Below are 57,671 nucleotides of genomic sequence, written 5' to 3' on the forward strand. Positions count from 1 at the left end.
TTAACTGTCCAACAATAAACTGTTTAAGACCATATGCACATTATGGACAATATAAAACAGTTATTGCAGTAGGAGAGGCTAAGAATAAGAGTGGTTATACAAATGTACTTATCCAGGGTAAGAATAGAGAGGAAACATTAGATAAGGCTATAGATTATTGTAAGAAGTTAGGTAAATAATATTTAAGGCTAGTAGGGAGTAAAATATTTATTAGTCTTATTATAAACACATAATTGAAAAGGGAACAAATGTTTGATAAAATGTATTTATAGGGGGTTATAAAATGTTGACTAAAAAGCAAAGGATAGTTCTTAATGCCATAAATGAATATGTACAGAGGGAGAGTATTTCACCAACAGTTAGAGAGTTATGTGATATTGTAGGTATAACATCTACATCTACAGTTCATGCACATTTAAATAAGCTTGAAGAAAAGGGATATATAACAAGAAAAAGAGAATCTCCAAGGAGTATAAGAGTAGTAAAAGAATACAACATATAGACTTTTAATAGGATTGTATTTTATACGAGTAAAGATTAGGTTAATTATACTGAGACCTAGTCTTTTAAATATGAAATATAGATGTTAAGTTTATATGTGGTTTTTAAAAGAAACTACATTAGATATTTATAAGTAGTACAAAGAAATGACTAAATGAATGTTAACTGACTTTATAATTTATATAGGAAACTATTTAACTATTTAAATAGTTGTTTTATTCATGCAGGTTTGAAGGAATTCAGATTATAGGTGATGTGAGTAAAGGGGGTATATAAAGGTGCAATTTGAAAGATTTTAACAAATATGATATAATGGTAAAGAATGAAATATATAAGAAAGGTTAAAGCGGTAAGAACAGCAAATAATTTTAATAGATACACGGAATTAATAGGGAAATTAAACAATTTAGAAGTAAGAATATGGTATAATAAACGTGATAAAAACATTATTAATGAAATAGATAAATCATTATCAATAAAAGAACAAGCAAAGCAAGCTCACTTTTTAAGAAATAAGTATAGAGCACAAGCTAGAAAGCTAATGGCAGATAGAATGTTGGCAGAAAAATTAAGTATTAATAATACTAATCTACCTTTTGAGTATTATGAAAATAAATATTTAAATCAAGGATATAATGACAATGAACTCTATGAAAAGATAATAGCAGCATCTACAAGGACAAATAAAATGGTAAACGTAGCATTAGGAATTGGTTAGTGATTCTAAAAGTGCTACTATCATATTTTCAAGATAAATTTTTAAATTAGCTAAATTAAAAATGTTTTAATTATAAAATATATTTATATAATTTACCAAAAGTGAAATTAAGGGCAGTAGACTGAAGAAAGTCTTACTAGCCTTATTTTTATTTCATTTAAATTGAGTATAAAATTGTTTATGGAAATAATAGAAAATTTAGAAAAAAATGTTGACCAAGCGGTGGGAGTTAGGTACCATAATATTGTAATAATAATTTTAAATGGAGGGTTACAAAATGGAGCAACAATATTTATATACTGATAGGCTTTTACTGCGTAAGTTTACAATAGATGACCATGAGTATTTATATGAATATTTATCTAATTCCAAAGTTGTAAAATATGAACCTTATGATACATATACATAATTTATCTTTAAAAATAATGTATTATTTTCACGTTGACATTGATATATATAGCTTATAGAGAAAATATAGGAGATGAAAAAATGAAAAAAGTATTGTTGATTATAATGTGTTTAGGTGTTGTCGTTACTTCCATGGTAGGATGCAATAAGTCTATTAAAAACTCTAACAAAGATGAAAGCAATGGAACTCAAATTGAGGAACCAGTAGAAGATAATAATGTAAACATAGATATAAGAGATACTGCAATACAAGTTCAAAGTTCACAAGTAGAAAGTGGAGAATTAGAAGGAGAAAAAGTATTTGCAGTAGGAGTTGTATCTTCAATAGATTCTTTAGGGGAGAATATAGACAAAACTAATTTCATAATCACACAAAATGAAGGAGAAGAGGCCAAGTCTTATGTAGTTACATGGGAATTAGGAAAACTTAATTTTAAAAGTTTAAAAATATCAGACGGAGATGTAGTTAGGATTTATGGGGTATTAGAAGGGGAAAATGAAAAAGGTATGCCAATAATTAAATCTTCTCTCATAGATTTGGCAATGTAGTGTATGCAAAATAGCAAGAAATTAATTTTTGCTATTTTTATTTTTATAAAGAAAATAGATATTAATAGTAAGCATATGTTGTTACTAATTGTTAATAAGTAAATAATTTGTTAATGTACTTTTTCCTTTTAATGAAGATATTTATATATATGAAATATAGGTTCAATTTTCAGAAAATTTCATTGGGATCAGAATGACGATTCTCAATGGAGATAAAGAATAAAGTTAATTTTTATTGAAGGAAAATAGGATTAGAAATTCATTGTTGTAAAAATATTACTTTAAAAAGAGATGATGCTATGAAAAGTGAAGATAAATTAAGATAAATTAAGATAATGTGCCATGAAAACGTTTTAAATAGTGGGAAGTTGAAGAAAACTAAGGTAAGTGACAATTGATGAAACTGACTGGTCGGTATAAAATTGAGAGATATTAATGAAAGGGAGATGGACATGAACTATGGCAAAGATATCTAAGAAGATAGCTGAGAGTAGAGTTATAATTTTAGTTTTAGCATTTTTATTACTTATTCCATCTGTATTGGGGTTTATTAAGACTAAAATTAATTACGATATACTAAGCTATTTACCAGATGATTTAGAAACTGTAAGAGCAGAAGAGATTCTAAAAAGAGATTTTGATTGTGGATCACTTAGTATGCTGATAGTAGAAGGTATGGAAGATAAGGATGTAGCAAAAATAAAGGAAAAGGTGGAAAAAATTCAAGGAGTACAAAAGGTATTATGGATAAATGATGTTTTGGATTCACCAATTCCTAAGGATATACTTCCTAGTAGCATACAAGATGTGTTTTATGCTAAGGATTCAACTATGATGGTAATAATGCTAGAGGAAGGTAGTGCTAATATTATTACACAAAGTGCTGTAGAAGATATAAGAAAGGTTGCTGGAGAACAAAGCTTTCTAAGTGGGATGGCTGGAATAGTTAAAGATACTAAGGACTTATCAGATAAGGAAACTCCATTTTATGTATTAATAGCAGTAGTATTATCTTTAATAGTTCTAGCACTGACTATGGATTCAGTGGTAATACCAGTTATATTCTTAGGGAGTATAGGAATTGCAGTAATTTATAATATGGGAAGTAATATTATTTTCGGAGAGATATCCTATATAACTAAGGCTCTGTCAGCAATATTGCAACTTGGAGTAACTATGGATTATTCAATTTTCTTACTTCACAGATATGATGAAGAAAGAGAAGTTCAAAAGGACAAAGTAATAGCTATGGCAAATGCTATAGCAAATACAATGACTTCTGTAGCAGGAAGTTCATTAACTACAATAGCTGGATTTTTAGCTCTTTGTACAATGGACTTAGCTCTTGGTAAAGATATAGGGCTAGTTATGGCTAAAGGAGTATTACTTGGAGTTATATGTACAGTAACTGTTTTACCTGCTTTAATTCTTACATTTGATAGGGTTATTCATAAATACAGACATAAAACTTTACTACCAACCTTTGAGAAGACTTCTGAATTTGTGGTAAAACACCATAAAGCTTTTGTATTAATAGGAATTTTAGTATTTATCCCTGCATTTATAGGTAAGGTTAATGCTAAAGTATATTACAATTTAGATGAGTCCCTTCCAAAGGATTTACCATCTATCGTGGGAACCAATAAGTTGAAGAATGACTACGGAATGACATCTACAAACATGATTTTAATTAAAGATAGCCTTGATAACTATAAAGTTAAAGACATGGCTGATGAACTAGAACAAGTAGAGGGGGTATCCTCAGTAATTGCTCTAGAGAAAATATTAGGACCAAGGGTACCAGAGAGTTTTGTACCAAAAGATTTATTAGAAAAGATAAGATCAGGAGGCTATGAGCTTTTTGTAGTAAACTCAGAATATAAGGCAGCAACTGATGAGGTAAAGGAACAACTTGTAAAAATAAACGACATAGTAAAAAAATATGATTCTGATGGATTAGTAAGTGGAGAAGCTCCATTGACTAATGACTTAATCAAAATTTCAGATATAGACTTTAAAAATGTTAGTATTGCATCTATAGTAGCTATATTTATAATTATAGCACTAGTATTTATGTCATTAAGTTTGCCGATAATTTTAGTTATTGCTATTGAGCTTGCTATATTTATAAATTTAGGTATTCCTTTCTATACAGGTAGTGTAATTCCTTTCATAGCGTCAATAGTGATAGGAACAATACAATTAGGTGCTACAGTGGATTATGCTATATTATTAACCTCTAGATTTAAAGAAGAACTTGAAATGTCATCAAACAAAATGGATGCTATGAGAATAGCTGTTCAAAGCTCATCTAGATCAATTATTACTAGCGCTTTGACATTCTTTGGGGCTACAGCTGGAGTTGGTATTATATCTAAACTGGAAATGGTAAGTTCTCTATGTACATTAATGGCTAGAGGAGCAATTATAAGTATGTTTGTAATTTTATTTGTATTACCAGGAATTCTGCTAATTAGTGAGAAAGTAATAATAAAAACAAGTAAAGGTTTTATAAAAAATGTTGAGGAGGCTGCATAAAAATGAAAAGAAAAGCATTATCTAAGAGAGTTATAGTGTTAGCTACAGTAGCAGCTATGATGACTTCTACAGTGGCAATGGCACAAGAAATAAATAAGGATGAAACAGTATATGTAATTTTAGATAGTAATGGAAAACCAGAACAAAAGATAGTATCCACTTGGATAAATGGTGAAGAAAATCTAGGAGAATTTAAGGACAAGTGTAATTTAGATAATATAAAAAATGTTAAGGGTGAAGAAACTCCAACTATAAGTGGAGAGGAACTAACTTGGAAGGTAGATGGAAAAGATCTTTATTATGAAGGAGAAAGTAAGAGAGAATTACCTTTATCAGTTAGTCTAAACTATGAGATTAATGGAAAAAAAGTAGAGCCTAAGGAAGCTTTAGGACAATCAGGTAATTTTAAAATAACTTTAACAGTAAAAAATAATGAATCACGAACAGTTAAAATCAATGGAGAAAATAGAACTTTGTATGTTCCTTTTGTCACAGTTTCAGAAATTATGTTATCTAATGATAAATTTAAGGACGTAAAGGTGGATAATGGTAAACTTATTCAAGATGGAAATAATTCATCAATTACCTTTGTTTCTGCACCAGGATTAAAAGAGTCTTTAAATTTAGGAAGTATATTAGATATTAAAGATACTTTAGTAATAGAAGGAACAACTACAAACTTTAGTGTACCAGCTATTATGATGGTTGCAACTACAGAAGCACTAGATTTAGAAAATATTAGTGATGATGATAGTTTAGATAGTTTGAAAGATTCCCTTGTTCAACTTCAAAATGGTGGGGATGAATTGTTAGAAGGTTCTAAAAAGCTAGTAGATGGTCAAGGGCAGTTAAGTTCCAACTATGCTAAATTTAATGATGGAGTAGGAACTTTAAAAAATGGAGTTGCTGATTTAAGTAATGGAATAGACAGCTTATCTAATAATACTCCTACTTTAAAAGCTGGAGCTGATAAGCTACAAAATGGACTTTCACAATTAAAAGATGCTCAAGGACAATTTTCTAAAGGAATAGAAACTTATGAAGACAACGCTTCTAAATTATTTACAGCCTATAATTCCATAGATAAAGGGATAAATTCATGTTTAACTGGTTCAACAAAGCTAAAAGAAGGATTAGCTGCAGGTAATGAAGGTTTAACTAATCTAAATAATTCTACAGCAAATTTAGATACAATAGCAGCTCAATTAGATGCAATGAGTGCTTCAGTTGCAAAGGTTAATCCTGAATTAGCAAATAATATTGCAAAGGCAAGTGGTGGAATTAAAGCTGTATCTCAGGGACAAAAGGATGGCATAGGAAAACTACAACAAGGAATGAAAGGTGCTTCTATTGGTGCAGGTGACCTTGAAGAAGGATTAAATGGATTATCTAAGGGGTCAAATGAGTTTAAAAATAAAGGGCAACTTTTATTACAAGGTACTAACACTTTAAAGGAAAGTTCAGCAAAACTTAATGGAGCTTCAACAGAGTTGTATAATGGAAGTACAGCACTATCTCAAGGAATTGGTTCTTTAGTAAATGGTACTAATAAGTTAAGAGCTGGAGGTTCATCATTATTAAATGGAAGTAATGAACTATATGATAATTCAGGGAAATTATTAAAAGGTATAAATCAATTAAAAGAAGGAAACACAGAACTTTATAAGGGTGTTGTTAAATTAAAAGAAGAAGGCTTAGATAAGTTAAATGAAAAAGGTAATACTGCTATAAAGGATATACAAGGGGTAGTTGAAGCTAAGGACGAGCTTGTAAAACTTTCTAAGGAATATGGTGCTTTTTCAGGTATGAATAATTCTATGAATGGAAAAGTTAAATTTGTTATGAGAACAGAGGAAGTTAAAGCAGAGGCAGATAATAAGGGAGATAAAGAGAAGGTAGTAGTAAAAGAAGAAGTTAAAGAGGAAAAAGGTTTCTTTAAAAGTTTATTAGATATATTTAAAAAATAGATTTATGTATAGTAATATTAAAAACAAGAGAGGTTCTTAAGAACCTCCCTTATATTTATATTTAAAATATATTATCAGTGTTAACTAATAGTATGTATTTTAAATGAAAGATTATTAAGAAAAATTCTAATAATAATGTAGAAAAACTTAGAATAATTTCATAAATGTAGGTAAAAATACTACCGAAGGAGGAGTATTTATGGATATTGTAAGTTTTTTATTATATTTTACATTTAATTTCTTTTTCTATGGATTTGTAGGGTGGATAATTGAGAATTTGTTTTGCTATTGTATTAGAGGTCACTTTCAAAAAGATGGCTTTCTAAGTGGACCATTTAAACCTATGTATGCCATAGCTATGAGCATTTTAGTAGTAATAGAATCTACTTTTACAATTAATGTTTATTATTTAATACCATTATGTTTTATAATTCCAACTACTGTGGAATATTTAACGGGAATAATAATGAGAAATCATTTTAACAAAAATTACTGGGACTATACTGATCTTAAGTATAATTTTAAGGGAATTATATGTTTAGAGTTTTCTATAGCTTGGACTTTATTAAGCTTTATTGGAGTAAAGTATTTACAGGTAGTGATAAATCAAGCATATGAAATAATTTATCCAATATGGCCAATTTGTTCTACGATTTTACTAATAATTTTACTTATTGATGAGATTATTACTTTTAGAGAGTTTAGAGAAAAAGGAAAAATTATCCAAAATTAAATTAAGACATAGTAGTAGAATAAGGTCTATATTTATAAAGTATTATATAAACAGGTAGTTAGTATAACTGCCTGTTTATTTTTCAATAAATCCTAATAATAGTTTGTTTAATCTATAAGACAAAAGTATAAGTACAAACAAAATTATAATACATCTATAAATACATAGACAAAAACTTGAATATATCATATTATTATATTATAGAATAATTGAATAATATTTGATTAAGGGAGGTATTATAGTGGAAAAGATGGATAGATTTATTGATGATGAAGGTAGAATAAAAATATGGCCAAAGAAGAAAGAAGTAAAAATTGAGATTCTGAAATATTTAGCTACTAAGTTTAAGTATGACTGTTTATATAATGAGAAGGAAGTTAATGATATTATTAAAAAATGGCATACTTTTGAAGATTATTTTTTGCTGCGTAGAAGTTTAATAGATTATAAATTTTTATGTAGAAAAAAGGATGGATCAGAATATTGGAGAAATAGTGAGGAAACCCATGAATAATAAAATAGATATAAAAAAAAGTAATATAAAGAGTGTTGATACAGAAAATAAAGATATTAAAAACAGTGGAGTTTTAGAAGTAAAATCTAATGAAATATTCTGGAATTCAACCATGGAAGAGCTTAAAAAGGGATATATTCAAGAAGGCGATATTATTAAATGTTTAATTTGTGGTAAAACATTCCAAAATGGAAAAGTATATAGAATAGATGAAGAATTTTATGAATCATGGAAAGCAGCAGAGCTTCATATTCAGAATGCTCATAATTCCATGCTGGAATATCTACTAAATATGAATGGAATTTTTACTGGGGTTACAGATGCACAGAGGGAAGTATTAAAGCTTTTTGCAGAAGGTATATCAGATAAAGAAATAGCCAGTAGATTAGGAGTTGCCACTTCTACTATAAGAAATCATCGATATAAGTTAAGGGAAAAAGAAAAGCAGGCAAAGCTATATTTAGCAATGATGGAATTATTAAATGAAAGTACTAATAAGAAGATAAATAAATTAGAAGAGGGAATTATTTGTGATGCTCATAAGACTGCTACTACTTTAGATGATAGATTTAATATAACTACTGAAGAAAAGCTTCAAGTTATACAAAATTATATTAATGAAGATGGTAGTTTGAAAAGATATCCATCTAAGGAAAAGAAAAAGATTATAGTTTTAGAGCAAATAACAAGAAATTTTACTATAGGAAAAACTTATCCAGAGAAAGAAATAAATAGAATATTGGCTAGGATATATGAAGACTATGCCACTGTAAGAAGAGCATTAATTGAATATGGATTTTTAAGCAGATCTAATGATTGTAAAAAATATTGGGTGAAAGAATAAAATACTATAAGTGTGAATACTTTAAATTAAATTGAAGGAAAAATAGTATTTATATAGAATATACATTATTATTAGATTACAGTATAAACTTAAATAGAAGTAGATTTTAATTAGTAATTTATAGAAAGGAAATGGTATAGAAAATTTATATAAATTTATCTATACTGGGTGACAATATGAAAATAGAATTAGATGATAAAAATATACTTTATGTATTAGACAGTATTCATGGTAAATATATAAGCACAAAGTTATATTTTAAGGAGCATACCAATGAAATAGATAAAATAGGTATGACTACTCCTGAAGAATTAAAAGACTTATATAATAATTTACTTGAACAAGTACATGCTCAAGGAGAGTACAAATTTCTAGAAAAAATAAAGTAATGGAAGGTAGAGTTTCTATTGCATGGAAATAAGGTCATATACAAAGAATAAACTTTGTATATGACCTTATTTTACTTCAGGTAGGTGATTCCAATATCTGGTGGGCATACTTCTACGTGTTAATTTAAGATTTTCTCGTTCCTTTATATTTATAGCATTGTAGAATTCTTTCCAAAGGCTTTCAAAATTATCATTAAGAGAGGAAGTTTCTAGATATTCACCATTAGCTTTAGAAAAAGATGAGATAATACCGTCTTTTTTATTATATATTAAAGCAAGCTCTCTCTTTATATCATGAATTATAAAATTTTGGTCAGAAAATCTTTCTATAAAATGAGTCTGAATAAGGGGAAGAATATTATGATCAGGCTCTATAACTGAGTAAAAGGTAAAGGGAGCTATTTCTTTAAATCTAACAAATCCAGTAAATCTATGAGCTTCTAAAGAGACTCTTCTGCAATATTTATCTACAGTTAAGATAATGTCATTATTTTTAGCTAAATTAATGCTATCTCCAAATTTGTAACAAAGTTTAATGTATTTAAATATTAAATCCTCAGAAGAGGGGAGAGCACATAAATATAAATAGTATATATTTTTAAGTGTTAAGTAGCTAAGGTTATCTTTTATACTAGAATATACTCTATTAAATTTGTCTTCTTCAGTAGTTATTTCTTCTGTTGTTGTAATTAAGCTAGGAACATATGAGGAAGACTTGGTAATTTTCACTTCCTCTTTATAACTATAGGCATAGAAAATTGTAGTTAAAAGTCCCTCAAAGGAACCATCGTATAAAAATTCTTTCATGTTGTAACACCACCTATAACTTTATTATATTTATAGTTCTCCAGTTATATAGGAACCTCTATCCTCTAGAAGTAAAGTTTTATCTAAGGAGTTTATATCATCTTGGGAGGATGAGGATAATATAAGTTTATTATATTCATTACCTAAAATTGGTATAGAACTGTTATTATAGTTAAAGCCAAGAAAGCTTAATTGTTCATACCTTTCATTTTCAATATAGTTTAAGTCAATTTTAGGTTTTAGCACAGATCTTACTTTTTCTTCATCTAAATCCACAGAACCGTAATACTTACCCTTACATATTATAAAGTATTGAGCTCGTTTTAAAACAACTCCTAATTTTTTTAAATCCTGAAAGGTGAGAAAACCAATTCTTCGAGCACTAATTATCTTTTTAGCGCCTCGAATACCTATACCAGGTATTCGAATTAATAGTTCATAGGAAGCTGTATTAATTTCTAAAGGAAAGATATGAAGATTATTTAGAGCCCAATTAGTTTTAGGATCAAAATTTATATCAAAATTTGGATTTTGTTTATTAAGAAGTTCTTCAGCTTTAAAACCATATACCCGTAGTAACCAATCTCCTTGATAAAGTCTATGCTCTCTAAGGGTAGGTGGGGTTTTGAAATTGGGTAAATTTTTACCATTATTCACTGGAATGTAGGCTGAATAATAGACCCTTTTTAGTAAGAAGTTGTTATATAGATTTTCTGTAAGATTTAAAATATCTAAATCATCTTCTTTAGTTGCACCTACGATTAATTGAGTGCTTTGTCCACCAGGTACAAATAAAGGAGCTTTTTTAGACAGCTTTCTCTCTCCATTACTTATAATTATGTTATTTTTTATGGATTTCATAGGGGTAAATATATCCTGTTTATTTTTTTCAGGGGCTAGAAGTTTTAGGGAATTATTAGATGGAAGTTCAATATTAACACTCATTCTATCTACATATTGGCCAGCTTCTTTTATTAGATCTTCATCAGCTCCTGGAATAGCTTTAAGATGAATATATCCACGAAAGTTAAAATGATTTCTTAGCCTTTTTACAACTGATGTTAATAGTTCCATAGTGTAATTAGGATTTTTAATTACTGCTGAGCTTAAAAATAATCCTTCAATATAGTTTCTTCTATAAAAGTTCATAGTTAAGTTTATCACTTCATCTACGGTAAAGGCAGCTCTTTCTACATCATTAGTCCGCCTATTAATACAATAGGCACAATCGTATATGCAGTAATTAGTTAATAAAATTTTTAAAAGAGATATACATCTTCCATCTGGAGTAAAGGAGTGACATATACCACTAGGAGCAGAAGAACCTAAAGCACCTTTGATTCCTCGACGATTAGAACCTGATGAGGAGCATGATACATCATATTTTGCTGCCCCACTTAATATCCTAAGCTTTTTACTAATCTCCATTTAAACTCACCTTCTACAATAAAATAGATAATCCATATAAGAATTATAACAGAACGTTTGTTCGAGGTCAACAAAATAAAATTTATTTTTTGTAATATAGTGTGACTTATTTGAAGCATCATACATAACATAAAATATAGCAAGAATTATGGAGTTATTAAATGAACAATTGTAAAGATAACTATAATTGTAAGGATAAATGTGATTGCAATGACAATTGCAACGATGATTGTAAATATGATTGCAATTATGAGTGCGATTGTGATTGTGATTGTGATTCCACTGACGGTGGAGTAGGTGGAGTTGTTGATGCGAAGGAAGTTAGATGTCAAAGAAAGGAAGATAGACTACTAATATTAATATTAATACTTCTTTATTGTCAAAATGTATATACAAACTCTCAATACTATAGATGTATTAATAGTCAAATGCTAAATTACATGATGTGCTCAAATCGTCAGTTAATGTGTACAATTTTATGTATGTCTCAGAACTTAGTAGATAGCATAGTAGATTGTTGTGCTAATCAAAGAAATCGTAAATAAGAGCAGAGTAATCTGCTCTTTTACAATTGGTTAAAAATATATGAAGTGTGATAAAATAAAGTATATATTTAAGAAATAAGGTGATGAGATGGATATGTACGAAGATATAATATATGGAGAGCTAATAGAGTGGAAAAGAGAAATGATGAGGAAACCTACTATTGGAAATAAGCTTTCTAAAAATATACAAGATAAAATGAACGGATTTATTCCAGAAAAATTTCATGTTATGGTTACAGAAGTTATAAAAAATATGGTTAAAGTAGTTATTTTAGGGTCTGAATATACTACATTGGAACCTATAACATATATGCCAATAATAGAAAGAGAAATGTTAGTAAAGGAAAAGATTCAATTATATAGAAAGGTAGCAACAGTAAGTGGAGCTAGCACAGGATTTGGTGGTTTTTTTATAGGGCTAGCTGATTTTCCTATTTTGCTAAGTATAAAAATTAAGCTGTTATATGAGATTGCTAGTATATACGGTTATGACACAAAAGATTATAGAGAAAGATTACATCTTCTTTACATATTTCAAATTGCTTTCTGTAGTGATAAAAGAAGAATAGAAGTATTTCACATATTAAATAATTGGAAATCCTATTCAGATAAGTTGCCTTTGGATAAAGAAAACTTTGATTGGAGGATCTTTCAACAGGAGTATAGGGATTATATAGATTTAGCTAAGTTTTTTCAGCTTGTACCAGTTATAGGAGGAGCAGTAGGAGCTGTAGCTAATTATAAGTTAGTAGAAAAGCTAGGTGATACTGCTATGAATGGATATAGATTAAGGTATTTTCATTAGAGCAGCAAAATTTACAATTCTAATTTCAATAAAATATCTTAAGAGAACACCTCTTAAATATTATATTGTTGTAGCATAGTTTAAGTTAAAGAAAAAAAAAGTCGGAATGTGAAGTTTAATCTACATCCCAACTTATTTTAAAACTCCCGCTATGATCTCCTTCAACTTGTATTTTATATTTCCCATCATGAGGTATGACTATAGTTTGAATTAAAGAATTATCTATGTTTTCAGTTTTATATAATGTGTGATCATCCTCATCAATTAGCAATATAGCCAAGTTTCCACTTTCATTTTCAACCTTTATATTAAGAGTTAACTGGTCATCCATGTCTAACTTAAGAATTTTATATTTATAACCCTTAAAGCTTTTGTAGGTCATTTCTATAGAACTATCTGAAGAGTGTTCCTTAGCTTTACTAGTTTTGTAGTTGCCATCAGTGGTTGAACATTTGTTGAGTAGCACAATAGTAATTAATATACATAGGAGTAGTAGGAGTTTAGTTTTTTTAGCCATAAATAACCTCCACATACACATCTAATATATTATATAAAAATAATAAAGAATTATGCCTAAATTATCTATAAATTATATTTTTAAATTTTAAGAGAGCCATTTACTAAAAGTACATAATATACTTTAAAAGAAACATATGTACTATATATTATCTATATAAATCATAGTATATGTAGACAAGATAATATATAATTTAATATAAATACAAACTTGTTTTCATATTAAATGTTAATAAAACGGAGGTTTTTAATGATTAATGAAAAAAAAGAAATAACTAAAAAGGGAAATAAAAAGAAAGGCAACTTTTTATCTGGGCTTATGTTTTTAGTAGTTTGCGGAGCTATTGGAGCTGGTATAGGGTTTTTATCTGCAAGTTACTTTAAAGGTTTTATGAATACCTATATCAAAAGTGATAATTTTCTTTTTGAATTACTTAAATACTATGGACTTATACTAATATTTTTCTTAGGGTATATAATTCATATTATTATTCATGAAGCAGGACATCTTTTATTTGGATTTATGACAGGATATTCTTTTGTATCCTTTAGGATAGGATCTTTAACTATAATTAAAGACAAAGATAAAATAAGCTATAAAAAGTTTGGTATACCAGGCACAGCAGGTCAGTGTCTTATGATGCCTCCAGAAATAAAGGATGGAAGATATCCCTTCATAATGTATAACTATGGCGGAGGAATAATGAATTTAATAGTAGCAGGAGTGGGGATACTACTAGTTGTTTTAATAGAAGGAATTCCTGTTTGGATTTCAACAATACTAATATTGATTAGTGGAGCAGGTATATTTGCAGCCCTTACTAACATAATTCCTTTAAAGGTTGGAGGAATTTCTAATGATGGATATAATGTTATATCCATGTTGAAAGATGAAGATGCAAGAAGAGGGTTTTATTTACAGCTTAGGGTTAATGGATTACAATCACAAGGAATGCGAATTAAAGATATGGAATTGGAAGAATTTAAGTTAAATGAAGGAAGTAACTTAGTGAATCCACTTAATTCTTCACTTAAACTTATGGAGTACAACTGGTATTTGGATAATATGGACTTTGCAAGGGCAAGAAGGTGTATTGAAGATTTTACACCATGGCTTAATAAGATAATCCCATTGTATAAGAATGAAATAAATTGCGAAAAAATTTTTTTAGAACTCATAGGTGATTGTAATAAGGAGTTTATTGATAGCATATATGATAAAAATCTTAAAAAATATATAAAAGCTTCTAAATTTATGATAGGAAAAAAGAGAATAATGATGGCTTATGAAGCTTTCTATAATAATAATAATGAAAAAGCATTAGGTTATTATGAAGAGGCCATAAAGCTATCTGAGAAGTATCCAGTTAAAGGGGATGCAGAAATGGAGTTAATGTTAGTAAATTGGATTAAGGAGATGAAGAATATTTAATCCATGACTACCAGGTCAAGTGGAGTTGAAAGCTATGTCTATATAAGATGTAGCTTTTTCTGTTGTATTTATAGAAAAAGAATAAAATTGGAGATAAAAGTTTTAATATTTAGAAAATAATGCAGTTACATTTACAACGTAATGTGATAAAATATACAATATAGATATAAAACTTTTTCTAAGGCTATTAATAAAAAGAGGGGGATACTTATGGCTTTAAAGAGGAATGTGGAAGTAACCTGTCCAAATTGTTTGATAAAAAGCAACATTAAGTTATGGAATAGTATTAATGTAACTATAGATGAAAGAATAAAAGAGAAAGTATTAGATAATGACTTTTTTAAATTTAAATGTCCTATATGTGGACATGTATCAACCTTTGAATATGATTGTTTGTATCATGATATGAATAAAAGAGAGATGATATATTTAATAACAAATTATAGTAGAGATAACGATGAATTAGCTAAAGAGCTAGAAGCATTATCAGATGAAATCTTGCCTCAATTTGGTAATGATTATAAACTTAGAATTGTAACTAGTAACTATGATTTAATAGAAAAAATTAAAATTTTAGACTGTAATTTAGATGATAGAGTTATGGAAATATATAAATTATATTATATTACTAATTTAGTAGACACTAATTTGGATTTTTGTACTAAAAAGATATATTTTGATTATGATATTATTAAAGATAGTATGATTTTTATACTTATAGATGAAAAAGGGGAAACACCATTGTACAATATAGATATGAAAATATATAATTTTATAAGAGATAAATACTTAAATAATATAGAGAAAAAGGTATACAAGGGTTTTCAAGTTATTGATGAACAGTGGGCAATTGGGATTAATGAATATAATAATTAATGATTTAGTATAATTAAGGCGGTATAAATACCGCCTTTTTATTATTAATTCTTCAAAGATATTTAAAAAATGTGGAAAATTATAATGAAAAACATTCAGATATTCATAAATCTTATAAAATTATTTTTAGTAATTTTATCTATGGATATTTTTACAAAAATCCTGAAATCCAGTAATATTCTTATTTTGGGTTTGGTTAATAAATCCATTATGGATAATGGTTACCTTTGGAGGATAATGTATCATTCATTAGAAATTATCAACCATTATAAAACTAAAATTTATATGTTATAAATATAGGACAAGGTGGTTAGACGTAAAAGTACATTAACTACTAGAAAAGTGGACAAGTTATTAAGTCCAAATATAGGAGGAATGGAAATGAAATCGAGAACATTATCAATATTAACATTATTATTAGTAGGAAGTACATTCGTAGGTGGAGTACAAGCTGAAGCTGCTGTAAAGACTAGAAGTCAAGTGAAAACTGTGAGTTATAGAACTATAAGTAACAATCAATATGGCAATGTAGATTATACTAAATTTATGAGTGGAAACTTTACAACTGACTTTGAAGCTATGAAAAAGATTATAATAAATCAAAATAATTGTACTACAGTACCAAGTGCACCGTCAAAAGACCAAGTAAAGGAACCAGTAGTGGAACAACCAACAACAGAACCAACTACCAAGCCAACGACACAACCAACAACAGGACAGGATACGGCAACTAAAACTCCTGTTACTGAAGCACCAGTTGTGCCTGAAACACCAGTAGTACCAGAGGCACCAGTTGTTAATGAGAAGTTTATGGCTCAAGTTGAACAAGCTATATTTAATAAAGTAAACGAAGAGAGATCTAAAGCTGGAGTAGCGCCTTTAACTTATAACAAGACTATGGAAAAATATGCTAGAATTAAATCTCAAGATATGGGAGATAAAAATTATTTTAGTCACCAAGACTTAAGTGGAAATCTTATAACAACTAAAATGAAGGCTGATGGAGTTTCATATAGAGCTTGGGGAGAAAATATAGCATATATAGGGGGCGTATCTGACCCAACTGCATTAGCTAATCAATTTATGACTAACTGGATGAATTCAGAAGGTCATAGAAAAAATATACTATCAACTAATTTTGAAAGTATAGGTGTAGGTGTATATAAAGCTGGTAATAGAGTTTATGCAACTCAAGAGTTCTATAAATAATAACAGATAAATTTTAAAAATCAAATATACATTTTCCCATAAAATTAAAAAATGTCCCTTATTGCAGATAGTAAAGCTGCAATGAGGGATATTTTTATTAACTTTAATTTTACTAGTTTTTATTTCTTGTAGTAGTAAATTCAGTATATTTCTCTATGAAGATTAATATATTTTACTATATAAATTATTAGTTTAGGAGGAAGATATGTCTAGAGGTAGGGGTAAGGAGGATAAAAAGACAGCTAAGAATGCTGGCAAGGATAAGAAGGGTGACAAGAAAGTTAAGAATAAGAATGAGTTAAAGAAGAAAAAATAAACATAGTATTTTAAATCTATAAAAAAGTATAAGGGCTATCTCAAAGTTGAGATAGTCTCTTTATTTACTATAAAAAATAATTAAATTAATAAAAGTATTTAAATTCATACTATAACACATAATAAATATATATTAATTAATGTTAAAGGAAGGGATTTTATGGAAGAAAAAAAATGTGTTAAAGTAATACCTCTGGGGGGATTAGGTGAAATAGGTAAAAATATTACTGCTATTGAATATGATAAAGACATTGTAGTTATAGATTGTGGTATAGCATTTCCAGATGAAGAAATGTATGGGGTTGACTTAATCATACCTGATATAACTTATTTAATGGATAATAAAGAAAGAGTAAAAGCTTTTGTTCTTACTCATGGACATGAAGATCATATTGGTTCATTACCTTATATTTTAAAACAACTAAATATTCCGGTGTACGGAACTAGATTAACATTAGGTATATTAGGTAATAAACTAAAGGAACATTTTTTAGAAAATGAATATACCCTTAAAACTGTGGAAGCTGGAGAAACTATAGAATTTGAAGATATTAAAGTTGAATTCATAAGAAATACCCATAGCATAGCTGATTCTTGTTCCTTAGCTATACACACTCCTATTGGGAACATAGTCCATACTGGAGATTTTAAAATTGATTATACACCTATAGATGGTTTAGTTATGGATTTAGAAAGAATATCTGAATTGGGAAAAGAAGGGGTATTGCTTTTAATGGCAGATAGTACTAATGTAGAAAGACAAGGTCATAGTTTATCAGAAAAGTCTATAGGACAGACCTTAAATAGAATTTTTTCTACAGCTACTGGAAGAGTGATAGTTGCAACCTTTGCCTCCAATATACATAGAATGCAACAAATAGCTGATGCTTCAGTTAAGTACAAAAGAAAAATTGCCTTTAGTGGTAGAAGTATGGAAAATATATCTACTGTAGCTATGGAGTTAGGTTATTTACATATTCCAGAAGGAACTATGATAAATGTAGATGACATAAGAAATTACAGAAATGAAGAAGTAACTATAATAACTACAGGTAGCCAAGGAGAGCCTATGGCAGGCCTTGCGAGAATAGCATTTTCAAATCATAGAAAGATTCAATTAGAGCCTGATGATCTTTTTATTATCTCAGCATCTCCTATACCTGGGAATGATAAGCTTATATCTAAAGTTATCAATGAACTCTATAAAAAAGGCGCAGATGTTATCTATGAAGCTTTAGAAGATATCCATGTATCTGGGCATGCTTGTCAAGAAGAGTTAAAATTAATACATTCATTAGTTCATCCAAAGTATTTTATGCCTGTTCATGGAGAATATAGGCATTTAAAACATCACAAAGATCTGGCTAAAAGTTTAGGTATGGAAGATAAGAATATATTTATAATGAATACTGGAGATATACTTCAGCTTTCTGAGGATGAAGCAAGAATATCTGGTAGGGTTCATACTGGAAGGGTACTTGTAGATGGTATAGGAGTGGGTGATGTAGGCAACATAGTACTAAGAGACAGAAGGTATTTAGGTCAAGATGGTATGGTTGTCGTAGTTGTAACTATAGAGAAGGAAAGTTATAGTATATTAGCAGGACCAGATATTATAACTAGAGGTTTTGTTTATGCCAAGGAAGCAGAAGATATGATCAATAAGATTAGAGATATAGCAAGAGAAGAAATTGAAAATTCTTTAGCAAATAATCAGATAGAATGGTATGTATTAAAGACTAATGTAAAAAGATCCATAGAGAGATTCTTATATGATGAAACTAAAAGACGACCAACTATATTCCCAATAATTATGGAAGTATAATATACTAATGTTTAAATAACGTGCTACAGATAATAGTTCTCTGTGGCATGTTATTTATTTTATAATAGCTATTAGTAATATTTAAATCCTAATTTAATAAATTTATACTATACAAATTTATTAAATTAGGAGGGGTATTATGGAAGAAAGAGTTATAAGTGTGAAAGGAAAGGGTAAAGCATCAATACCACCAGATACAATAGAAATTAATATGATATTAACTACGTTAAAACCTACCTATGAAGAAGCTATGAATGCTGCTAGTAGAGACTTGGATGAATTGAGGTTATGCTTAAGGAGTGCAGGTTTTGATAAAAAAGATATAAAGACTACTAATTTTAGAGTGGACACTAAGTATGAAAATATTTCTGATGCAAATGGAAATTATAGGAGAGTTTTTGTAGGATATGAAGTTACCAATAACTTAAGAATTGAATTTGAGCAAAATGCCATGATGTTAACTAGAGTCCTTAATGCTCTTGCAGGTTGCAAAGCAACACCTGAGTTTTCTATAAGGTATAGGGTTAAAGATGATACAGAAGTTAAGAATTTACTTTTGGAAAGGGCTGTAGAGGATGCAAGATCAAAGGCTAAAGTAATGGCAGAGGCTGCAGGGGTAAGATTAGGAAAGGTACTAAGTATAGATTATAGTGGGAGTGATATTCAATTATATAGGGATATTTATAGTATGAATAAGAATCTAATTTCTACAGGAGGAGCTCCAAACATTGATTTGCAGCCTGATGATATAGATGTAGAAGATACAGTGACTGTAGTTTGGAGGATGGAAAGTTAATTTATTATGGTATTATAAGAGTAGTTAAGCCTTAGAAATAAGGCTTTTTTTATAAAATCATTGAAAAGTATATGGAGTTATTGATACAATTATTTACATATAAGATAAAAGGGGGTAAGTGGATGAAGGGTTTTTTTAGAAAAAAGTCAGTTATCATTTTTATTATAGTAATTCTTGTAATAATAGCTGCTGTATTTGGGGTAAATTATCTAATGGATAGAAAGTCAGGAAAGTTAACAGCTAAAGAAAATCAACAGGAAATAAAATCAATTAATGAAGAGATATCAAAAGAAGATTCTAAGGAATTGAAGCCAGCAGATTATTATCCAGAAGCAGATGTTTATGATATAATGCATAGAATGGCTAATACTAAGATAATTGCAGAGAATAATAAAATTTGGGGAGAATTATCCATGGAAAAAGAAGAAATTCAAAATTTAAAAAGTATTGTAGAAAAGATAGATTATGAGGATAGAGAAAAACTGTTAGATATTTTAAATAGATGGGAAAAAGGAGATTTCTCTCAGGCAGATAAGGATCATAATTATGTATGGGAAAAGTTAGGTGGAACTATAGGACGAGCTGTAGGTATAAAAGCTGATTAAAAGGTATAGAATTTTTATTCTATACCGTTTAATATTTTTTCACTAATATGGCTAGAATACAAAGGCAGATTAGAATTTTAATTATATATTTAGATTAAATTTTATGTTAATTTCATATAAAATATTTATAAAAGTTATTAGCTAGATGCAAGCTAATGAAAGTATAGATTAAATTTGATATAATAATTAGTAATTAGGAATTATTATATTAACAATAGTTAAGAAAGAGTGAAGATAAATGAATAAAAAAAGTCATCAAACAAAGTGGAGACGATTAGATAATACAGCAAAAATATTTCCTGTCATTGCTAATGAAAACTTAAGTAATGTATTTAGAGTGTCTGTCACTTTGAAGGGAGATGTAGTACCAGAAATTTTACAGCAAGCATTAGAAGAGGTACTTCCATGGTTTGATGGATTTAACGTAAGGCTTAGAAGAGGTTTTTTTTGGTATTACTTTGAAACTAATAAAAAAATGCCCATAGTAGAAAAAGAAGCTACTTACCCATGTAAGTATATAGACCCACATAGTAATCAGCAATTTTTATTTCGTGTATCTTACTATGAAAAAAGAATTAACTTAGAGGTTTTTCATGCCATTACAGATGGAATGGGTGCTATTAACTTTTTAAAGGAACTTACTTATCACTATGTAGAACTACTTAAAATCAAGGATTCCTCTAAAAAAGTTACAAGGAGACCCAGTAGTGAATGTATACTTGATACTGAGGATAGTTATTTAAAAAATTATAAGAGGTTAGCTAAGAAACCTTATAGTACTAAAAAGGCTTATCAGTTAAAGGGAGAAGTACTATATCTAGATACAGTAAGTGTTATTCATGGTTATGTTGACCTAGCAGGACTTAAATCAAAATGTAAAGAAAAAGGAGTAAGTATAACTAGATACTTATTGGCGTTATTGATATGGTGTATTTATGAGGAATACTTAAATAAGCAAAAACATGAAGACCCTATATCAATTAATTTACCTATTAATCTTAGATCTTTCTTTGATTCTACAACTACTATGAACTTCTTTGCTGTAACAGCCATAGAAATTTTATCTGATGGAAAAGAGCATAGTTTTGAGGATATTCTTTTTATGGTAAATAAGCAGATGGATGAAAATATAACTAAAGAGAAGCTAGAAGAAACTATTTCTTATAATGTATCCAACGAGAAAAAAACTTTAGTTAGATTTGCTCCACTAGTCCTTAAGTATATTGCATTACAGTTAGTTTACGGAAGAATAAGTAGGGGAAATACTATGACTCTATCTAACTTAGGATATATAAAGGTTCTCCCAGAATTTGAGGAGTACATAGAGAACTTTCATTTTATTATAGGTGTATCTAAAAAACAAAAAATGAAGTGTGGAGTATGCTCTTATAAAGATAAAGTGGTAGTGACTTTTTCTTCAGTGTTAGGAGATACATATTTGCAAAGAGCTTTCTTTAGAGCTTTAACTAAAGAAGGAATTGGTGTAACAATAGAAAGTAATGGTGTATTAAATGAAAAGGTGTAGAAGATGTCAAGTAAACATATTGGATGAAACCCATACTTGCCCTCTATGCAGGAGAGTATTAGAGTATGATGAAATGAATGAAGAATCCACAAGAATGTATCCTAATGTTGAGTTTGATATAGGTAAATATAACAAAATAAAAAGAATTTTTTTGTTTATATTAACTGTAGTTTCTGTAGTTTTAGGTTTTATTAATTATATTACCTACTCAGGAGTTATATGGTCTTTAATTGCGGTGGTTGGAATTATATATTTTGGAGTTACAGTTACCTATTCCATTATGAATAATGCTAATTTGGCTTCTAAAATATTAGTTCAAACCATAGGAGCTGGAATACTAGTTGTAGTCATTGATAATGTTACAGGATACATTGGATGGTCTGTGAACTATGCAGTCCCTGCAATGATACTATTTGCTAATTTAGCAATTGTGCTTCTTATGATAGTTAATCCCATGAATTGGCAAAGTTATTTTATGTATCAAATTGCTATTACTATTTTTAGCTTTATTCCTTTGATACTATTTTGGGTAAAATTAATAGATAGACCGTTTTTAGCTATTTTAACTAGTGGAATTTCAATTCTTATTTTAATTGGTACCATAGTTTTTGGGGATAGAAGCGTAAAAAATGAATTAATTCGCAGATTTAATACCTAGGAGACAGAAGATGAAAGAGAAAAAGATTAGTATTCGTGGAAATTTAGTTAGAGAATTAATTAATAATATTACAGATACTTCCTTGGGGGAACCAATTCAAACAGGAAAATTTAGAAAGCATCCTGTAGAACCACCTTGGAAGTGTCCTAATGGATATTTATATGAAAAAATAGAGTTAGATAATTTTGTTATGGAATACTTAAAGCCAGAAGAAAAATCTAACGGAAAAGTAATTCTGCAACTTCATGGTGGAGGCTACATTGGTCCCATGAAAAATGTGTATAGAAGATTTGCAGTAAATTATTCAGAACTAGGTAAAAATACAGAAGTTTTAACTATTGATTATAGAGTAGCTCCAGAGAATCCATTTCCGGCAGCATTAGAAGATGCAATAGCTGCTTATCAGTGGCTTATAGAAGAAAAAAATTTTGAATCAAAGAAAATCATGGTAGTAGGAGATTCTGCTGGAGGAGGATTAGCATTAGCACTGTGTCTTTACCTAAGGGATAATGAAATTTCCCTTCCGGCAGGAATTGTAGTTATGTCACCTTGGAATGATTTGACTCATAGTGGTACAAGTTATATAGAAAATTATGAGCTTGATCCTCTTTTTGGTAAGACTACAAACAATATGCTATATGATTCAGCATATTTAGGAGATAATGATCCTCATAACCCATATATATCACCAGTATATGGAGATTTTACAGGATTTCCGCCAATGCTTATGCAAGTGGGAACCCATGAAGTACTTTTAAGTGATACTCTTACCGTGGCAGAGAAGGCAAGAAATGAAAAGGTTAAAGTTAAATTGTCTGTTTATGAAGGTATGTTTCATGTGTTTCAAATGGCAGGAGATTTAATTCCGGAAAGTAAAGCGGCATGGAAGGAAGTTGGAACTTTTATAAATAAAATTTGGAAAACTAAATAGTGATAATAGATTTAACTATTTTGGGGAAGGGGAATAAATCATTGAATATTATTACTGTAAACAATGAAAATATTGAAAAGGAACATATTTGCTGTGCTATTGCTGATAAGAAAGGTGAATGCCAAGTGTCATCGAAGAAAGCATGGATGAAGGCTAGGTTCGCTGATGGATTGGTATTCAAAAAAGGTGATGTAAGAGGTAAAGTTTTTATTGAGTATATACCTGCAGAGAAAGCTTGGTGTCCTATTATTGCAGAAGAGTACATGTTCATTAATTGTCTTTGGGTATCTGGTCAATATAAGGGTCAAGGGATTTCGAATAAATTATTAAATGAATGTATTATATATAGTAAAAACAAAGGAAAAAAGGGATTAGTAATCCTATCTTCAGATAAAAAAAGATCCTATTTAACAGATAAAAAATATCTGATTCATAAGGGGTTCTTAATTGCAGATAGAGCAGAGCCTTATTATGAACTGTTATATTTACCTTTTAAAGATGGAGAAAGTAAACCTTCATTTAAGTCATGTGCAAAGGAAGGTAAAATAGATGAAATGGGATTTGTACTTTATTATAGTAATCAATGTCCTTTTACAGCTAAGTATGTGCCTCTTGTTGAGGAAATTGCTAAAAGTATGAATATTAATATGCAGGTTAAGAAATATGAAACTAAAGAAGAAGCTCAAAATTCACCAACACCATTTACTACCTATAGTTTATTTTATAATGGAGAATTTATTACAAATGATATCTTAAGTGAGAAAAAATTTATTAAAATATTAGAAGAAAATCAAGATTACAGTAAAGTAGAGGTATAGAATAAATGGCATTAAGAAAAATTAGACTTTCAAATGATGAGATATTAAGAAAAAAAAGCAAAGTGGTTGAAAAGGTAGATGATAGAATTAGATTAATCTTAAATGATATGGCAGATACTATGTACAATACAGAAAATGGTGGTGGCTTAGCTGCTCCACAGATAGGAATATTAAAAAGATTAGTTGTAATGGATATGGGACAAGGATTGATAAAATTAGTTAATCCAAAGATAATCTACAAAGAAGGGGAACAAAATGTGGTAGAGGGTTGCTTAAGTATACCAGATACTTGGGGAAAACTAAAAAGACCAGCAAAGGTTATAGTGCAAGCCTTAGATGAAAATGGTGAGGAGGTTACATTTACCGGTACAGGTGACTTAGCAAAATGTTTCTGTCATGAGATTGATCACTTAGATGGAATACTCTTTACGGATCTTGTAACAGAATACATTAGGTAATTATCTTTTAAAATAAAAGTATCCTATACTATTTAAAGAATAATATAGGATGCTTTTTTAAATTATGTTATATAAAAATTATAATAGCCTTGAATGCGTTGAATGTGCAAATTAATTTATGTAAAATAAAGAATATTATAACAATATATTTTATTATGATATATAATTAAATAGATGTTTTATGGTAAAGAGAGGTACTTAATGGTGGATGAGCAAAATATACAGAATGAAATGATAAGTAAAGAAAAGTTAATAGAGTTTGTTGCTCCTTATTATAAAAATAAAGATATAATGCATGGCTTATCACATATTGAAAGAGTTCTAAAATATGTTGAAAGATTAGTGAAGAGCATTGATTATAAAGTTGATATGGATATTTTATTATATGGTGCATACTTTCATGGCTTTATATATAATAGTGAGAAAAATATAATTCAATGGTTACAGTCACAGAATATGTCTCAGAGTATGATAAAGAAAATTATTAATGCTTCAATAGAATCACAAAAGGATGAGGAAGCTATCACTATAGAAGGAAAAATTCTTCATGATGCACACATGATAGAAGGTGGAAAAACATATTTAATTGTTAAATCACTTATAACAGGGTCAGTTAGAGGACAAACATTAGAAGAAACGATTAAATATATAGAAGATAATATACTTGGTAAGGGTACTTGTTATTTGCCAAAAGCAAAAAAGATCTATCGGGAGCAACAAGAGTTTGCTAAGGCTTTTATTTATGATTTAAAGGTGGGTTTAAAGTGATAATTACATTGGGAGGTTTTTAATTTGAATTTTGAAGTTGTTTTAAGAGAAAAGTACTTAGAAAATCCCTGCTCACTTCAGCCAACGGCGTTATGGAAAACCATAAAGATGACTTCTGATTTTAAAAAGGAAATTAAAGTTAATAATAATGAAATTGTAAATCTTATTATAGAAAATGTGGATTTCAAGGAAATGATATTTGACATATTTTAAGAAGAAAATTATAGATAAGGCTTATTTTCAAAATTAATGAATCTTTAGTACAGGTGCTTTTATATAGCAAAATTCCTGAAACCCGCATGAATAGAACAACTATTTAACTATTTACCTATTTAACTAGTTTCATAGTTAAATAGTAGAAATTTTAAATAGTTAGGAGAATATTTATGTATAATATACGCTATGCTACTATTGATGATGCAAAAATACTAGGAGAAATTAATATTGGTAAGGAGCTAAAAGAGTATCGTTATGTAAAAGAAATTGAACAATTAAAGGTGGTGACTTTTAGGCAATGAGCCTAAAAATAAATTATGACAATTCATAGAGAAAAAGTAAATTCTAGAGGTGAGACCTTGGAAAAATTTTTAGAAAGGTATAATCCTGAGAAATATAAGAAACCTGCAGTGACGGTGGATACTTTAATATTTACTGAGAAAAAGGTGCATGAAGAAAAAAATCAACTACAAATATTGCTAGTGAAGAGAAAAGATCACCCTTGTATAGGTAAGTGGGCAATTCCTGGAGGGTTTGTGAATATGGATGAAGATATAGAGGCGGCAGCTCTTAGGGAATTGAAAGAAGAAACTAATGTGGATGATGTTTATCTAGAGCAACTATATACCTTTGGAGACGTAGGAAGAGACCCACGAGATAGGATTATAAGTGTTTCATATGTTGCATTAGTAGATTATGATAAATTAAAACCTAAGGCTGGAGATGATGCAGCAGAGGTGGCTTGGTTTAGAGTTGAAAAAAACTTATTATACTCTAGTCAGGAAGAAGGTACCTACAGACTAATTTTTTATAATGAAGAAAGAAAAATAAAAATAGAATATTTAGTATTAGAAAAGAGTGTTAAAAAAGGAAGTGGTAGAAGCAGAGAAGTATATATAAAACCTTCAATGGAAAATACAGACTTATTAGCTTTTGACCATGAAAAAATGATTAATTTAGCTATTAACAAGTTAAATATTCTTAGGTAAACTAATACACTTATATTTTAAAATTGTTAAGCAAATGAGGAAATAATCTTTGTTTGTAACACTTATTACAGCAATTTATAGTGCCATGTGATATTATATTACAAAATGAAGAAATAAAGGATAAGTAAGGAATGGTGAAGTCTTATGGATGAAAAATGGATTAATCAGTTAATGACCATTGAATTATTTAAAGATATTGAAAAAGAAGAACTTAAAAGTGTATTAAGCTGTTTAAAGTCTAGCATAAAAACCTATAAAAAAAGAGATATAATAACTATTGAAAAAGACAAATTAACTGGGATAGGAGTAGTTTTGGAGGGTGAAGTAAGTGTTAGTAAGGAAACTTTAGATGGGGATAGAGTTATGATGTCAAGAGTAAAAAGAGGAGATTTATTTGGAGAGATAGATGCTTTTTCTAAGGATGGATGGCTTTCAACTGTAGAGGCATATACTGATTGTACTATCCTATTTTTGCACCCAGATAAGATTGTAGGAGTATGCAATAAAGCCTGTGAAGGACATAAAAATTTAATACAGAATATGTTACAAATAGTAGCTAAAAAAGCTCTTAGTTTAAATGAAAAGGTAGAAATTCTTTCATTAAAAAGTATAAGAAAAAAAATTAGCACATACTTGATTCAGCAATATAGTATTAATAACAGTCTTACCTTTGATATACCTTTAAAGAGAAATGAATTAGCTGAATATATACTTGTATCTAGACCTTCCCTTTCAAGAGAATTAATAAATATGAAGGAAGAAGGAATTATAGATTTTCACAGAAGCTCCTTTAGAATAATTGATCTAAAAAGTTTAAGAGAATGTCTAGGATAGCGAGTTATTCAAGAGAGGCTTTCTCAAAATAGAAAAATCTATTTTGAGAAAGCCTCTTTTGATAAATCTATAAATAATCATAAAATTTACAAATATCTAACAATGGTATCCTGAGATACCGAAATTAAGTGTGAAATTACATATTATATTAATATAGATTAAAAAAACCAATTAAAACAAAATTTAAAAGGAGGTTTTTAAATGAGTATGTTTTGTTATCAATGTCAAGAAACTGCAAAAGGTACAGGCTGTACAATAAGAGGTGTATGTGGAAAGACAGATAAGGTTGCTAACTTACAAGATCTAATGATTTATTCACTAAAGGGAATTGCTATTTTTCAACAAAAAGGATTAGAGATAGGTATAAGATTTCCTAAGGCTAATCATTTTATAGTAAGTGGACTATTTATGACTATTACAAATGCTAATTTTGATGATTCTGCATTTGTTGAAAAAATAAAGGAAGCTATAGAACTTAGAGAAGAAGTTAAGAAAGAATTACTGGATAAAGGAATAAATTTAGGAGAATTACATGATGCTGCTACTTTTGTAGTAGAAGGTGATTTAGAACTTTTAGAAAAATCAAAGGCTATTGAAGTTGGAATATTAGCTACTGAAAATGAAGATGTACGTTCTCTTAGAGAATTAATTATTTATGGTGTAAAAGGTATGGCAGCATATGCTGAACATGCATTAAATTTAGGAAAAGAAAATGAAGAAGTTTATGATTTTATGGTAAAGGCATTAGTAGCTACATTAGATAATACATTAAGTGCAGATGAACTAGTTGCCCTTACTTTAGAAACAGGTAAATTTGGTGTGGATACTATGGCAATGCTAGATGCTGCCAATACAGGTACTTATGGAAATCCAGAAATTACTGAAGTAAATATAGGAGTTAGAAATAATCCTGCTATATTGATATCAGGACATGATTTAAAGGATTTAGAAGAGCTTTTAGAACAAACAAAAGATACAGGAGTAGATGTTTATACTCATGGTGAAATGTTACCAGCTCACTATTATCCATTCTTTAAGAAATATTCTAATTTTGTAGGTAACTATGGTAATGCTTGGTGGAAACAAAATGAAGAATTTGAACCTTTTAATGGGCCAATACTATTTACAACAAATTGTATAGTACCACCAAAGGAAAGTTATGCAGATAGAGTTTATACTACAGGTGCTACTGGATATTCAGGATTTAAATATATTAAAGATAGAGAAGATGGAAAAGCTAAAGACTTTAGTGAAATTATAGAACATGCTAAAAAATTACCATCACCTAAAGAAATTGAAAAGGGTAAAATTGTAGGCGGTTTTGCTCATGCACAAGTATTTGCTTTAGCAGATAAGGTAGTAGAAGCTGTTAAATCTGGTGCTATTAAGAAGTTCTTTGTTATGGCTGGTTGTGATGGAAGAATGAAATCAAGAAATTATTATACAGAGTTTGCAGAAAAATTACCAAAAGATACAGTAATATTAACTGCGGGATGTGCTAAATATCGTTACAATAAATTAAACCTTGGCGATATAGGTGGAATTCCAAGGGTTTTAGATGCAGGACAGTGTAATGATTCTTACTCATTAGCTGTAATAGCTTTAAAATTAAAAGAAATATTTGAACTAAATGATGTAAATAAACTTCCTATAGCTTATAACATAGCGTGGTATGAGCAAAAAGCTGTAATAGTACTTCTAGCATTACTTTATTTAGGAGTAAAAAATATTCATCTAGGACCAACACTTCCAGGATTCTTATCACCAAATGTAGCAAAAGTATTAGTAGAAACTTTTGGGATTGCAGGCATAGGAACTGTGGATGAAGATTTAGAAATGTTTTTAGGATAATATATTTACCCCTGATTAACCCCTAATATATTTATCCTAAACTTATAAATATATCATTAAAAATAAGGGTATTGACTTTATATATTAAGTTAATACCTTTATTTTTGTATATAAGTTAATCTATATGAATGAAATAATAATATAGAAATATATTCTAGTGTAATATATAATTTAAGTTAAATAATCTTGCAGAAGAGGACAAGAACTGCAAGGCTCAATGTAATATAACTTGATATACTTTTATTAAAGGAGGGATAGATATGGAACTTTTAGACAAAATGAATAGAGCCATTGAATATATTGAAACTAATCTAACAAATAAAATTGACTATGAGAAAGTAGCTAATGAAATTGGATATTCAGTGCATCACTTTCAAAGAATGTTTTCTTTTATTACTGATATTTCAATGGTAGAGTATGTTAGACGTAGGAGGATGACTATGTCAGCTTTTGAATTGCAAAACAGCTCTATGAAGGTTATAGATATTGCACTAAAATATGGATATGAATCACCAGAAGCTTTTACTCGTGCATTTCAAAATTTGCATGGAATTACTCCTACAGCAGCAAGAAGTAAGGGAATTAGTCTAAAGGCTTACCCACGTATATCCTTTCAAATTTCTATTAAAGGAGTAAGTGAAATGAAGTATAGAATTGAAACAAGAGAAGCTTTTCAAGTTTATGGCATTGAAAGAATATTTGACATGAATTATGATGAGAATTTGAGAGAGATACCAAAGTTTTGGGATGAGGTATTAAGTAATGGGGAATGTGACAAATTAGCTGAATCTACAGGTAACTTAAACAATCAAGGAGAGTTATGTCCAGTAAATGCAATATGCGATTATAGGAAAACTGGTGGAACTACTTTCCCATATATGATATGTGCTTTAAAGAGTGATAAAAGTGATACCACAGGTTATAAAATAGTAGAGATTCCATCAGCCACGTGGGCGATTTTTACTTCAGAGGAATATGATATTGATGATATTAGTACTGCTTTTCAAGATTTAAATAAGAGGGCACACACTGAATGGCTACCTACATCAACTTATAATAAATTAGAAGGTTATGATTTAGAAATGTATTATGAAAAAGAGAGTGGTAAAGGCTATTGTGAATCTTGGATTAGAGTAGAGTCTAAAACTGAATAAGGATATATAAATAAGGATCAGCTATAAATTTATAGCTGATCCTTATTTATTATACTAAAAGTTCTTCCATATTCCATATCTGAGTTGCTAAATCTTTATAGAAATCAACTTCATGGCAAACTAAAAGGAGAGTACCCTTAAAATCAATAAGAGCTTTTTTTAGTTCAGCCTTAGAGATAGCATCTAAATGGTTAGTTGGCTCATCAAGTAAAAGCCAATTTGTTGGAGTTAAGGTAAGTTTGCAAAGTCTAACCTTTGATTGTTCTCCGCCACTTAAAGTTTTTAGTTTTTGGTTCATATGCTCATTTTTAATACCACAACGACCAAGGGCTGCTCTTATTTCACTCTGAGATTTTTTAGGAAAAGAATCCCAAACTTCCTCAAGAGGAGTATGGTCTGAACCATGAACCTGTTGCTCAAAGTAAGCTGGGTACAGATAATCTCCAAGCTTTATATCACCATCTATTGGAGGTATTACTCCCATTATGGTCTTTAAAAATGTGGATTTACCTATGCCATTACAACCTGTAATGGCAATTTTTTCACCTCTTTTTAAAGTAAGATCAAGATTTTTTATAAGTGGATAGCTATAGCCAATGGTTAGACTAGAGCTTTTCATCACAAGGGAAGCAGAGGTTCTTTTAAAATTAAAGGAAAAACTAGGTTTAGGTGAAATTATTTTTGGTTTTTCTAGTTTTTCAATTTTATCAAGAGCCTTTTGTCTACCTTTAGCCATTTTTGCAGTAGAAGCTCGAACTTTATTTTTATCAATAAAGTTCTGAAGCTTTTGAATTTCCTTTTGTTGAGCAGTATATTCAGCTATATATCTTTTTCTTTCCTCATCTTGTAGTTTTAAGAAGTTATCATAATTTCCCATATACCTTTTTATAGAGGAAAACTCTAGATTGAAAATTACATTTGTAATTTTGTTTAAAAAGCTAGTGTCGTGGGATATGACCACAAAAGCATTTTTATAGTCATGTAGATATTTACATAACCACTCTATATGCTCTTTATCTAGATAGTTAGTAGGCTCATCTAAAAGTAATATATCAGGAGCTTCAAGAAGCAGTTTTGCTAACATAACCTTAGTTTTCTGACCTCCACTTAAATTTTTAAAGGGAGTATCCATACCAAGGACAGTTATACCAAGCCCTTTACACATAGTTTCAATATGCTTTTCAATATTATAAAATTCACTAGAATCCAGTCTATCTTGAAGATGACCTAATTTATTGATTAATTTATCATAGTCATCTACATCCCCGGTAGCTAATTTATTACTTATGGCTAAGAGCTTTTCTTCTAATTCATAAAGATTTCTATAGGATTCCCTTAAGATTTCTTTTATGGTTAAATTTTCGTTTATATCAGAATTTTGTTTAAGATATCCAATCTTACAGGAAGAAGCTTTAGTAAAAGTACCTTCATCGCAGATTAATTTTTCAGTTAAGATGTTAAACAGGGTAGTCTTACCAGCACCATTAACTCCAACAAGACCAGCGTGTTCGCCTTTTAGTAATCTAAGGGACATATTTTTAAAAATAGTTTTATCTCCAAAACTAAAGCTTAGATTTTCAATATTTAATATACTCATGTCTTTATACCTCCGTAAAATAAAAAAAGGAAAGAGGCTTTGCTCTTTCCTTAAATTTCATGCAAATTAATGCAGTGAAAATTATATTCTAAATCATAGTAGAGTGAAAAATTAGATCTCATATTAGCTATAACAAAATAATAGTGTAGTGATACTAATTTAAATTTTATATGATTTAGAGTATTAAAAAAGAGTCTTATCCTGTAAAAGATAATTCTATTCAAATGTTTAGGTAAAAAAGGGCGCAGTTATCCCGTTATTAACCTAAAACACTTACAAGAACTACCATTTTACACAATTCGACTCAACCTCTTTCTTTGCATTAATTTATTTTAAATATAATAATATTCAATATATTTATTATTACATATATACATAAATATTATACCATAGTAGCTGAAAAAGTAAATACAGTAATAAAGTTACTTTTGATTTTAAACATACTCCTTATACTAATGCTAGTAAAGAGTTTGTAAGTGAGAGATAAAGTAGGTAGCAGATCTTATGGATAATACTTATTGTAAGCGTTAATAAGTACTAACAGGACAATTGTATAAATTAGTAAGAATTCAATAATAGCATAAAAGTACGAAATACTGCGGATCTAAAGCCTTAATTAATTTCCCTAATCATAATATAATAGGATTAAGAAATTTAAATGAAAATTTCATGAAAGAGGGATAATTATGAAAAACTTAACATTAAGAGATGCAACGGAGGTGGATGCCCCCATTATCGCTGGTCTTATATATGATACTGAGGAAATTCCAGATCATGTTTGGGGCCAGGGTACTAAAGAGGATATTTTGAATAGGATTCAATGGTTAGTATTAAGTAAGGAATCTAGATATTCCTATTTAAATATAAAGGTAGCAGAATTAAATGAAAATACCTGTGGAGCTATAATTCTTTTGAACAGTGAAGAAATATCTGATTTAGATATAAAAACTAGTTTTAAATTACTTCATATGATAAAAGGAATTAAAGGAAAAGTAAAATTTATAAAGGACCTTATTTTAGGAATGTACTTAAAAGAGGGTGGAGATAGAGAACTGTATATAGCAAATTTAGCTACGACTAAAGAAGTTAGAGGTCTTGGAATAGGAAAAGAGCTAATGAAGCTAGCAGAAAGGGTAGCTAAAGAAGAAGGATATAAAGGTTGTTCACTGCTAGCTAAGGATGAGAAAGTAAGAAAGTTCTATGAAAACTTAGATTATAAATTTGAAAAAGAAGAAAAGTACTTTTCTCAATATTTATATAGAATGGTAAAAATGGTTTAAAGTTATATATGTAAATTATAAGGACTAAATGTCCATGATATATATTACCTATGAAAAAAGTCTTGTCATTTCTAAATGACAAGGCTTTTTTCATTATATGGTATTTCTAACTTTAAATACTTCTTTATTCTTAATATATACTCTAGGAATTCTGGATTTAATTCTGCAAAGAATTTCGTAGTTTATTGTGCCTAAGGCTTTTGCCATATCATCAGCGTTAAATTTTAAGTCTCCTTCTTCACCTAAAATAATAACTTCATCACCAGTTTTTACATTTTCTATGTCTGTTACATCAATCATACACTGATCCATACAAATTCTACCTAGAATACTAGCAAATTTACCATTAACAATTACCTTAGCATTTTCACTTAATGCTCTAGGATAACCATCTCCATAGCCTATTGGTAGTGTAGCTACAATAGTTTTTTTATTAGTTTTAAAGGTTTTACCATAACTTATATACATATCCTTATACAATTCTTTTACATGAGCTATCTTTGCTTTCAAAGTTAGAGCTGGTTTTACTGAAATGTTATCCTTAGAAACTTCGTTAGAAGGGTAATAACCATAAAGTATAATACCTGGTCTCACGCCATTTAAATAAGTTTCAGGCATATCTATAATTGCTCCACTATTAGAAATATGTTTTAATGGAATTTCAATTCCAATAGCTTTTAAATCCCCCATAACCTTTTTAAATTTAAAAAGTTGTTCATTGGCATAGGTTTTGTCTTTTTCATCAGAGGTGGAGAAGTGAGAATATATTCCAATCACCTCTAAACCTTCTAAGTTATAAACTTCATTTATAGTTTTAACGGTATCATCACCAGGGAGAAATCCTATTCTACCCATACCAGTATCTATGGCAATATGGATTTTAGCTTTTTTATTAAGGCTTATGGCTATTTTTGATAGTTCCTTTGCATAATCTAAATCATATACTGTTTGCTCAATATCATAATTTATTAGCTCTTCGCCTAAGTATAAAGGAGTATAGCCTAAAATTACTATAGGAGCATTAATATTATTTTCTCTAAGCTCTATGGCTTCTGTCAGCATTGCTACAGCGAGTCTAGAGGCTCCACTTTCTAGAAGTGTAGGAAGAACATCTACAGCTCCATGTCCATAGCAATCTGCTTTTACGATAGCAATGAGTTCTTTATCTCCAATTAATTTTTTTATATTTTTTGTGTTAGTGGCTATTGTATCTAAATTTATCTCAGCCCATACAGGTCTCATTATTTTTTCCATTGTTACACCTCGTAATTTCTTTCATTATTTCTAGTAAGCTATTTTAGTTATATTCATTAAGAATTTACTTCGTTATATCAAGTGAAACTTACCTTATACTATTATTTTAGTATAATTACATTAAATCACAAGAACCAGTTAGTACAGGATTTATTGATAAGGTGGTTTACTTAGCTTTTTTATATTATCACCAATTATTTTTATTCCTACTTTGATATCTTCATCACTTACTCTACCAAAGCCTATTCTAAAGCAGTCCTTGCCTTTGCCACTATTTATATAAAAGATATCACCAGGCATAAATAGCACATTATCCTTATAACATATATCTAGAAGTTGTCTTGCATCTATATTATTTTTAAGCTTAATAAATATATGAAGGCCACCTTCTCCAGTAACATATTCATAAGGGATGTATTCATTTATCATTTCCATAACCAGATTATACTTATCTCTATAATATTTTCTTACATTTTTTACATACCTACTAAAGGCTCCACTTTTTAAGTAATAGTAAAAGGAAGCTTGATCAAGGAAAGAACAGTGAATGGTTCTACCTCTTTTTACACTTTCTAAAACATCAATTAAATCTTTACTTGCTAAAATCCATCCAATTCTAAGGCCTGGAAAGAGTATTTTAGAAAGACTGCCAATATAGATTATACTATTACCCATGCCACTTAATGATGCTATGGGATCGATGGGAGAGCTAGAGTATAGAAGCTCTTCATTAAATCCATCTTCAATTATAGGTACAGAGTACTGTCTAAAAAGATTATAAATTTCTTTTCTTCGTTTGGTTTTGGTTACAATACCTGTAGGATTATTATAAGAAGGGATTATATATCCAAATTTAGGATTATACTTTTCAAGCTTCATTTGTAAATCTTCTAAATCCATACCTTCTTCATTCATTTTTACCTGGATAACTTCAATTTCATGGGATTTCATAATTTTTAATGCTGTATTATGGGTAGGTTCTTCACAAAGGATTATATCTCCTTTTTTAGTTAAAGAACCTATAATAATATCAAAGGCTTCAGTAAAACCGTTAGTGATTAATATATCTCTACCTTCAGTATTAACTCTTTTTTCCTCCATATACTGAAGAAAATATTGGATTAAAGGGGCATATCCCTTAGCATATCCATAGTTTAATAGGTTTTCTTCCTCATAAGTCCAAGCATCTAAGAGAGCTCTTTTAAAGTCATCCATATTAAAGAGACTAGGTTCAGGAGCAATAGATTTAAAGGAAATCGTATTGTTTTTATAGGGAAGTTCACTTTTAATAATATCAAGATTTCTAAGGGTATCAGCATAATTGTTAATCATATTCATAAAATTAATATTATATTCTTCACAGGTGTTTTCAGTCTCCATTAAAATAAAGGTACCAACACCCCTCTTAGTAGTTATTATTCCTTTGCTTTCCAGTTCTTCATAGGCAGCAATGACAGAATTCCTACTTATGTTTAAAAGCTTACTTGCTTCTCTTGTGGAAGGTAGTTTACTATCTTTTTTTAATTCACCCTTTTTTATTCCATTAATGATATGTGTCTCTAGTTGCATATAAATAGGTTCATCCTTATTTATAATTAGAGTAGAAAATATCATATTTAACACCACCTATTTTTTTATTAATTGTATTCTTATAAAAGTTATCATAAGAATGCAAAGTAAAAAAGATTCAAGTTTGCATTGGTTATCTTTACAAAACCAAACAAAAGAATCACTTAAAAATAGTTTATTAGAAAAATAAGTTAGTTTCAATAGAAAAACAAGAATAATTGTTGTAGAATATTAATAGAAATTTTGAAATACTTAGGAGGACATCATGAATAGTTTAGTTATTGTATTTTTATTAGCAGTAGTAGGAGGGGTTATTGGATGGGTAACAAACATATTAGCTATAAAGCTTATGTTTAGACCAATTAATCCAATTAAAATCCCATTAATAAATTTAGAGATAGTAGGATTAATTCCAAAGAGAAAAAATGAAATAGCACAAAATATTGGAGAAGTGGTGGCAAAGGAATTATTGTCAATTGATGATATAATAAAAAATGCAATCACAGAAGAGGATAAGGTTATATTTAGTCAGTTAGTTAAAAATAAAATAAGAAATTTAGTGGCAGGAAAGATGGATTTTGTGCCAGCACCCTTTAGGATCATGGTTCAAGGACCAATTAATAACATTATAGAGGAAGAAGTTGATGAGGCTTTAAAGGAAATGGAAAGTGAAGCTGTTAATCATATCAAAGATAAAGTAGATATTAAAGAAATGGTTGAAGAAAAAATAAATGAGTTGGATTTACAAGAACTTGAAAGAATTATTATAAATGTAGCTAAAAAGGAATTAAAACATATTGAAGTTTTGGGCTTTATCTTAGGAGCTGCAATAGGTATAGTTCAAGGATTAGTGGTTATGCTCTTTAAATAAGAATATACATAATTATAGATAAGCGGTTGATATGAAGTATAAAATATGATATGTTAAATTAAGAATTTAATAAAAAATCCACAGAATTCTGTGGGAGAGGTTCGTAACCATCCCTCTATAAAAAACTAGGGAATAAGACTTATATGGTCGTGCTATACCCTTAGTGCGACCTTTTTTAGGTTGTATTTTTTATGCCTTGGGATGGAGCTCAAGGCATTTTTTGTGGTTTCATTAAGAAAGGAAGAGAAAAAATGGACAAGAGAAAAGTAATAATAGATTGTGATCCAGGAATTGATGATTCATTGGCTATAATCCTTGCACTAAAATCAGAGGAGATAGATGTTAAAGGAATAACTATAGTATCGGGGAACGTCCATGGAAAAAAAGGGGCAGAAAATGCATTAAAAATTCTTAAAGAACTGAATAGGTTAGATATACCAGTGTATCTTGGGGAATGCGAACCTATGGAAAGAAAATTAATTACTGCAGAGGATACCCATGGAAGTGATGGACTTGGAGAAAGTTTCTTACCAAGGGTAGAGGAGGTAACCTATAAAGAAGGTGCCGTAAATTTTATTCTAGATGAGTTAAAATCAGAGAATATCACAATTATCGCATTGGGTCCTTTAACTAATATAGCAAAAGCTTTAGAAAAAGATTGTGAAGTTACAAGAAAGATGAAGGAGTTAGTTCTTATGGGAGGAGCTTTTAAGAGCTTTGGGAATTGTTCTCAAGTAGCAGAGTTTAATTTCTGGGTTGACCCTCATGGTGTAGAAAAAGTCTTTAAGGAATTAAAAAGGAAGATTACCATGGTGGGATTAGATGTTACTAGACAATGTGTTTTAACTCCCAATTATATTGAGATGATAAGACAGTTTAATGAACCTCTTGGAGAGTTAATTGTAAAGATAACTAAATTTTATGTTGACTTTCATTGGAACCAAGAAAGAACCTTAGGATGTGTAATTAATGATCCACTAGCAGTGGCATATTTTATTAATCCTGAATTATGCTCTGGAAAGGAATATTTTGTAGATATAGTTACAGAGGGAAAAGCCATAGGAATGACACTGGTGGATGAAGGGGATTTTTATAGAGAAAAACCAAATTGTCTAGTGTTAACAGAAGTAAATTCAAAAGGATTTATGGAAATGTTTCTAACAAGAATTTTTCCCAAAAATAAAGAAGATATAATAGCAGTTTTAAATAATTCTAAATATGGACTAAGTTAAGAGGAGGAAGGTTAGAAATATGGATAGTAAAAAGAATAAGAGAATTATTTTTATGGGTTTAGCAGTAGCTATAAACTTAGTAGGAGGATTTATAGCATTATCATTAAAACTTCCAATTTACCTAGATACTATAGGAACTATTTTAGTTTCAATATTATTTGGACCAGTAAGTGGAGCTGTGGTTGGAGGATTATCATCAATTATTAATGGTATAACCTTTGATCCTATTTCATTTTATTTTTTACCAGTGCAATTAGTAGTGGGGATATGTACAGGAATGTTATTTAGAGGTAAGAAGGTTGGAGTTTTAAAGTTGATTTTAAGGATATTACTAGTTACAGTTTTAGGATCAGCAACAGCAGCAGTTATTGCTTCCTTTGTTTTTCAAGGTGTAACTTCCTCAGGTTCAAGTATTTTAGTTGCAATACTTAAAAACTCTGGAATTAGTATTATTACAGCAGTTTTTTCTACTCAGATTTTTACAGATTTATTAGATAAAGCTGTGGGCTTTGGATTAGTTTTTACAATTATTAAAATGTTACCATTAGATATTAAAAGTAATATTGTTGGGGATGAATAGTATGGATAGATATAATATAATAACAGGGAAGAATAGAAGAGAAATAGTATTACTAAAGGCCTTTCCATGTGTTTGGGGGAAGTGTACATTTTGTGATTATATAGAGGATAATTCAACAAACTCTTCAGAAATCAATGATATAAATAAAAAGGTGTTAAAGGAAGTAAAAGGAACATATGGTACCTTAGAAGTGATTAATTCAGGAAGTTGCTTTGAATTACCTATTGAAACCTTGGAAAGCATTAGAAAAATAGTAATAGAAAAGAATATAAAAAAGATGTTCTTAGAAAGCCATTGGTGCTATAGAAGTAGATTACAAGAAATGAGAGATTTCTTTGGAATTGAAGTTATTTTTAAAATTGGAGTTGAAAGTTTTGATAGTAATTTTAGAAATTTAGTGTTAAATAAAAATGCTAGATTTAAAGACTATAATGAAGTTAGAAAGTATTTTAGTTCAGTATGCTTAATGGTAGGAATAAAAGGCCAAAGTAAAGAAATGATTAAAAAAGATATTGATATAGTATTAAGTCATTTTCATTATGGAACAATAAATATATTTACAGAAAATACTACGGATATTAAGAGAGATGAAGAATTAATAAGTTGGTTTGAAAAGGAATATAATTTCCTTAAGGATGTTAGTAAAATTGAAGTGTTATTTGAAAATACAGATTTTGGAGTAGGGGATTAATTTTAAGAATTGCCTTATTAAAAGATATAATATACGAGATGAGCTAATCACTCACCTCGTATATTATTATATTAACGAAAATTCAATAATCTTATCTAGTAAAGTTGAATATTCCATGTTAGCAGCTTTTGCACTTTTGGGGAATAGAGAATTTTTGGTCATACCAGGTAAAGTGTTTAGTTCTATTACATAGGGTTTATAATTACTCACCATTATATCTACTCTTGCGTAGGCTTTACAATCAAAGATTCTATAACATTTTTTAGATATTTCATTGATTTCGTTTTCAAGGGATTCTGAAAGAATAGCTACTTCCTCTAAGGTATCTGTATCATTGTACTTAGATTCATAATCAAAGAAAGTTCCTCTATGGATTATAGATAGAATAGGTAATGTGTCACCATTCAATAGGGGAACGGTGTACTCGCTACCATTTATATATTCTTCTATAATTATTTCATCACCATACTTAAATCCTTCTAAAATAGCATTCCTCAGTTCTTCTCGGCTATAAACTAAAGAAATTCCAATACTTGAACCACCACTGTTAGGTTTAACTATCATAGGGTATTTTAATTCTTCTATCTTTTTTAAATTTACACCTTCATGTTTGTATAGATTAATTCCCTTTGCTATAGGAATACCCTCAGCTTTAAGAATTCGCTTACATTGTTTTTTATTCATGCAAAGGGCACTAGTCAAAGGATTACTTCCGGAGTAGGGAATTCCTACACTTTCCAAGATACTTTGAATAGCACCATCTTCTCCAAATTCCCCATGAAAGGCTAAAAAAGCAAAATCTAAGTCGTGAATTTTATCTATAACTTCGTTTTTAGAGTTTATAATCATAGGAATTACTTCATATTTATCTCTATTTAGGTTTTTAATTATTTCTTCTCCAGATAAAAGGGATATTTCTCGCTCAAAGGAAATTCCACCCATTAATACTCCAACTCTCATATATACATCTCCTCAAATTTATATTCTTATACTATAATAATATTTCAATGAAAAAAAATAGAAAGTACCATTAAGTAATGGATTTTAGATAAGGGTGGTTTAAGAAGGCAGCTTAATTTTTAAAATTGTCATTTTATTTGTATTGCTAGTACATAAATGAGTTTACATTATATTATAAATTATATGGAATATAAGTACCGCATGGTGTATAATTATTCTCAATATAGGAATATAATGGATGACATTGGTGTATGTATGAACAATTTATATAGCAAACATGAATTACATCTAAATTTATCTATGGATAGGTAAAATAATTGTTTAAAGCATATCAATATTTTATATAGGAGGAGAAATGAAAAGAAAGATATTTATAGGAATATTAGTCATAGTAGCAATAGGGATAATATATATCATTTATCCTAAACAGGGAACTTTTGAAGAGTTTGTTATAAATAGGTATAACATGGATAATTGTACTAGTGTAACCTTTTTTTCTATAAAAGGAGGAATTGATTCATCTGAATCATGGAATATATATAAAGAAGAAAAGACAATGAAATTTATAGATTATATGAAGAGTGTGAAAATGAAGGAAAATAGAAGTAGTGATTATGGAATGGAATATTTGATGACAATTATAGGATCATATAAGGAAGAGGGGTCAACAGGTCCAATAAGAATTGATATAGCTTGGATTAATGAAAAAGAGATTATGATAAGTTATAAAGGACAAAAAAGAAAGTATTATAAAATAGTAGATGAAGACTTTAGTATGGACAAGATTAAAGCATTACTAAAAGATGGGTAATGCTTTAGGGCAATATAAATAAGAATTTGTTAGAATAGTCCTTAGTATAATAATCCAAGAATTAAGAAATAACTAAGAATAATATATTTATTTTTAGTTATAAGTCTTTGATTTAATAAGGGTTAAGAGGAAAACTAAGGAAAGGAAGCTTGTTAACATATGAGTACTATAGTATGTGATTGCGTAAATATAAAGAGAAATTTAAGCATGTTAACGGATTTTTACCAATTGACTATGGGGAATGGATATCTAAAGAAGGGGATGAAGGATAGAATAGCATATTTTGATATGTTTTTTAGAAAAATACCTGATGATGGGGGATATGTAATAATTGCTGGATTAGAACAATTTATAGAGTATATAAATACTTTAAGTTTTACTGAAGAAGACATAAGCTTTTTAAGGGAAAGAGGAATATTTTCTGAAGATTTTTTGGCGTATTTAAGAGAGTTTAGATTTCAATGTGATATATGGGCCATTCCAGAGGGCACGGTGGTATTTCCAAATGAGCCTATAATAACTGTTAGAGGGCCAATTCCTCAAGGTCAATTAATAGAAACTATGCTACTTTTAACTATAAATCATCAAAGTTTAATTGCTACTAAAGCAAGTAGAGTTGTTAGAGCATCTAAGGGGCGAAATGTTTTAGAATTTGGTTCTAGAAGAGCTCAAGGTTATGATGGAGCATTATTAGGAGCAAGAGCTGCTTATATAGGAGGTTGTTTTGGAACTGCATGTACAATGGTAGAAGAATTATATGGAATTCCATCTCTAGGAACCATGGCTCATAGTTGGATTCAAAGCTTTCATAGTGAATATGAAGCCTTCAAGGCTTATGCAGAAGTTTATCCAACTTCCAGTGTACTTCTTGTAGATACCTACAATACTCTTAAAAGTGGTATGCCTAACGCAATAAGAGTTGCTAAGGAAATATTAGAGCCTGAAGGAAATAGATTAAAGGGAATTAGGTTAGATAGTGGTGATATTGCATATCTTTCAAAGGCTGCTAGGAAAATGTTAGATGAAGCTGGCATGGAAGATTGTAAAATAACTGCATCTAATTCCTTAGATGAATACCTTATTAGTGACTTGTTACTACAGGGTGCTGAGATAGATATCTTTGGAGTGGGAGAAAATCTAATAACTTCTAAATCTAATCCTGTATTTGGAGGAGTATATAAGTTAGTAGCTATAGAAAATGAAAACAAATTAGAGTCTAAAATAAAATTAAGTGAAAATCCAGAAAAGGTAACTAATCCTGGTTTTAAAAAATTGTATAGGTTTTATCATAAGAAAACTAATAAAGCAGTAGGTGATTTACTTACCTTAAGGAATGAAGTTGTAGATGAAAGTAAGCCATATATTCTTTTCCACCCTGTTCATACATGGAAGAAAACTGTTTTAACAGACTATTATGTAAAAGAATTACAAGTGAAAATCTTTGATAAAGGGCAATGTGTGTATTCATGTCCTAGTATTCAGGAAATTAGAGAGTATTGCAAAGGACAGGTTGAAACCCTCTGGGAGGAGTCTTTGAGGCTTAAAAATCCTCATAAGTACTATGTAGATTTATCTGAAGAACTATGGACACTAAAATATGATTTAATTAATAAATATTCCAATGAAGAAAGTCATCCTTAAAAAGTTAAATATTAGCATATAAATATAAAAATGACTATATGATATGAATGTCACATAGTCATTTTATGGCTTCATTTATTTATTCATTAAAGGTAAGCTATTTAGATTTACAGAGTCTTTTCTATTATTAAGATTACTTAGGGTTTCTTGACCTTTTTCTGTTTTACCTAATGAATCTATTAGTATATTTTTAGAGTTTTGGGTTTGAATTGTATGTTGATCCTTAACCTGTTCTTCGTTGGAGAAATCATCATTAATTTTTATATGATCTAGATCTTTATTTAAAGTAGTTACATAGTCTAAATCATCATCCATAGAAGAAATAATATCTTTTGGCTTAAATAGAATTTCTTCAAAGTTATTGTTATATTTGCTATTCATTATGGGCCTCCTTATAATTAGTTTTTTAATATGTTTTTAGCTTTTACAACACATCCCTGAACACAAGGAGCTATGTATCTAAATTTAGGGTGAGGTTCTTCTGTAGCAGATACATATTTCATGACTATGCTATCCAAATTAGATGATTCAGTAAGTTTAAAGTATAGATATTGTTTCCTCTGTAATTTATTTATTCTATTTTTAAAGTATGAGCTTACCTTCATCCAATTAAACTGTTTACCTATATTTAATTGATTGAAACCTGTAGCATAGGAACCAGGTTCAATTAAGATTACAGGAATATTCACTCTTGGAAGTTCCTTAAGTTCTTTATTTAAACAATACCCAATGGATTCAAGGGCGAATTTAGTAGAACAGTAGGGAGATAAAAATGGTATAGCCATGCGACCAGTTAAGGAAGAAAGAAATATAATTCTTCCCTTTCTTCTTTTTATCATTCCTTTTAAAACAATCTGAGTCAATTCTATAGGACAAAACACATTGGTTTCAAAAGTAGCCCTAAATCTGTTTACATCTATCTCAGCTACGGAGCCAGAATCTCCTATGGCAGCATTATTTATTAGTACGTCTATAGGTAAGTTTCTTACTTTTTCTCTATCCTCTTTACATAATACATCTAACTTAAAGCTTTCAATGGGAAGTTTCCATTTTCTATTTAACATATTTAATTTGTATGCCTGTTCATCGGTATGAGTGGTTGCATAAACATAGTGACCTCTACTGGCCAAGGTTATAGCTGCTTTACGTCCAAGACCAGAACCACAACCAGTTATTAATATGTGTTTCAATATTATCACCTCTAGGTTAGTATGTGTTTTATTTCACTTATAATTCTTCTTATACAAATAATGACTTATGGAAATTTATCCATAAGCCATTAATCAATAATATATTGTCTTATTTTAAAAAGTTTTTAATAGCATTTATAACAACTTCTCTATCATCGAAATGAAATTTTCTTTTACCTATAATTTGATAGTCTTCATGACCTTTTCCAGTAATTATAAGCAAATCATCATCTTTTAGTATTTTTAATCCTTTTTCTATAGCATTTTTTCTATTAATAATTTTTTCATAAGGAGTCATTGTAGATAACATTCCTAATTCTATATCATCGATGATTAATCTTGGATTTTCAGTTCTAGGATTATCAGAAGTAATTATACAATAATCTGATAAAGAGCCAGCTATTTTACCCATAATCCCACGCTTGGTTGTATCTCTATCTCCGCCACAACCAAAGACGGTAATAATTCGTCCACAGGTTATTTCCCTTGCCATAATGAGGAGTTTCTCCAAAGCATCTGGAGTATGAGCATAATCTACTATTATATTTTTATTTAAGTTGTTTTTTATCAATTCAATTCTACCAGGAACAGGGTTAATATTGGGGAGTAGTGTTATAATGTTCTCAATGCTCATTCCTAAGGAGTAGCATGCAGCTATTGTAGCTAATATATTGTATACGGTAAATTTACCGGGAATTTTTACATTAACTTCGTTACAAGTTTTTTTAAAATTCACTTTAAAACTAACAGAATTACTTCTATATATTACATCAGTAGCTTGAATATCAGCTGAATTTTCTATTCCATAAGTTAGTATTTTACATGGCACTTCTTTTATTATTTCTTTTGAAACATTGTCATCAATATTAATAATTCCTAATTTACATTTATAAAATAACTTCATTTTTTCTCTTTTATATGCTTCCATGGTACCATGTTCATCTAAATGATCTTGAGATAAGTTAGTAAATATTCCTATATCAAAATCACAAAAATCTACTCTGTGTTTTGCTAGAGCAGAAGAAGTAACTTCAATAATGACACTCTTAGCATTATTATCTTTAAATTCTCTAAAGGCTTTTTGAAGTTCCAAAGCTTCAGGAGTAGTTGGAGTAGTTTTGCTAATATTTACTTTTTGATTGGTAAGTTTGAAGCCTAAGGTACCGATGACACCTACAGTTTTTCCAGTGGATTCTAATACATCTTTAATATAATGTGTAATTGTAGTTTTCCCATTTGTTCCTGTTACTCCTACAAGTTCTATTCCTTTTGAGGGCTCCTTATAAAATATATTACATATATTAGCCAAAGAAATTCTAGTATCTTTCACTTTTATCATAACTATATCATTATTTGAATAAGTAATATCTTTCTCTACTAATATGGCAATAGCACCATTTTTAACCGCTTCATCGATAATATTATGACTATCAGTATTATTACCATTTATACATATAAATAAAGAGTTTGGTTTTATCTCTCTAGAATCATAACTTACGTTTTCGATGTTTATATCCACATATCCATTTATTAAGGTGTAACTAATTTGATTAAGCAATTTATATAACTTCATAATTATTCCTCCGCAATTAAATAAACTCATAAATAAACTCGTATATTCTTATTATACGGAGTAGATTTCCTATAAATAGTGTTTATATTGCTTAAAATAATGCAAAAAGTGCTTATTAAAAAATGATTTAGGTTAAATAATTTATTAATTTGATAAAGTTACAACTACTAATTCAGGGCGATTAAATATTCTTTGAGGAGCTAGGCTGTTACCAAGCCCTCTACTAATTACTAAAGATGTAGAATTTAATCTGTGGATTCCACTAGTATATTTTGGGAAAAAACCTTGATCTGGAGCTATAATTCCACCTGAAAATGGAAGGCGAATTTGTCCACCATGGGCATGACCAGAAAATACTAAATCTATATTTTCTTTGGCATAAAGTGTAATTAGCTCGGGTCTATGAGAAAGGAGAATAGTAAAATTATTTTTACTTTCAGTTTTTAAATTCCCCAATATTTCATTAAAGCTAAAAGGAGAGTTAGGGTACTCGTAATTATCTATGGGATTAAAGCATATGTCTGCTAGTCCTAAAAGAGAAATAGTAACACCATTTAACTGTATATTTTTATGAATGTTGTCCATATTTATGACACCATACTCTTTAAAGATGATTTTTAATTCATCATATAAATCTGATCTTGATTCATGATTTCCAGATACATAGTATACGGGAGCTATATCTACAGCTGATTTAATGTAGGAAGTAGCTATATTCATATTATCTTTATTTGTTCTTCGGCTATCAATTAAATCACCAGTAATTACAATTATATCCGGGTTAATTTCTTTAGTTAAGGATATAAGATTTTTTTGATTAGCTCCAAATTCTTTATTATGTAAATCAGAAATTTGAAGAATTTTATATCCATTAAAACCACTAGGAATTTTTGAGTTTACGTAATCTATATTAGTTACAACTATATTATTATTTTGCCAATAACAGAAAGTTATAATAAATATTAGTAAAATCATTACAATTATTAATTTTTTTATATTCATATTACACATCCTTATATTAATTATTAGCATGTTCTATTATATTAAATAGCAATTTTAAAACTAATTTATTTATAGTATACACAAATAAATTTCTTTACTAAAGAGAAATGTATAATATTTAACATATATGTAATAAGTGCAAAATCATAATAAGAACTCCTTTCATAAGTTTATTTAGCCTTTATTGATATTTCTATGGCAAAGTGATAGAATATGAAAAAATGGAGGTAATATTATTATGTATAGCTTTAAAAATGACTATAGTGAAGGAGCGCATCCAAGAATATTAGAGGCATTAATCAAGTGTAATATGGAGCAGAGTGAAGGTTATGGAGAAGATATATTTACAGCAAGAGCTATTAAGTTAATTAAGGAAAAAATAAGAAGAGAAGATGTAGATGTTCATCTTTTAGTTGGAGGAACACAAACTAATCTTACTGCTTTATCAGCCTTCTTAAGACCTCATGAAGCGGTAATTGCAGCAGATACTGGTCACGTGCTAGTTCATGAAACTGGAGCCATTGAGGCTACAGGGCATAAGGTTATTTCTGTAGACGTGGAAAATGGAAAATTAACCAGAAAAAATATAGAAGCTGTAATAGAAGAGCACACTGATGAACATATGGTAAAGCCAAAACTTGTATATATTTCTAACTCTACAGAAATAGGAACAATATATAAAAGGGAAGAGGTAGAAGAGTTAAGTGAAGTGTGTAAAAAACACAATTTATATCTCTATGTTGATGGTGCACGATTAGGCTCTGCACTATGTTCTAATGAAAACAATATGAAAATCTATGAATTGGCTCAATTAGTAGATGCCTTTTATATAGGTGGAACTAAAGGAGGAGCTTTAATAGGAGAAGCTCTTGTAATATGTAGAGATACTTTAAAAAAGGATTTCAGATACCATATTAAACAAAAGGGAGCTCTACTTGCAAAGGGAAGAATACTAGGAATTCAATTTGAAGAATTATTTAAGGATAATCTATATTTTGATTTAGCAACTCACGCTAATAATATGGCACAAATCCTTAAAAAGGGTATTAAAGATGCTGGTCACAGTTTTATGATAAATTCATCTAGTAATCAAGTCTTTCCTATACTCCCTAATAAATTAATTAATAGTCTTAAAAAAAAATACTTATTTTTGATTTGGGAAAAAATCGATAAAGAGAATTCAGCAATTCGTCTTGTCACATCTTGGGCAACAAATGAGGAAAAAGTATTGGAGTTTATAGCTGATGTGAAATTATATAATTAATATATAAAAAGATAGAAAACTAGATTTAACTAGTCAATTCTGTCTTTTTACTTTTATAACAATATAAGTATTAGATAGATAGTTTGAAGTTGAGTAAAAAAGTAAGAATATTATGCAAAATTATGATACAATTATTACATACAGCACTAAGTATGTTGTATAAATGTAATAAAATTCATAAAAAGGTATTGACAGTTACCTTACGTAACCTTCTATTATATTAATATAGGGTAAGGTATACGATTGCTTTGGAGGGATAAATATGAATAGTGATGAATTTTATACCACTGGGGAATTTGCAAAGAAAGCAGGAGTTACCATTAGAACTATTAGATATTATGATAGCAAAGGAATTCTTAAGCCATCATATACTAATAACCTAGGATATAGATATTACTCTGATGAAGATTTTATAAAATTAAAAAAAATCTTAGCTTTAAAGTACCTGGGATTATCCTTAGATGAAATTATAAGCACAGAAAATTGTGATTATAAGAAAGAAGATATGATGAATTCTCTGAAACTTCAGAAAAGTATTATTAAAAATAAGATGAATAATATGAAGGTAGTATTAAATGCTATAGAAACAGCTGAATTTAGTATGAATGAGAACTCTAATATGAAATGGGAAGAGGCTATTGATGTAATAAAATCTTTAGAGAGTGAGAAGGAATTACTGCAACGTAGTAGAGATGCATCTAATTTAAATGAAGGTGTGAAGTTAATGGATAGATTCTCAACAAATAGGTATGGTTGGTATCCATGGGTATTTGATAATATGAAAATCAAAAAGAAGGATAAGGTTTTAGAAATAGGTTGTGGTAATGGAGTTCTATGGGCTAAAAATATGGACAATCTACATGAGAGTATAGAGGTTACGCTAACAGAGATATGTGAAGATATGATAAATGAAGCAAAGTTAAATTTACGAGATAATTCTAAAAGGTTTAATTTTATAATAACTGATTTAACATCATTACCCTTTGATGATAATAGTTTTGATGTAGTAATTGCTAATCATATATTATTTTTTATGAAAGATATAGATTTAGCTCTGGCTGAGATAAAAAGAGTTATTAAACCTAATGGAGTAGTATACTGTTCTACTATTGGAAGTAATCATTTAAGGGAGTTACAAGAATTAATGTTAAGCTTTAGTAGTAATATACGCATATATGAAGATAAGTTATCTTGTAAATTTGGATTAGAGAATGGGGAAAAAATACTTAGTAAGTATTTTAATACAGTAGAGAAAGTTTTGTATGATGATAAGCTTATAGTTAATGACACCAATAACATATTAGAATATATCTATTCTATACCTGGAAATATATTAGACATTATTGATTCTAAGAAAAAAGAATTTGAAGGTTATATAAAAAAAATAATTGATAAAAATGGAGAAATTTTTATAACCAATAGTTTAGGTTTGTTCAAGGCTAAAAATAAATAGAGTGTAAACTTTTACTTGTGTAAAACAATATTACATAATTTAATTTATTACTTAGGTTATGGGATATTGATATTATAAATAAAAAATTGTTAATTTAAATAAAGTATTTTTAATTAACAAAATGTTGTATAAGAAAGGAAAGAATTATGGGAATAAATGTTACAAGCGAAATTAAACCATTAAAAAAAGTCTTGTTGCATAGGCCTGGTGCAGAAATTGAGAATTTAACACCGGAATATCTGGAGAGATTATTATTTGATGATATTCCTTATTTAAAAGTAGCACAGGAAGAACATGATGCCTTTGCACAGGTTTTAAGAGACAATGGAGTAGAAGTTGTATATTTACATGAATTGGCAGCAAAAGTAATGGAAGACCCAGATGTTAAAGATGAATTTATTAAAATGTTTATAAAAGAAGCTAAAGTAGAGAGTGAACAAGTTAAAGAAGAATTATATAACTATTTAATTAGTTTTAATTGCAATGAAGAGTTAATTAGAAAGACTATGGCTGGAATTAGTAAGTCAGAATTGAAGAAAGCAAAAGCAAGGCATTTAGAGGATTTTTTAAATGAGGCATATCCATTTATTACAGATCCAATGCCAAATCTTTATTTTACGAGAGATCCCTTTGCATCCATTGGAAATTCAATAAGCTTAAATAGGATGTATTCTGAAACAAGAAATAGGGAAACTATATATGCACACTTTATATTTAAATATCATCCTGATTTTAAGGGAACTAATAGGCTTTATGACAGAGATTTTGATTATAATATAGAGGGGGGAGATATTCTTAATATATCTGAAAAGGTTCTTGCAATTGGAATATCTCAAAGGACAGCTCCACAGGCAATTGAAAAAATATCAGAGAGAATATTCTTTGAAACACCAGATAGCAAAATTGAAACTGTATTAGCATTTAAAATACCAAAGACTAGAGCATATATGCACCTAGATACAGTATTTACTCAAGTTGATTATGATAAATTCACTATTCACCCACAAATAGAAGGACCTCTTGAAATATTTGAATTAACTAAAGGGGAAAATGGAAAAGTGAAAATTACTAAGGAAAGTATGACATTACAAGAGGTATTGTCGAAATATTTAGAATGTGATGTAAAGTTAATTCGATGTGGTGGAGGAGATTATGTAATTTCACAAAGAGAGCAATGGAATGATGGCTCTAATACTTTATGTATAAGACCAGGTGAAGTTATTGTATATTCAAGGAATTATGTAACTAACAAGATATTGGAAGAGTATGGGATAAAAACTCATGTTATACCATCATCTGAATTATCAAGGGGACGTGGAGGCCCTAGGTGTATGTCTATGCCTTTGATTCGTGAGGTTTAATAACACAAATATAACCAACATTTATTGTGTATTTTAAATTAAATGAAAATATAATATATTTGTAAAATAAAAAATCTTCTTTAAGTATCCAATAATTAAATACTGAAGAAGAATAAAATAAAATTATATAAAAAACAACATATTAGGGGGAGTATAACAATGGCAATTAATTTAAGAGGACGTTCATTTTTAAAATTATTAGATTTTACACCAGAGGAAATTAGATATTTATTAGACTTATCTAAGGACTTCAAAAATTTAAAGAGAGCTGGAGTACCTCATAAAAATTTAGAGGGAAAGAATGTTGCAATATTATTTGCTAAGGATTCTACTAGAACAAGATGTTCCTTTGAGGTAGGAGCTATGGATTTAGGTATGGGTGTTACTTATTTAGGACCTACAGGTTCTCAAATGGGTAAAAAGGAATCTATTGCAGATACAGCTAGAGTATTAGGTAGAATGTATGATGGTATAGAATATAGAGGTTTTGATCAAGAAATAGTTGAAGAATTAGCAGCTTATGCAGGAGTTCCAGTTTGGAATGGATTAACAACTGAATTCCATCCAACTCAAATGCTTGCAGACTTATTGACTATAGAAGAGAAGTTTGGAAGATTAAAAGGAATTAACTTTGTATATATGGGTGATGCCAGAAATAATATGGGTAACTCTTTAATGGTTGCTTGTGCAAAAATGGGTTTAAATTTTACAGCTTGTGCACCTAAAGAATTATTCCCAGCTGAGGAGCTAGTTGAAGCTTGCAAGGAAATTGCAAAGGAAAATGGATGTACTGTAACATTAACTGAAGATGTTATGGTTGGAACAAAAAATGCAGATGTTATATATACAGATGTTTGGGTATCTATGGGAGAACCAGATGAAGTTTGGGAAGCAAGAATAAAAGAGCTAAGACCATATCAAGTGAATAAAACTGCAATGGAAAATGCTAAACCAGAAGCTATATTCATGCACTGTCTACCAGCATTCCACGATTTAAAAACTGTAGTAGGAAAAGAAATGGGAGAAAAATTTGGAATGACAGAAATGGAAGTTACTGATGAGGTATTTGAGTCAAAACAATCTGTAGTATTTGATGAAGCTGAAAATAGAATGCATACAATTAAAGCAGTTATGGCTGCAACTATAGGGCTATAATAATTAAACCCCTTCTTAAAATTAAGAAAGGAAGGGGTTTAACCTATTATTTAATTAGCTAAACAATAAAATATTATATTTAAGGCATAGATAAAAATATAGTAGTCTCAACATATTTTATATTTAAATTATATATGGGGTGAATTAAATGAAGGAACTAGTAATAGCTTTAGGGGGAAACGCCTTAGGAAAAACAGCTGAAGAACAATTAGATTTAGTTAAGCATACAGCAAAAACCATCGTTGATTTAGTAGAAGAAGGCTATAATGTAATTGTTGGCCATGGTAATGGTCCACAGGTTGGAATGATAAACTTAGCTATGGAATTTGCAGCAAATAATGGAGCAAATACTCCATTAATGCCTTTTGCAGAATGTGGTGCCATGAGTCAAGGATATATTGGATATCACTTACAACAATCTATTAGAACAGAGCTTATATCTAGAGGAATTAGAAAAAATGTTGCAACTGTAGTTACTCAAGTTGTAGTTGATGAAAATGATGAAGCTTTTAAAAACTTAAGTAAACCAGTAGGAATGTTCTATAGTAAGGAAGAAGCAGAAAAGATAGCTGCAGAAAAAGGATTTACATTTGTAGAAGATGCAGGTAGAGGATATAGAAGAGTAGTTGCATCTCCACAGCCGCAAAAAATTGTAGAGCTTGAAACAGTTAAACAATTAGTTGAACAAGGAACTATAGTTATTACTGTTGGTGGTGGTGGTATTCCTGTAGTAGAGGAATCTGATGGATCTCTTAGAGGTGTTGCAGCAGTTATAGATAAAGATAAATCAAGCGCAAAACTTGCAAAAGATTTAGATGCAGAAATGCTAGTTATTTTAACAGCTGTTGATAGAGTTTGTATAAACTTTAATAAACCAAATCAAGAAGAACTATCAGAAGTTAATCTAGAAGAGGCTGGTAAATATATACAAGAAGGCCATTTTGCTAAAGGTTCAATGCTACCTAAGGTAGAAGCATGTATGGACTATGTTAAATTTAGTAATAATGGTAAAGCTTTAATAACTTCACTAGAAAAAGCTAAAGAAGCTTTACATGGTATAACAGGAACTATAATAGAAAAATAATCGAATTTTATCTGGGTAAAACTAGAGTATGAGGATTTAAAGCATCTGTGAAAGCTGTTTTAAGTCCTCATTTTTATATGTAAATTTTAGTAAAGGTGATATAATTCTTTTATAGGGTGTTTAACTATTTTTATATTTTTATATTCAGTGAAGGTTAAAATCTATGAAGCTTAAAGCATGTAGGGAAAATATTATGGTGAACATTAACTAAAATAATTTATATTGGAGGTATATGAATATGATTACTATTGTAGCAAAAAAGACTATAAAAAAAGATAAAAAAGAAGAATTTAAAAATTTAGCCAATAAACTTATAGAAGAAAGTAGGAAAGAAACTGGATGTATAGAGTATGATCTTTACGAAGATTTAAGAAATAGTGATGTAGTTGCATTCATTGAGGTTTGGGAGAGTGAAGAAGCAATAAAGTTACATAACAATACAATACATTTTACTAATCTTGTACCAGAACTCGCTAAACTTCAAGAGGGAGAAACAGAAATAACTCTTTATAAAAAAATATAGATAGAAAGCCTATTTCAAAGATAATATTGAAATAGGCTTTATTATATTTGAGAAAGTATTCCTAAATTATAACTTGATGTATGTATAAAAATACATATTTTAATAACAGGCAATGGAATATATGAAAAGTTTAATATATTGAAATTTTTATAAAATATTCTTTAAAATGAAATGAAGTTTATTACATATATTATAAAACCTTTAAGTTAACCACATAATTATCCATTAGAACAGTGAATATTATAACAGTTATTATATAAAAATATATATATTCGATAAAATAAATATTAGTTTTCTATTGTAATTTTATTAGTTTTGGAATAAAGTAATAATTGCTGATAAATTTCTACGTTATATTAGATAGATACATAATAGAAATAGGGATTTGAAAGTAAAATTTGACTGAATGCTAATATAACATAAGTGGCATTTTAACGGAGGGCATTTATATGGATATTAACTTAATTGGAGTACCTCTTTATTATGGATGTGATAGAGCAGGGGTAGAAAATGGACCAGATGAATTAAGAGAAAATGGAATTAAAAAATTATTAGAAAATCATAAAAATAAGGTATATGATTTAGGTAATATTTATGTTAATAATACAAAGGATAAGCAACCTTTTGCGGCCGGAGTAAATGCAAAATACATTAATGAAATTATAGAAGTAACTGAGAATTTAGCTAATTCAGTTTATAGTTCCCTATGCGGTGGAGGTTTTCCTATAACTTTAGGTGGAGATCATGCTTTAGCTATGGGAAGTGTTGCTGGTTCAAGTAGATATTTCCAGGGAGATTTAGCTGTAATATGGATTGATGCTCATGGAGATATAAATACCTTTGAGACAAGTCCTACAGGAAATGTTCATGGTATGCCATTAGCTGCATCAATGGGTTTTGGAGATGAATCTTTAACAACTTTATATTTTAATGGTATAAAAGTTAAAAAGGAAAATGTATTTATAATTGGAGCAAGAGATTTAGATGAAGGTGAACTTCAATTAATTAAAGATAAAAATTTAACTGTTTGGACTATGGATAAAGTAATAGAAATAGGTGTAGATAAAGTGTGTAAGGAGCTTTTGGAAGGTTTAAAAGCACGAGGAATAAATAATATTCATATTAGCTTTGATATAGATTCTGTAGATCCAAAATTAATAAAAGGAACGGGAACTCCAGTTCCAAATGGATTTAATATAAATGATGCAGAGAAGTTATTAACTAGTATATTTAATACTAGATTAGTTAAATCTATGGATTTTGTAGAATTTAATCCATGTTTAGATGATACTGATACTACGTTAAAAAGTTGTATGGCATTAATAAAAAAAATAGGTGAATTAATATAGATATAAAAATTAAATAATTAAATCTGTAGAAATGTAGTATACTATGTTTAATGATATATATTTATATCTAAGTTAATCAAAATAAAAATGGAGGTAATAGTTATGCAAGTAACAAAGGAAATGACTATTGGGGAAGTAATAAGACAAAATGAGAAAGCAGCAGAAGTTTTAATGAGTTTTGGTATGGGTTGTGTTGGATGTCCTTCAGCACAAGCGGAAACTCTTGAAGAAGCATGTATGGTTCACGGATTAGAAATAGATGACTTATTAAGTAAACTCCAAGCTATTTAGGAATAAAATATAAGATTTAAAGACGCTACATAGGTAGTGTCTTTTTTTATAGATTAATTTACAAAAATGAAAGGTGTATAGTTTAGAATTAGTATTTCTATGCATAAAAATTGCTCTTTTAAAAGATAATATATTAGAAAACTAATAATTGGAGGTAAATTAAAATGAAATCAGTACATTATAATGTTTCAGGATTAGTAAATTCAGAAAGTAGAACTAAGTTAAATAATTCTTTAGATAAAATTAATGGTGTACAACAGGTCTGTGTTGATATAGCAAGAGGTACAGTGGAAGTAAATTATAACAGTCCAGCAACTCCAGAAGAAATTAAGGACTGTATTTCTCATACAGGGTATATAGTAAAGTAAAAAAAGATAGAGCAAGAGTAATGGAGTTAAAATATTAATTTCTATATATAGATAAGGAGTATTAAAATGGACTACAATTTTCCAATTGGGTTTAAGCCTCAACATCAAAGTATACAGCCAGGCATTGAAAGTGAAATGGAACCAAAACCTATCTATGAAATAAATGATTATCATAAAACTTCAGACAGATTAAAGGGCAAAGTAGCTTTAATTACAGGGGGAGATAGTGGTATAGGAAGGGCTATTTCTATACTATATGCAAAAGAAGGAGCAAAGGTATGTATAATTTATTTAAATGAACATGAAGATGCTAAGGAAACAAAAAGTCTTATTGAAGAAAGAGGAGGAGAGTGTTTGCTCATCTCTGGAGATATTGGTAATGAAGACTTCTGCAAGGAAGCTATAAAAAAAGTAGTACAAAAGTATGGAGTTATAAATATTTTTGTATCAAATTCTGCAGAACAACATGAGTGTCAACAAATTAATGAGATAACTAGTAAGCAATTACATAAAACCTTTGATACAAACTTCTTTGGAGCTTTCTATTTAACAAAAGAAGTACTCTTTCATATGAAGAAGGGGGATTCAATAATATATACAACTTCTGTAACAGCATATGAAGGAAATGAAACTTTAATAGATTATTCTTGTACTAAAGGAGCTTTAACAGCCCTAACTAGAAGTTTATCAAAGTCATTGGCTACAAGAGGAATAAGGGTAAATGCAGTGGCACCAGGTCCAGTATGGACACCACTTATACCATCATCCTTTCATAGTGATAAGGTATCTACTTTCGGCAGTAATACCTTGTTTAAAAGAGCAGGTCAGCCTGTTGAAATTGCAGAGAGCTATGTATTCTTAGCTGGAGATGGGGCTTCATTTATAACTGGAGAAACTATTCATATAAATGGTGGTCAATTTATAACTAGTTAATAATTTATATAATTAAATTAAGTTACTTAGTTAGACCATGAGTAGATAATGTAATTATTGTCTACTCATTTTATTTTCATGAAATAAATTATAAAAAACATAAAATTAACCCTGTTTAATTTTACATATATGGTATAATAATGAGTTGAGGCAAACTATTGGAGTATATCAAAGTGAAGCCATAATAATGTGAATAATTTTTGGGGGGTAAAATATGAGAAGTATAGCATTTATAGGAGGACTATTGATAGATGGATCAGGAACTGAACCTGTAGAAAATTCCTTAGTTCTTGTTGAAAATAAGAAAATTACTTATGCTGGAGTGATGAAAGAAATAGAAGAGAATTATGAAATAATAGATATATCAGGAAAAACTATTATGCCAGGGCTTATAGATTCTCATCTACATTTTAGCGGAAATAGAACAGATAGTGATACAGAGTGGGTATTAGAGCCTGTGATACAAAAGACAATAGTAGCTGTTGCTCAAGCTAGAGAAGCTTTGGAGCATGGACTAACATCCGTAGGTGAAATTTCTCGTTCTGGAATTCATCTTAGAAATATGATTGAAGAAGGAATAATACCAGGACCACGTATAGTTGCAACAGGTTTAGGATTTTGTAGAACTTCAGGACATGGAGATTCACATAATTTACCATTGAACTATAATGAAGATTCACATCCATGGGCAGAAAGAGTTGATGGACCTTGGGAATTGCGTAAGTCTATCAGAAAACGAATACGTGAAAATCCTGATGCTATAAAAATATGGTCTACTGGAGGAGGTATATGGAGACATGATGCCAAAGCAGCATCTCACTATTGTATGGAGGAAATACAAGCTGTGGTAGATGAATGCAATATGGTTGGATTACCGGTTTGGTCTCATGCTGAAGGTTATGAAGGAGCTTTAAATTCATGTAAGGCAGGAGTTTCTGCTATAATCCATGGTCAGGAATTAAATGAAGAATGTTTAGAAATAATGAAGGAAAAGAATATAAGCTTTTGTCCAACCCTTCAATTCTTCTATCAATGGTTTACAGTGTACGAGCCTCCCTATAGAAAAATTTTGGATGATTATGAGGGAGAGACAGTAGCTGAAAAGGAGCTAAATCGT

At 29.2% G+C, this 57,671-nt stretch carries 59 protein-coding genes and 1 riboswitch (1 of these 60 running past the window's edge); of the genes, 48 read left to right on the forward strand and 11 right to left on the reverse strand.

The features are described 5' to 3' along the window. Positions 1–283 precede the first annotated feature (283 nt). From B2P65_RS12260 to B2P65_RS12305, 10 genes are all read left to right on the forward strand, one after another. Positions 284–502 (forward strand): LexA family protein, encoded by a 219-nt coding sequence (locus tag B2P65_RS12260; protein ID WP_346847990.1) that lies wholly within the window; start codon positions 284–286, stop codon positions 500–502. A gap of 321 nt (positions 503–823) precedes the next feature. Further along, positions 824–1,219, forward strand: coding sequence for a hypothetical protein (locus B2P65_RS12265; RefSeq protein ID WP_346847991.1), 396 nt, complete (start codon positions 824–826; stop codon positions 1,217–1,219). Positions 1,220–1,496: 277 nt separating this feature from the next. Beyond that, positions 1,497–1,628, forward strand: a complete 132-nt coding sequence (locus B2P65_RS12270; RefSeq protein ID WP_346880228.1) for a hypothetical protein — start codon at positions 1,497–1,499, stop codon at positions 1,626–1,628. Between the two features lie 80 nt (positions 1,629–1,708). After that, a complete protein-coding gene (locus tag B2P65_RS12275) occupies positions 1,709–2,176 on the forward strand; it encodes a hypothetical protein (RefSeq protein WP_346847992.1) in 468 nt (155 codons plus the stop codon). Positions 2,177–2,635: 459 nt separating this feature from the next. Continuing rightward, a complete protein-coding gene (locus tag B2P65_RS12280; RefSeq protein WP_346880229.1) occupies positions 2,636–4,714 on the forward strand; it encodes an efflux RND transporter permease subunit in 2,079 nt (692 codons plus the stop codon). 2 nt (positions 4,715–4,716) lie between these two features. Next, positions 4,717–6,681 (forward strand): hypothetical protein, encoded by a 1,965-nt coding sequence (locus B2P65_RS12285; protein WP_346847994.1) that lies wholly within the window; start codon positions 4,717–4,719, stop codon positions 6,679–6,681. A gap of 199 nt (positions 6,682–6,880) precedes the next feature. Then, entirely contained in the window at positions 6,881–7,414 is a 534-nt protein-coding gene (locus tag B2P65_RS12290) for a putative ABC transporter permease (RefSeq protein ID WP_346847995.1), read from the forward strand. A 250-nt stretch (positions 7,415–7,664) separates the two neighbouring features. Continuing rightward, complete coding sequence (locus B2P65_RS12295) at positions 7,665–7,928, forward strand: DUF2087 domain-containing protein (RefSeq protein WP_242844065.1); 264 nt, start codon at positions 7,665–7,667, stop codon at positions 7,926–7,928. 112 nt (positions 7,929–8,040) lie between these two features. After that, positions 8,041–8,772: a DUF2087 domain-containing protein gene (locus B2P65_RS12300; RefSeq protein WP_346848215.1), complete on the forward strand. Its 732-nt coding sequence runs from the start codon at positions 8,041–8,043 to the stop codon at positions 8,770–8,772. 176 nt (positions 8,773–8,948) lie between these two features. Beyond that, positions 8,949–9,161 (forward strand): hypothetical protein, encoded by a 213-nt coding sequence (locus B2P65_RS12305; protein WP_150843745.1) that lies wholly within the window; start codon positions 8,949–8,951, stop codon positions 9,159–9,161. 66 nt (positions 9,162–9,227) lie between these two features. Here the strand turns inward: B2P65_RS12305 and B2P65_RS12310 are convergent, their stop codons facing one another. Next, positions 9,228–9,968, reverse strand: coding sequence for a TIGR03915 family putative DNA repair protein (locus B2P65_RS12310; protein ID WP_346880230.1), 741 nt, complete (start codon positions 9,966–9,968; stop codon positions 9,228–9,230). Between the two features lie 30 nt (positions 9,969–9,998). Further along, a complete protein-coding gene (locus tag B2P65_RS12315) occupies positions 9,999–11,396 on the reverse strand; it encodes a putative DNA modification/repair radical SAM protein (RefSeq protein ID WP_346847997.1) in 1,398 nt (465 codons plus the stop codon). A gap of 161 nt (positions 11,397–11,557) precedes the next feature. Between B2P65_RS12315 and B2P65_RS12320 the strand changes: the two genes are divergently transcribed. Both B2P65_RS12320 and B2P65_RS12325 read left to right on the forward strand, forming a co-directional pair. Next, on the forward strand, positions 11,558–11,941 hold the full coding sequence (locus tag B2P65_RS12320; protein WP_346847998.1) for a hypothetical protein: 384 nt from the start codon (positions 11,558–11,560) through the stop codon (positions 11,939–11,941). An 88-nt stretch (positions 11,942–12,029) separates the two neighbouring features. After that, a complete protein-coding gene (locus tag B2P65_RS12325; protein WP_346880231.1) occupies positions 12,030–12,746 on the forward strand; it encodes an EcsC family protein in 717 nt (238 codons plus the stop codon). 115 nt (positions 12,747–12,861) lie between these two features. On the opposite strand, the gene B2P65_RS12330 is transcribed toward B2P65_RS12325, so the two are convergent. Then, entirely contained in the window at positions 12,862–13,263 is a 402-nt protein-coding gene (locus B2P65_RS12330; protein WP_346848000.1) for a hypothetical protein, read from the reverse strand. A gap of 249 nt (positions 13,264–13,512) precedes the next feature. Between B2P65_RS12330 and B2P65_RS12335 the strand changes: the two genes are divergently transcribed. The 18 genes from B2P65_RS12335 (at position 13,513) to B2P65_RS12420 (ending at position 30,522) form a co-directional block, all read left to right on the forward strand. Further along, positions 13,513–14,694 carry a hypothetical protein gene (locus B2P65_RS12335; protein ID WP_346848001.1) on the forward strand — a complete coding sequence of 394 codons (1,182 nt, stop codon included), beginning with the start codon at positions 13,513–13,515 and terminating at the stop codon, positions 14,692–14,694. Positions 14,695–14,904: 210 nt separating this feature from the next. Further along, the gene (locus B2P65_RS12340) at positions 14,905–15,570 is read left to right on the forward strand and encodes a CpXC domain-containing protein (RefSeq protein ID WP_346877430.1); all 666 of its coding nucleotides are present in this window, start codon (positions 14,905–14,907) and stop codon (positions 15,568–15,570) included. A gap of 381 nt (positions 15,571–15,951) precedes the next feature. After that, positions 15,952–16,779 carry a CAP domain-containing protein gene (locus B2P65_RS12345; protein ID WP_346880232.1) on the forward strand — a complete coding sequence of 276 codons (828 nt, stop codon included), beginning with the start codon at positions 15,952–15,954 and terminating at the stop codon, positions 16,777–16,779. Between the two features lie 475 nt (positions 16,780–17,254). Continuing rightward, positions 17,255–18,919 carry a ribonuclease J gene (locus B2P65_RS12350; protein ID WP_346880233.1) on the forward strand — a complete coding sequence of 555 codons (1,665 nt, stop codon included), beginning with the start codon at positions 17,255–17,257 and terminating at the stop codon, positions 18,917–18,919. 139 nt (positions 18,920–19,058) lie between these two features. After that, complete coding sequence (locus tag B2P65_RS12355) at positions 19,059–19,715, forward strand: SIMPL domain-containing protein (protein ID WP_346848005.1); 657 nt, start codon at positions 19,059–19,061, stop codon at positions 19,713–19,715. 122 nt (positions 19,716–19,837) lie between these two features. Beyond that, the gene (locus B2P65_RS12360) at positions 19,838–20,320 is read left to right on the forward strand and encodes a DUF6241 domain-containing protein (RefSeq protein ID WP_346848006.1); all 483 of its coding nucleotides are present in this window, start codon (positions 19,838–19,840) and stop codon (positions 20,318–20,320) included. Positions 20,321–20,558: 238 nt separating this feature from the next. Continuing rightward, a complete protein-coding gene (locus B2P65_RS12365; RefSeq protein ID WP_346880234.1) occupies positions 20,559–21,845 on the forward strand; it encodes a hypothetical protein in 1,287 nt (428 codons plus the stop codon). Next, on the forward strand, positions 21,832–22,503 hold the full coding sequence (locus B2P65_RS12370; RefSeq protein WP_035129438.1) for a DUF6320 domain-containing protein: 672 nt from the start codon (positions 21,832–21,834) through the stop codon (positions 22,501–22,503). Before B2P65_RS12365 ends, B2P65_RS12370 begins: the two co-directional genes overlap by 14 nt. 10 nt (positions 22,504–22,513) lie before the next feature. Continuing rightward, the gene (locus B2P65_RS12375; RefSeq protein WP_346878768.1) at positions 22,514–23,434 is read left to right on the forward strand and encodes an alpha/beta hydrolase; all 921 of its coding nucleotides are present in this window, start codon (positions 22,514–22,516) and stop codon (positions 23,432–23,434) included. Positions 23,435–23,475: 41 nt separating this feature from the next. Further along, positions 23,476–24,252, forward strand: a complete 777-nt coding sequence (locus B2P65_RS12380; protein WP_346848009.1) for a GNAT family N-acetyltransferase — start codon at positions 23,476–23,478, stop codon at positions 24,250–24,252. Positions 24,253–24,257: 5 nt separating this feature from the next. Then, on the forward strand, positions 24,258–24,710 hold the full coding sequence (def, locus tag B2P65_RS12385; protein WP_346848010.1) for a peptide deformylase: 453 nt from the start codon (positions 24,258–24,260) through the stop codon (positions 24,708–24,710). 201 nt (positions 24,711–24,911) lie between these two features. After that, positions 24,912–25,478: a hypothetical protein gene (locus B2P65_RS12390; protein ID WP_346848011.1), complete on the forward strand. Its 567-nt coding sequence runs from the start codon at positions 24,912–24,914 to the stop codon at positions 25,476–25,478. Between the two features lie 24 nt (positions 25,479–25,502). Then, complete coding sequence (locus B2P65_RS12395) at positions 25,503–25,691, forward strand: hypothetical protein (protein WP_346848012.1); 189 nt, start codon at positions 25,503–25,505, stop codon at positions 25,689–25,691. Between the two features lie 173 nt (positions 25,692–25,864). Continuing rightward, entirely contained in the window at positions 25,865–25,996 is a 132-nt protein-coding gene (locus tag B2P65_RS12400) for a hypothetical protein (RefSeq protein ID WP_346848013.1), read from the forward strand. Positions 25,997–26,053: 57 nt separating this feature from the next. Further along, positions 26,054–26,683 (forward strand): NUDIX hydrolase, encoded by a 630-nt coding sequence (locus B2P65_RS12405; protein WP_346880235.1) that lies wholly within the window; start codon positions 26,054–26,056, stop codon positions 26,681–26,683. 144 nt (positions 26,684–26,827) lie between these two features. Further along, on the forward strand, positions 26,828–27,517 hold the full coding sequence (locus B2P65_RS12410; RefSeq protein WP_346880236.1) for a Crp/Fnr family transcriptional regulator: 690 nt from the start codon (positions 26,828–26,830) through the stop codon (positions 27,515–27,517). 201 nt (positions 27,518–27,718) lie between these two features. Beyond that, entirely contained in the window at positions 27,719–29,368 is a 1,650-nt protein-coding gene (hcp, locus tag B2P65_RS12415; protein WP_346880237.1) for a hydroxylamine reductase, read from the forward strand. A 260-nt stretch (positions 29,369–29,628) separates the two neighbouring features. Next, complete coding sequence (locus B2P65_RS12420) at positions 29,629–30,522, forward strand: AraC family transcriptional regulator (protein WP_346880238.1); 894 nt, start codon at positions 29,629–29,631, stop codon at positions 30,520–30,522. A 49-nt stretch (positions 30,523–30,571) separates the two neighbouring features. On the opposite strand, the gene B2P65_RS12425 is transcribed toward B2P65_RS12420, so the two are convergent. Continuing rightward, positions 30,572–32,119 carry an ABC-F family ATP-binding cassette domain-containing protein gene (locus B2P65_RS12425; RefSeq protein WP_346880239.1) on the reverse strand — a complete coding sequence of 516 codons (1,548 nt, stop codon included), beginning with the start codon at positions 32,117–32,119 and terminating at the stop codon, positions 30,572–30,574. 686 nt (positions 32,120–32,805) lie between these two features. Here B2P65_RS12425 and B2P65_RS12430 point away from each other — a divergent pair. Beyond that, the gene (locus B2P65_RS12430) at positions 32,806–33,399 is read left to right on the forward strand and encodes a GNAT family N-acetyltransferase (RefSeq protein ID WP_346848019.1); all 594 of its coding nucleotides are present in this window, start codon (positions 32,806–32,808) and stop codon (positions 33,397–33,399) included. A 93-nt stretch (positions 33,400–33,492) separates the two neighbouring features. On the opposite strand, the gene alr is transcribed toward B2P65_RS12430, so the two are convergent. Together alr and B2P65_RS12440 are read right to left on the reverse strand one after the other, a co-directional pair. Beyond that, on the reverse strand, positions 33,493–34,653 hold the full coding sequence (alr, locus tag B2P65_RS12435) for an alanine racemase (protein WP_346880240.1): 1,161 nt from the start codon (positions 34,651–34,653) through the stop codon (positions 33,493–33,495). Between the two features lie 150 nt (positions 34,654–34,803). Continuing rightward, the gene (locus B2P65_RS12440) at positions 34,804–36,267 is read right to left on the reverse strand and encodes a PLP-dependent aminotransferase family protein (RefSeq protein WP_346848021.1); all 1,464 of its coding nucleotides are present in this window, start codon (positions 36,265–36,267) and stop codon (positions 34,804–34,806) included. A gap of 220 nt (positions 36,268–36,487) precedes the next feature. On the opposite strand from B2P65_RS12440, the gene B2P65_RS12445 reads away from it, so the two are divergent. The 4 genes from B2P65_RS12445 to B2P65_RS12460 all read left to right on the forward strand — a co-directional run bounded on the left by B2P65_RS12445 (position 36,488) and on the right by B2P65_RS12460 (position 39,596). Further along, a complete protein-coding gene (locus B2P65_RS12445; RefSeq protein WP_346848022.1) occupies positions 36,488–37,093 on the forward strand; it encodes a DUF445 domain-containing protein in 606 nt (201 codons plus the stop codon). Positions 37,094–37,183: 90 nt separating this feature from the next. Further along, a riboswitch (PreQ1 riboswitch) is annotated at positions 37,184–37,228 on the forward strand. A gap of 116 nt (positions 37,229–37,344) precedes the next feature. After that, positions 37,345–38,325: a nucleoside hydrolase gene (locus tag B2P65_RS12450; protein ID WP_346848023.1), complete on the forward strand. Its 981-nt coding sequence runs from the start codon at positions 37,345–37,347 to the stop codon at positions 38,323–38,325. Positions 38,326–38,344: 19 nt separating this feature from the next. Next, positions 38,345–38,905 carry an ECF transporter S component gene (locus B2P65_RS12455; protein ID WP_346848024.1) on the forward strand — a complete coding sequence of 187 codons (561 nt, stop codon included), beginning with the start codon at positions 38,345–38,347 and terminating at the stop codon, positions 38,903–38,905. Position 38,906: 1 nt separating this feature from the next. Continuing rightward, on the forward strand, positions 38,907–39,596 hold the full coding sequence (locus B2P65_RS12460) for a radical SAM protein (protein ID WP_346848025.1): 690 nt from the start codon (positions 38,907–38,909) through the stop codon (positions 39,594–39,596). A gap of 66 nt (positions 39,597–39,662) precedes the next feature. Here the strand turns inward: B2P65_RS12460 and B2P65_RS12465 are convergent, their stop codons facing one another. Beyond that, positions 39,663–40,556, reverse strand: a complete 894-nt coding sequence (locus B2P65_RS12465; RefSeq protein ID WP_346848026.1) for a D-alanine--D-alanine ligase — start codon at positions 40,554–40,556, stop codon at positions 39,663–39,665. 355 nt (positions 40,557–40,911) lie between these two features. Between B2P65_RS12465 and B2P65_RS12470 the strand changes: the two genes are divergently transcribed. Continuing rightward, positions 40,912–41,367: a hypothetical protein gene (locus tag B2P65_RS12470; RefSeq protein ID WP_346880241.1), complete on the forward strand. Its 456-nt coding sequence runs from the start codon at positions 40,912–40,914 to the stop codon at positions 41,365–41,367. 159 nt (positions 41,368–41,526) lie between these two features. Beyond that, a complete protein-coding gene (locus tag B2P65_RS12475; RefSeq protein ID WP_346848028.1) occupies positions 41,527–43,008 on the forward strand; it encodes a nicotinate phosphoribosyltransferase in 1,482 nt (493 codons plus the stop codon). A gap of 75 nt (positions 43,009–43,083) precedes the next feature. Here the strand turns inward: B2P65_RS12475 and B2P65_RS12480 are convergent, their stop codons facing one another. The 4 genes from B2P65_RS12480 to B2P65_RS12495 all read right to left on the reverse strand — a co-directional run bounded on the left by B2P65_RS12480 (position 43,084) and on the right by B2P65_RS12495 (position 46,773). Then, positions 43,084–43,389 (reverse strand): hypothetical protein, encoded by a 306-nt coding sequence (locus B2P65_RS12480; protein WP_346848029.1) that lies wholly within the window; start codon positions 43,387–43,389, stop codon positions 43,084–43,086. A 17-nt stretch (positions 43,390–43,406) separates the two neighbouring features. Continuing rightward, positions 43,407–44,198, reverse strand: coding sequence for an SDR family NAD(P)-dependent oxidoreductase (locus B2P65_RS12485; RefSeq protein WP_346848030.1), 792 nt, complete (start codon positions 44,196–44,198; stop codon positions 43,407–43,409). A gap of 109 nt (positions 44,199–44,307) precedes the next feature. Continuing rightward, positions 44,308–45,771, reverse strand: a complete 1,464-nt coding sequence (locus B2P65_RS12490) for a UDP-N-acetylmuramoyl-L-alanyl-D-glutamate--2,6-diaminopimelate ligase (RefSeq protein WP_346848031.1) — start codon at positions 45,769–45,771, stop codon at positions 44,308–44,310. Positions 45,772–45,915: 144 nt separating this feature from the next. After that, positions 45,916–46,773, reverse strand: coding sequence for a metallophosphoesterase (locus B2P65_RS12495; RefSeq protein ID WP_346878785.1), 858 nt, complete (start codon positions 46,771–46,773; stop codon positions 45,916–45,918). A gap of 238 nt (positions 46,774–47,011) precedes the next feature. Between B2P65_RS12495 and B2P65_RS12500 the strand changes: the two genes are divergently transcribed. The 11 genes from B2P65_RS12500 to B2P65_RS12550 form a co-directional block, all read left to right on the forward strand. Next, the gene (locus tag B2P65_RS12500) at positions 47,012–48,037 is read left to right on the forward strand and encodes a low specificity L-threonine aldolase (protein ID WP_346848033.1); all 1,026 of its coding nucleotides are present in this window, start codon (positions 47,012–47,014) and stop codon (positions 48,035–48,037) included. A 262-nt stretch (positions 48,038–48,299) separates the two neighbouring features. Beyond that, positions 48,300–49,490 (forward strand): MerR family transcriptional regulator, encoded by a 1,191-nt coding sequence (locus tag B2P65_RS12505; protein WP_346848034.1) that lies wholly within the window; start codon positions 48,300–48,302, stop codon positions 49,488–49,490. Positions 49,491–49,618: 128 nt separating this feature from the next. Further along, positions 49,619–50,851 (forward strand): arginine deiminase, encoded by a 1,233-nt coding sequence (gene arcA, locus B2P65_RS12510; RefSeq protein ID WP_346848216.1) that lies wholly within the window; start codon positions 49,619–49,621, stop codon positions 50,849–50,851. Positions 50,852–51,010: 159 nt separating this feature from the next. After that, positions 51,011–52,006, forward strand: a complete 996-nt coding sequence (gene argF / locus B2P65_RS12515; RefSeq protein ID WP_346848035.1) for an ornithine carbamoyltransferase — start codon at positions 51,011–51,013, stop codon at positions 52,004–52,006. 148 nt (positions 52,007–52,154) lie between these two features. Further along, the gene (arcC, locus tag B2P65_RS12520; RefSeq protein WP_346848036.1) at positions 52,155–53,090 is read left to right on the forward strand and encodes a carbamate kinase; all 936 of its coding nucleotides are present in this window, start codon (positions 52,155–52,157) and stop codon (positions 53,088–53,090) included. A 238-nt stretch (positions 53,091–53,328) separates the two neighbouring features. Then, positions 53,329–53,613, forward strand: a complete 285-nt coding sequence (locus B2P65_RS12525) for a putative quinol monooxygenase (RefSeq protein ID WP_346848037.1) — start codon at positions 53,329–53,331, stop codon at positions 53,611–53,613. 449 nt (positions 53,614–54,062) lie between these two features. Continuing rightward, positions 54,063–54,962 carry an arginase gene (gene rocF / locus B2P65_RS12530; protein WP_346848038.1) on the forward strand — a complete coding sequence of 300 codons (900 nt, stop codon included), beginning with the start codon at positions 54,063–54,065 and terminating at the stop codon, positions 54,960–54,962. Between the two features lie 102 nt (positions 54,963–55,064). After that, positions 55,065–55,253, forward strand: a complete 189-nt coding sequence (locus B2P65_RS12535) for a DUF1858 domain-containing protein (RefSeq protein WP_346848039.1) — start codon at positions 55,065–55,067, stop codon at positions 55,251–55,253. A 164-nt stretch (positions 55,254–55,417) separates the two neighbouring features. Next, positions 55,418–55,621, forward strand: coding sequence for a heavy metal-associated domain-containing protein (locus tag B2P65_RS12540; protein ID WP_346877457.1), 204 nt, complete (start codon positions 55,418–55,420; stop codon positions 55,619–55,621). 66 nt (positions 55,622–55,687) lie between these two features. Then, complete coding sequence (locus B2P65_RS12545) at positions 55,688–56,554, forward strand: SDR family oxidoreductase (RefSeq protein ID WP_346848041.1); 867 nt, start codon at positions 55,688–55,690, stop codon at positions 56,552–56,554. Positions 56,555–56,768: 214 nt separating this feature from the next. Further along, positions 56,769–57,671, forward strand: the 5' portion of a protein-coding gene (locus B2P65_RS12550; RefSeq protein WP_346848042.1) for a metal-dependent hydrolase family protein. Its footprint extends 342 nt past the window's final position; only the first 903 of its 1,245 coding nucleotides appear in the window; the start codon lies at positions 56,769–56,771; the stop codon falls past the right edge of the window.

The sequence above is a fragment of the Clostridium sp. UBA3061 genome (genome assembly GCF_002367465.1).
Classification (GTDB): domain Bacteria; phylum Bacillota; class Clostridia; order Clostridiales; family Clostridiaceae; genus Clostridium_J; species Clostridium_J sulfidigenes.

What these genes read in the sequence shown, in the direction of transcription:
- B2P65_RS12260 (WP_346847990.1), top strand. Translation starts at nt 284, where the DNA reads ATGTTGACTAAAAAGCAAAGGATAGTTCTTAATGCCATAAATGAATAT.
- B2P65_RS12265 (WP_346847991.1), top strand. Translation starts at nt 824, where the DNA reads ATGAAATATATAAGAAAGGTTAAAGCGGTAAGAACAGCAAATAATTTT.
- B2P65_RS12270 (WP_346880228.1), top strand. Translation starts at nt 1,497, where the DNA reads ATGGAGCAACAATATTTATATACTGATAGGCTTTTACTGCGTAAGTTT.
- B2P65_RS12275 (WP_346847992.1), top strand. Translation starts at nt 1,709, where the DNA reads ATGAAAAAAGTATTGTTGATTATAATGTGTTTAGGTGTTGTCGTTACT.
- B2P65_RS12280 (WP_346880229.1), top strand. Translation starts at nt 2,636, where the DNA reads ATGGCAAAGATATCTAAGAAGATAGCTGAGAGTAGAGTTATAATTTTA.
- B2P65_RS12285 (WP_346847994.1), top strand. Translation starts at nt 4,717, where the DNA reads ATGAAAAGAAAAGCATTATCTAAGAGAGTTATAGTGTTAGCTACAGTA.
- B2P65_RS12290 (WP_346847995.1), top strand. Translation starts at nt 6,881, where the DNA reads ATGGATATTGTAAGTTTTTTATTATATTTTACATTTAATTTCTTTTTC.
- B2P65_RS12295 (WP_242844065.1), top strand. Translation starts at nt 7,665, where the DNA reads ATGGATAGATTTATTGATGATGAAGGTAGAATAAAAATATGGCCAAAG.
- B2P65_RS12300 (WP_346848215.1), top strand. Translation starts at nt 8,041, where the DNA reads ATGGAAGAGCTTAAAAAGGGATATATTCAAGAAGGCGATATTATTAAA.
- B2P65_RS12305 (WP_150843745.1), top strand. Translation starts at nt 8,949, where the DNA reads ATGAAAATAGAATTAGATGATAAAAATATACTTTATGTATTAGACAGT.
- B2P65_RS12310 (WP_346880230.1), bottom strand. Translation starts at nt 9,968, where the DNA reads ATGAAAGAATTTTTATACGATGGTTCCTTTGAGGGACTTTTAACTACA.
- B2P65_RS12315 (WP_346847997.1), bottom strand. Translation starts at nt 11,396, where the DNA reads ATGGAGATTAGTAAAAAGCTTAGGATATTAAGTGGGGCAGCAAAATAT.
- B2P65_RS12320 (WP_346847998.1), top strand. Translation starts at nt 11,558, where the DNA reads ATGAACAATTGTAAAGATAACTATAATTGTAAGGATAAATGTGATTGC.
- B2P65_RS12325 (WP_346880231.1), top strand. Translation starts at nt 12,030, where the DNA reads ATGGATATGTACGAAGATATAATATATGGAGAGCTAATAGAGTGGAAA.
- B2P65_RS12330 (WP_346848000.1), bottom strand. Translation starts at nt 13,263, where the DNA reads ATGGCTAAAAAAACTAAACTCCTACTACTCCTATGTATATTAATTACT.
- B2P65_RS12335 (WP_346848001.1), top strand. Translation starts at nt 13,513, where the DNA reads ATGATTAATGAAAAAAAAGAAATAACTAAAAAGGGAAATAAAAAGAAA.
- B2P65_RS12340 (WP_346877430.1), top strand. Translation starts at nt 14,905, where the DNA reads ATGGCTTTAAAGAGGAATGTGGAAGTAACCTGTCCAAATTGTTTGATA.
- B2P65_RS12345 (WP_346880232.1), top strand. Translation starts at nt 15,952, where the DNA reads ATGAAATCGAGAACATTATCAATATTAACATTATTATTAGTAGGAAGT.
- B2P65_RS12350 (WP_346880233.1), top strand. Translation starts at nt 17,255, where the DNA reads ATGGAAGAAAAAAAATGTGTTAAAGTAATACCTCTGGGGGGATTAGGT.
- B2P65_RS12355 (WP_346848005.1), top strand. Translation starts at nt 19,059, where the DNA reads ATGGAAGAAAGAGTTATAAGTGTGAAAGGAAAGGGTAAAGCATCAATA.
- B2P65_RS12360 (WP_346848006.1), top strand. Translation starts at nt 19,838, where the DNA reads ATGAAGGGTTTTTTTAGAAAAAAGTCAGTTATCATTTTTATTATAGTA.
- B2P65_RS12365 (WP_346880234.1), top strand. Translation starts at nt 20,559, where the DNA reads ATGAATAAAAAAAGTCATCAAACAAAGTGGAGACGATTAGATAATACA.
- B2P65_RS12370 (WP_035129438.1), top strand. Translation starts at nt 21,832, where the DNA reads ATGAAAAGGTGTAGAAGATGTCAAGTAAACATATTGGATGAAACCCAT.
- B2P65_RS12375 (WP_346878768.1), top strand. Translation starts at nt 22,514, where the DNA reads ATGAAAGAGAAAAAGATTAGTATTCGTGGAAATTTAGTTAGAGAATTA.
- def (WP_346848010.1), top strand. Translation starts at nt 24,258, where the DNA reads ATGGCATTAAGAAAAATTAGACTTTCAAATGATGAGATATTAAGAAAA.
- B2P65_RS12390 (WP_346848011.1), top strand. Translation starts at nt 24,912, where the DNA reads ATGGTGGATGAGCAAAATATACAGAATGAAATGATAAGTAAAGAAAAG.
- B2P65_RS12400 (WP_346848013.1), top strand. Translation starts at nt 25,865, where the DNA reads ATGTATAATATACGCTATGCTACTATTGATGATGCAAAAATACTAGGA.
- B2P65_RS12410 (WP_346880236.1), top strand. Translation starts at nt 26,828, where the DNA reads ATGGATGAAAAATGGATTAATCAGTTAATGACCATTGAATTATTTAAA.
- hcp (WP_346880237.1), top strand. Translation starts at nt 27,719, where the DNA reads ATGAGTATGTTTTGTTATCAATGTCAAGAAACTGCAAAAGGTACAGGC.
- B2P65_RS12420 (WP_346880238.1), top strand. Translation starts at nt 29,629, where the DNA reads ATGGAACTTTTAGACAAAATGAATAGAGCCATTGAATATATTGAAACT.
- B2P65_RS12425 (WP_346880239.1), bottom strand. Translation starts at nt 32,119, where the DNA reads ATGAGTATATTAAATATTGAAAATCTAAGCTTTAGTTTTGGAGATAAA.
- B2P65_RS12430 (WP_346848019.1), top strand. Translation starts at nt 32,806, where the DNA reads ATGAAAAACTTAACATTAAGAGATGCAACGGAGGTGGATGCCCCCATT.
- alr (WP_346880240.1), bottom strand. Translation starts at nt 34,653, where the DNA reads ATGGAAAAAATAATGAGACCTGTATGGGCTGAGATAAATTTAGATACA.
- B2P65_RS12440 (WP_346848021.1), bottom strand. Translation starts at nt 36,267, where the DNA reads ATGATATTTTCTACTCTAATTATAAATAAGGATGAACCTATTTATATG.
- B2P65_RS12445 (WP_346848022.1), top strand. Translation starts at nt 36,488, where the DNA reads ATGAATAGTTTAGTTATTGTATTTTTATTAGCAGTAGTAGGAGGGGTT.
- B2P65_RS12450 (WP_346848023.1), top strand. Translation starts at nt 37,345, where the DNA reads ATGGACAAGAGAAAAGTAATAATAGATTGTGATCCAGGAATTGATGAT.
- B2P65_RS12455 (WP_346848024.1), top strand. Translation starts at nt 38,345, where the DNA reads ATGGATAGTAAAAAGAATAAGAGAATTATTTTTATGGGTTTAGCAGTA.
- B2P65_RS12460 (WP_346848025.1), top strand. Translation starts at nt 38,907, where the DNA reads ATGGATAGATATAATATAATAACAGGGAAGAATAGAAGAGAAATAGTA.
- B2P65_RS12465 (WP_346848026.1), bottom strand. Translation starts at nt 40,556, where the DNA reads ATGAGAGTTGGAGTATTAATGGGTGGAATTTCCTTTGAGCGAGAAATA.
- B2P65_RS12470 (WP_346880241.1), top strand. Translation starts at nt 40,912, where the DNA reads ATGAAAAGAAAGATATTTATAGGAATATTAGTCATAGTAGCAATAGGG.
- B2P65_RS12475 (WP_346848028.1), top strand. Translation starts at nt 41,527, where the DNA reads ATGAGTACTATAGTATGTGATTGCGTAAATATAAAGAGAAATTTAAGC.
- B2P65_RS12480 (WP_346848029.1), bottom strand. Translation starts at nt 43,389, where the DNA reads ATGAATAGCAAATATAACAATAACTTTGAAGAAATTCTATTTAAGCCA.
- B2P65_RS12490 (WP_346848031.1), bottom strand. Translation starts at nt 45,771, where the DNA reads ATGAAGTTATATAAATTGCTTAATCAAATTAGTTACACCTTAATAAAT.
- B2P65_RS12495 (WP_346878785.1), bottom strand. Translation starts at nt 46,773, where the DNA reads ATGAATATAAAAAAATTAATAATTGTAATGATTTTACTAATATTTATT.
- B2P65_RS12500 (WP_346848033.1), top strand. Translation starts at nt 47,012, where the DNA reads ATGTATAGCTTTAAAAATGACTATAGTGAAGGAGCGCATCCAAGAATA.
- B2P65_RS12505 (WP_346848034.1), top strand. Translation starts at nt 48,300, where the DNA reads ATGAATAGTGATGAATTTTATACCACTGGGGAATTTGCAAAGAAAGCA.
- argF (WP_346848035.1), top strand. Translation starts at nt 51,011, where the DNA reads ATGGCAATTAATTTAAGAGGACGTTCATTTTTAAAATTATTAGATTTT.
- arcC (WP_346848036.1), top strand. Translation starts at nt 52,155, where the DNA reads ATGAAGGAACTAGTAATAGCTTTAGGGGGAAACGCCTTAGGAAAAACA.
- B2P65_RS12525 (WP_346848037.1), top strand. Translation starts at nt 53,329, where the DNA reads ATGATTACTATTGTAGCAAAAAAGACTATAAAAAAAGATAAAAAAGAA.
- rocF (WP_346848038.1), top strand. Translation starts at nt 54,063, where the DNA reads ATGGATATTAACTTAATTGGAGTACCTCTTTATTATGGATGTGATAGA.
- B2P65_RS12535 (WP_346848039.1), top strand. Translation starts at nt 55,065, where the DNA reads ATGCAAGTAACAAAGGAAATGACTATTGGGGAAGTAATAAGACAAAAT.
- B2P65_RS12540 (WP_346877457.1), top strand. Translation starts at nt 55,418, where the DNA reads ATGAAATCAGTACATTATAATGTTTCAGGATTAGTAAATTCAGAAAGT.
- B2P65_RS12545 (WP_346848041.1), top strand. Translation starts at nt 55,688, where the DNA reads ATGGACTACAATTTTCCAATTGGGTTTAAGCCTCAACATCAAAGTATA.